The sequence below is a fragment of the Flavobacterium sp. AC267 genome, assembly GCF_979258715.1.
In genome coordinates this window covers 2,248,799-2,304,478 of the sequence record NZ_OZ409875.1, presented here as the reverse complement: position 1 = coordinate 2,304,478, position 55,680 = coordinate 2,248,799, and the positions used below count along the sequence as shown (strand labels likewise).

Below are 55,680 nucleotides of genomic sequence, written 5' to 3'. Positions count from 1 at the left end.
GATATACTTATGTATCCTATAATACGACAACAGGAAGTTATAATTCGTTAACAGGGCTTTGGACAGTTGGAAACATTCCTGTATCCGATTCTTATACTTTACAGATAACAGCGTTAGTTAATGCATCTGGGAATTACACCAATACTGCCGAAATTACAGCAAGCGACCAGCCTGATCCTGATTCGACTCCTAACAATGGAATTACAACAGAAGATGATTATGCCCAGGCAGACTGTCATCCCAACAGCTTTAACATCTGATTTATCATTAACTAAAACTGTAAATACTACTGCACCGCTTGTTGGTTCTCTGGTAACTTTTGAAGTTGTGGTAACCAACAATGGACCAAATGATAATACTGGTGTTCAGGTAACTGATTTACTTCCATCAGGATATATTTTTAGCAGTTTTACCCTTTCAGCTGGAACTTACAACTCTGCTACCGGGCTTTGGAATATAGGTAATTTAGTAAATGGAGAATCGGGAACACTGCAGATTACTGCGACTGTAAATAGTACGCGAGATTATATAAATAGAGCCGAAGTAAGCGCCGCAGCTCTTCCTGATCCAGATTCAACTCCAAATAATGGAATTACAGCTGAAGATGATTATGCCCAGGCAAGCAGTCATCCCAACAGCTTTAACATCTGATTTGTCATTAACTAAAACAGTAAACAATCCAACTCCATTGGCTGGTTCTCTAGTAACTTTTGAAGTTGTCGTAACCAACAATGGACCAAATGATAATACTGGCGTTCAGATAACCGATTTACTTCCATCAGGTTATACTTTTAGCAGTTTTACCCTTTCAACTGGAACTTACAATTCAACTAACGGACTTTGGAATATCGGTAATTTAGTAAATGGAAAATCGGAAACACTGCAGATTACTGCCACTGTAAATAGTACGGGAGATTATATAAATACAGCCGAGGTAAGCACAGCGACTCTGCCTGATCCGGATTCAACTCCAAATAACGCAGTAACAACAGAAGATGATTATGCCGAGGCGACCACAACACCAACCAATCAGGCATCAGATTTATCTGTAACTAAAACAGTAAGCGGCCGTAACGCCTTTAGTGGGTTCGCCAGTTACTTTTGAAGTTGTGGTGACAAATAATGGACCGCAGGATAATACAAACGTTCAGATTACGGATCTGCTTCCAAATGGATATACTTTTAACGCATTTACAGTTTCTACCGGAACTTATAATCCAGTAACGGGAATATGGAATGTCGGTAATTTAGTGAATGGGAAATCAGAAACGCTCGCAGATAATTGCACTTGTAAATCTTACCGGCAATTATTTAAATATCGCCGAGATTACCTCAGCTGGGCTTCCTGATCCGGATTCCACTCCAAATAACGCAGTAACGACAGAAGACGATTATGCGGCTGTTGTTACTTCTCCAATTAATCAGGTCGCTGATTTATCTTTGACCAAAACGGTAAATAATGCGGCTCCATTAATAGGTTCGCAAGTCACTTTTGAAGTTGTAATAACCAATAACGGTCCGCAAAATAGTTCTGGCGTTCAGGTAAGAGATTTACTTCCTACTGGATATACTTATAATAACTTCAGTTCTACAAAAGGAACTTATAATCCGATAACAGGAATATGGAATATTGGCTCTTTAGTAAATGGAGATTCTCAAACCCTGCAGGTAACAGCAGTTGTAAATGCTTCCGGCAATTATACTAATGCAAGCAGAGGTAATAATCAGTAGTCTTCCTGATCCAGATTCAACACCAAATAACGGAGTTATTACTGAAGATGATTATGCGCTTACCACTACTGCTCCAACTGCTCCTATGGCTGATTTATCTCTTACTAAAGCAATAGTCGGCGGTAATTTAAATCCAATATTTGGAGCAACAGTTACTTTCGAAATTACAGTAAAAAATGATGGCCCGCAGGTCGCAACTGGAGTACGTGTAATGGATCTGCTTCCAAGCGGATACGAATATATTGTTTACAGCTCAACGGCCGGCCAATATTTCAATACAACGGGAATGTGGAATATCGGAACCATTCAAAATGGAGATTCAGAATCTTTATTAATTGCTTTGCAAAAATAAACACTACAGGCAATTATAATAATATCGCTGAGGTGTATGCTTCAAACGAATTAGATCCTGACAGTACTCCCAACAACAATGCCAGCGGAGAAGATGACATCAATTCTGTACTTTTAGCACCTGTTCCGGCTGTTGCGGATCTTTCGATAGAGAAAAAAGTGCTGAATAATAATCTTACCCCAAATGCAGGATCGCAAATTTCATTTTCTATTACCGTAACTAATTCCGGCCCCAGCACAGCAACCGGAATAACTGTTAAGGATATTCTGCCGTCTGGATATGATTATGAATTCTATAATTCTACTTCAGGAGCATACGAGCGTACCACCGGACTTTGGAATGCGGGGGTTATTTTACCCGGAAACAGCCATACTTTATTGATAAATGCTTTTGTGAAAAATCCGACCGGACAGGCAGATGAGTACCTCAATACCGCAGAAATAATGACTTCAGACCAGTTTGATCCCGATAGTACTCCTGGTAACGGCATCACAACTGAGGATGATTACGACAGCATATCGGTAACGCCCGTAATTGTTACGGCCGATTTATCTATTAGTAAAACAGTCCTCTCGGGTAATGCCGTTCAGGATGTTGGCTCAACTGTTATTTTTACTGTTACCGTTACTAATTCCGGGCCCGGAGATGCAAGCGGTGTTGTTGTTAAAGATTTACTGCCGGCAGGATTTACTTATTTAACAAGCAGTCCAACAAGCTACTCTTTATAACTATATAACAGGAATTTGGAATACAGGAAATGTTGTTAATGGTACAACACAATCTTTGGATATTTACACCAGAGTAAATCCTCCTTCAGGAGTTACTGGCGAATACACCAACACAACCGAAATTACAGCCAGTAATCTTCCCGATCCTGATTCGACACCAAACAATGGTGTCACTACTGAAGATGATTATGATAGTCTTCTCATTAATGTTGCAGTTGCCGATTTAAGTTTAGAAAAAACAGCCAGCAATAAAAATGCGAATGTAAATGAAGTCATAACTTTTACCCTTCAGCTAAATAATGCAGGCCCAGCCGTCGCAAGTGGAGTTGCCGTTGAGGATATTATTCCGCTGGGATATCATTCGATTTCCAGCATTAATAATGGGGGAATATTTAGCGACAATACCATAAAATGGGTAGATCTAACGGTTCCTGTGGGCGGTATTACATTAAGTTATCAAGCAACTGTTTCAAGCCCGAATGGCCTGGACAGCTACGACTATCTTAACACCGCTCAGGTAACTGCAACCAATCATTTTGATCCTGACAGTAAGCCTGATAATGATAATGGAGACCAGAGTGAAGATGACGAAGATTCGGAATTCATCAACATCCCCTCAACCGATATTGCCATAAATAAAGAAGTCGATAAAACTGATGTTCCAATGAACAGCGAAGTCAATTTTACAATAACAGCTGAAAATCTCGGAAATCTAACCGCAACAAATGTGGAGATACGCGATATTCTTCCAAAAGGATATGCTCTGAACAGCTTCACTGTGACTTCTGGAACTTATAACAGTTCGACTGGAATCTGGGCTGTTCCGAGTGTATTGCCTAAAGGTTCACAAACATTGACTATCAATGCCAAAGTACTGGATGTGAATGATTATATCAATACTGCCCGTCTTGTAAAAATGGACCAATTAGACACCAATTCATCCAACAATGAAGACAGTGCCACAATTGCTCCAAGCTGTCTGAAAATTTACAACGAGTTTTCACCAAATGACGACGGACAGAACGATACTTTCTATATCGATTGTATTACGCAGTATCCGGATAATCAGTTAGAAATATTCAATCGCTGGGGCAATTTAGTTTATTTCAAAAAAGGGTATGATAATACATGGGATGGAAAGGCTGACGGATCTGCCAAAACACTTCCCGAAGGCACGTATTTCTATATCCTTGATTTAGGAGACGGTTCTCCAAAAACATCAGGATGGCTTTATTTAAAATAACAGAATAACCAAAATAATAATTGGCTATGATTCAAAATATAAAAAAGATTTTCACCGCAATTACCATGCTTTCTGTATACAGCGCTCTTGCACAGCAGGATCCGCAGTACACACAGTATATGTATAATACGCTGAGTGTTAACTCTGCGTATGCTGGCTCTTTGGGACATCTGGCCATAACAGGAATATATAGAACACAGTGGGTCGGGCTTGAAGGAGCTCCCAGTACGCAGTCCTTTACACTTGATACGCCCATCGGTAAAAATGTTGGTCTGGGCTTGTCTGTGGTAAGTGAAGAAATCGGCCCTTCTGAAGAGCAGTATATCGATGCTAATTTTTCTTATACCATTCAATCAGGCCAGACCCATAAATTGTCTTTTGGTATCAAAGGCGGAGGAAGAGTTATCAATATCGACTGGACAAAAGGCAGTTACAGAGATCCTGATGTTCAGTTTCGTGAAAACATTACCAATAAATTTCTTCCTGTCGTGGGAGCTGGTTTGTACTGGCATGGCGAAAGGGATTATATTGGTTTGGCCGTGCCTAATTTTATGACCAAGGAGCGGTACGATTATGATGATATTGCCGAAGATCTGATGAATGAACGCATACATGTCTATCTTATTGGAGGAATTGTTTTTGACCTCTCGGCTCATACAAAATTTAAACCCGCTGTTTTACTTAAATATGTTTCGGGTGCGCCTTTAATTGCAGATTTATCGGCCAATTTTATGTTCAATAACGCTGTCAGTCTAGGTGTTGCTTATCGTACATCGGATTCTGTAAGCGGGCTGGCCTCTATACAAATAACACCTCAGTTTAATGTGGGGTATTCTTATGATTATACCACAACAGAACTTCAAAACTATAATAGCAGACACACGAAATTATGCTCCGTTTTGAATTAGTATCACGCAAAAAAGGCCTAAAATCTCCAAGATTCTTTTAATACTATCGCTTATGAAAAGAAGAATTATAATACTTATACTGCTGGCGATGCAAATAGTTTATTCGCAGACTAAGAACAAAACCGCCGATGCCCTGTTTGATAAAATGTATTATATCGAGGTCGCCAAATCGTATGAATTGTCGGTAAAAAATGGAGATGCTTCTAAAGAGACACTGCGCCGCCTTGGAGATGCGCATTATTTTAATACACAGATGCAGAGAGCAAGTGAATGGTACAAAAAATTACTTGAAGAATATCCAGATGAAGTTTCGGCAGAATATTATTTTCGTTATGCACAATCCCTGCAGGGAATTCAGAATTATGAACTGGCAAAAAAATGGATGAAAAGCTTTTCAGAAAAACAAAAATCTACGGATTCAAGAGCTGAAAACTTCTCGCTTAAAACGGTAACTATTGAAGATATAAAAAAAATAAAACCACAATTTTTACTTGAAAATCTCGATATCAATTCAGCTTATTCAGATTTTGGACCAATGTTTTACAAAGGCGATTTAGTCTATTCTACAACAATTGATTCTTCTTATTTAAAAACAGCAAAATACGGATGGAACGATCAGCCGTACCTGAACATGCAACAGCGGAAAAATAAGTCCGGCACAAAGCAATGTTACTTTTAAAGAACGTTTTGGAAAAGAAATTACTACCCAGTATCATGAAGCCTGCGTTGCCTTTTCACCAGATGAAAACACCATTTATTTTACCCGAAATAATTATAACGGAAAACTTAAAAGAGACAGCAAAGGGGTTAATAATTTAAAGATTTATTCGGCAAAAGCTGTAGAAAATAATGGAACCGTTCGTTGGGAAAACATTCAGGAACTTCCTTTTAACAGTGACAATTATTCCGTTGGGCGACCTTCTGTGAGCGAAGACGGGAAAAAACTCTATTTTGTTTCAGACATGCCCGGGACAATTGGCTCAACCGATATTTTTGTTGTTGATATTCTAGGTGAAGATCAATATTCCAATCCGAAGAATTTAGGAGAAAAAATCAATACAAGCGGACGTGAAATGTTTCCGTATATAACCGATAAAGCTCTTTATTTTGCCTCTGACGGAATTTTGGGACTTGGCGGACTTGATGTTTTTGAAAGCAGATTAAATGACGGAATCTTTGATTCTCCAAATAACCTGGGCGCTCCTTTAAACAGCAGTATGGACGATTTTGGCTATATCGTAAATGAGCAGACCAATAAAGGCTTTGTCTGTTCCAACCGAAAAACGGGCAAAGGTGACGATGATATTTATTCTTTTGAGAGAATCTGTACACAATCTATTGAAGGTTATATTTTTGATGCCATTTCTAATGCTAAAATTCCCGGAGCTATTGTCGCGCTTAAGAGTAACAATCAGAAAATAGAAGAAACCGTTTCAAAAATGGATGGGAAATTTGAATTTACCGAAAATATTCTTTGTGGCACTCCTTACACTATAGAAGCTTCAAAAGAAAATTTTACTCCAAGTTCAAAAGCTATTAGTACGTCCGAAAATTCCGGAATATCCGAAGTTCCTATTGGGCTTGACCCGGCTCTTGTAGAGCGCAGAGATGGCATTTTAAAGATCAAAATCGGCATTATATTCTTTGATCTGGACAAGTCTGATATTCGTTACGATGCCGCAATTGAATTGAACAAAGTAGTCTTATTAATGACGCAGTATAGCGACGTGGTCATTAAAATCGAATCTCATACCGATTCCAGAGCCGATGACCAATACAATCTTGAACTCTCAGACCGAAGAGCCAAAGCAACCAGAGATTATATTATTTCGCAGGGAATCGCACCCGAGAGAATAGAAAGCGCCATTGGTTACGGAGAAACGCAGCTCGATTAACAATTGCTCCAACGGTATTCCCTGTACTGATGCTCAACATCAAATGAACAGACGCAGTGAATTTATCATTACAAAAATGTGATGGAGTGGATAACTTTTTTGTCGCAAAAATTTAAGGCAGTTTTTTAAAGATATTATACCTGTTAGAAGTTTTGTGGCAGAATCATGGCACATGTAATATTTCAAAATAGAAATCACATAAAATTGATGGATACCGAAGTTAGGTTCGAATCTGCAGCTTTCCGTCGATAAATTTTAATTATAAAATTCACTTTGAAAATATCCAAAAAAGGGCACTATTTACCATTTTTTATACTGCGTTAAGTCAGACTCTGTAAAGATGTCGTCAGGGATTCCCACCAGAGGATCCATCCAGTTGATCTTTTTCTCAGCCCACACTATCCATTGCCGGATCTTCTCATCCAGTGGATCGGCCTGTTTTTGAACCGCCTCTACATAGTTGCGCAGTCTGGTAACTTCATCAAACCGCTCAGCAGTCTCTAACAAAGCTTTGAAATCCTGCACTTCTTTTTGTTTTCTTTCGGCGTAACTCTTGCAATAGCTTCCTGCTTTTCACGTTCGATCTGGCGCGACCTGCTCTCTTCCTGCCACTTCTTTTCTTGCTCTGCCATCAGCTCCAGCTTTGCCAAAATCCTTGCCAGCAGTCCCTCTATTGGTGTACTTCCGTCACGCCATTCTTTCTGTTCGGAATACTTTCCCACCTGAAAAATAAAGATGCCTGTTGGCACGAGATCTGTGCCGTAACCGGACTTTGAAGGTACACGTTTGCCTGCTTCACGAAGATAGACCTCAATTTCAATACCATCCACCAGTGCCACCGTATAACCATACTGGTTCTTTCTGAATTCATGACCGCGGTACTCCAGCAATTTGATAAACCCATCCATAAAGCGCAGTGCTCGGGGCTTAAGCTCATCAGCCACATGCAATGAGATTCCTTGCATATCGGGCTCCCAGTATCTTTTGCTTTTATCGCGTTTGTCCCAGCTGTCTTTGGTAATCTCTATGAGCCTGTGAGGTTTTATGAGTCGCTCCCCGACGGTAAGGGGAGCCTTCGGGTCTTTTTCGATTTCTCTGGTACGGAGTACTATGGGCGAGGGCACTGGCGGGGGCACATTAGTTTCGTATTTCTTTTTAAGTATCTCTATCGATTCGGGTCCCTCATAAGACTCTGAAAGTTTAGCAACCCAACTATAACCATGTTTTAACTGTACCCAATAACTTGCATGTGGCAGTGGAACTTTAAGCGTCGCACAGGCCTGTCGAATACCATAACTAGAAAGACCATACAAATGGCTAATTTGTCCGAGGTTTTTTTTTCCAGACAAGATCGTATAATTCCGCCCGTGTAAAAGTGACTGTTTTCATGGTACTCCGCTTTAGAGATCTATAAACGTGACAACATTAATGGATAGTATAATATAAAAAGAAAAACTTATGACGCATCAGAACAAGTATTTATATGGATATTTTTTTCAATCCCTTTATATAAATTACCCTACTAAATTGAATTAAAAAGTTGCAATTTAAATTAACCCAAAAAAACTAAACTATTCCAAGTGTTCTTTTAAATAATATTATTTAGATCGCGACGGTCTAGTGATCACACTGTAATAATCAAATCGCTGTAATAATTTACACGAACTATCCTATTCGTTTTCAATATGCGTCTGCATAATGTAAAACTTCTTTTAAATTTTATAAATAGAAGTCAAATATTGCAACTATTTTAATTGACTTAAAATCATTTAATTAATTATTATTGCCAAACCATTTCATTGCCTTTATTCAAGTGAACTTATAACGTGTAGTTTTACTTACTCGTGCTTGTAAAGATTGTCGAAACAATGACCAATTGGTAGTACACAATTAATTTTCTTCAATAATACATAATAACTTTTATAAACCCAATAAAACAAAAATTATGGATCAGAAATTTAAAAATTGTATTGAGGCCTGTCTGGCTTGCGGTATAGCATGTAATAAATGCGCAACGGAATGTCTGAATGAAGACGATATAAAAATGCTTGCAAGATGCATACAGCTCGACAGGCAATGTTCGGTGATATGTTTTGCCGCGCAAACCTTATGAGTATTGGGGGCGAGCATGCCTCCCACTTATGTGCTGAATGCGCAGAAATATGCAGAGCCTGCGCCGAGGAATGTGAAAAACATGGCGCAATGGGCATGGATCACTGCAAGGAATGCGCGGAAGCCTGCCGTAAATGCGCGGAAGCTTGTGAGGCAATGGCAAGTTAATGCTATAAACTAATTAAACAAAAAACCGCACAGCAGTGCGGTTTTTGTTTATGAATACCAAGACTTACCTCAGCAAATATTTGTTCTGTTTATTGCAATTAGAATTTCATTTTCTGAATCCGTACTGCATTAAGTATAGCGAGCAAGGCAACGCCGACATCTGCAAAGACAGCCTCCCACATTGTGGCAAGTCCACCCGCTCCCAGAATAAGGACAATTGCCTTGACAGCAAATGCAAGTATGATATTCTGCCAGACAATTTTCCGGGTCTGTTTTCCTATATTGATAGCCATTGGGATTTTGCTTGGCCTGTCATCCTGAATGACCACGTCGGCAGTTTCAATTGTGGCATCGCTTCCCAAACCGCCCATTGCAATACCAACAGTACTTAAGGCTACAACAGGTGCGTCGTTTACACCATCACCGACAAAAGCAACTGACTCATTTTTGGCTTTAATTTCATTTACCTTATTTACTTTATCCTCAGGAAGCAAATCTCCGAAGGCATTTACTATGCCAAGCTTATCGGCCACAAATTGAACAACATTGGATTTATCCCCGCTTAGCATGGTGGTTTTAACACCCATTGCTTTTAGCCTGTCAACAGTCAGCTGCGCATCTTCTTTTATGGTATCAGCAATGGTTAGATAACCGGCAAACTTTTTATCGTAAGCTATGGCAATCAACGTATAGACAATAGAGTTCGGATCAATATCATATTGGATACCGAATTTATCCATCAGCTTAAAATTACCTACATGAAGTTCCTTTCCATTAATCTCAGCCCTTAATCCATGTCCTGAAATCTCTTCCACCTTCTCAAGTACTATCGAGGGATCAATTTCACCCACGTGATCATGGATGGCGGTTGCTACGGGATGCGTACTCTGGCCTTCGAGTGCATTGACCATTTTAAGGATTTCGTCTTTATTAAGCTGGTCGGAAATCACCACATCCTGAACTTTAAAGACACCTTCTGTCATGGTTCCAGTTTTGTCCATTACCACATTCTGGATATTGGCAATACTGTCCAGAAAATTACTTCCCTTGAATAATATTCCGTTTTTGCTTTCCGCTCCAATTCCGCCGAAGTAACCAAGGGGTATACTGATTACCAGCGCGCAAGGGCATGATATTACCAGAAAAACCAAAGCCCTGTAAAGCCAGTCGTTAAAATCATAATTTTCAACAAAAAAATAAGGCACAAAGCAAATACCAACGGCAAGGAAAACAACTATTGGGGTGTAGATTTTTGCGAACTTTCTAATAAAGAGTTCCGTTGGGGCTTTCTGCGTTGTGGCATTCTGCACCATTTCCAGTATTTTGGAAAGCTTGCTGTCATTATAGGCTGTAGTTACTTTTACCTGCGCGATGGTGTTTCCGTTGATCATCCCGGCAAGAACAGTTTCGCCCTTTACCTTGGTATCGGGTTTGCTTTCACCGGTAAGGGCGCCGGTATTAAAGGAAGCTGTATCGGACAGCAATTCCCCATCCAGCCCGAGTTTCTCGCCTGATTTGAGCTGTATTACAGCACCTATGACAACATCTGTCGCTTTTACTGTCTGTACAACGTTATCCTTTATGATATTTACTTCGTCGGGACGCTGGTCCAGCAGGCTTTTAATATTGGATTTCGCACGGCTGACAGCCAAAGTCTGAAATACCTCCCCAATGGTATAAAAAAGCATAACAGCCACACCTTCCGGATACTCGCCAATGGCAAAAGCCCCGATTGTGGCAATACACATCAGTAAAAATTCAGAAAAGACCTCTCCTTTGGTGATGCTTTCAAATGCCTCTTTCAAAACCGGAATTCCCACAGGAAGATAAGCCGCTATATACCATCCTAAACGGACATAGCTGGTAAACCAGTTTTGCGGTATATAATTATCAAACCCCATCCCGATAATGAGCAATATAAAGGAAATAATGGCCGGCAGGAACATTTTAAATGTACTTTGATCAGCATTATGGTCGTGGTCATGTCCATCATCATCAGCATGGATGTTCTTATCCACCAAAGAGCGACGATCCGTCGCTTTTATCTGTTTTTGCATTAATTTTTTCTTCCAATGTACAACAAAGCTGTTTGCCGTTTGCATCGTATTTGTGCTGATGTGCCATATTGCTATTTACTTCAAATTTTTAATTAGGGAATCTATATCTAATATTCATGTTCCCAACACCTTTTATAATTAAATAAAAGGTAAAATGCCCTTTTAATAATTATTTTGGCATTAGAGGGTATCTGATTAGCAAGTTTTAACTTCAAAACTTTAAATTAGTCTTAATTAAAGAAACTTACAATAAAAATAATGCAATTGTTCAATATTATAGTAAATTTGTAACGTGAAAATCTGGGTAACATTATTGTCGATCGTTGTACTGTTTCTTTCAACAGTACCTTGTTCTGCATTTTCCAAACATTCAGAATGTAATGTTGAGAAAAATTGCAAAAACGACTCGCATGATTGTGAGTGTAATGGAAAATGTTCTCCTTTTTATTCGTGCGGAACCTGTATTGGTTTTACAATTACACAAACTTCTGTAGTAATTTCAGAAAAAAAAGAATTTGCAACAAATGAAATGCTAAGACCTATCTTCTACGATAAGTTTGTTAATTCCTCTTTCACTTGTAAAATTTGGCGACCTTCCTAAAATATCTTAATATTTACAATAGTTATACCTTCATGATTTGAGAATCATGAATCTATTTATGTATTAATATTAAGAAATAATAAATGTTTAGACATATTATATTGATTGTGGCAATAGTAACTTTTGGCACAGCACAAGCACAAAACACAGTTAAATTCCTCCTTAAAAATACCGAAACAAATGAGACAATATCGGGAGTAACTGTCAGTATTGGGCAAACTAATCTATCATCTGTTTCAAACGCGGAAGGATTGGTTATTTTTGAAAATCTTCAGCAAGGAGTTTATAATGTTTCTTTTTCTATGGAAGGTTATAAATCACAAATTGTATCGGTTACAATACCCTTTAAAAGCGAACTCTTAGAAATTTCATTAGAGAGCGAGGCCGAAGAGATGGATGAAATTATAGTCACTTCAACCAGGGGTACACGAACTATAAGCAATATTCCAACCCGAGTTGAATTTATTGCCGGAGAGGAACTGGAGGAAAAAGCCAATATGAAACCAGGGGATATCAGAATGATGCTTAATGAAAGTACCGGTATACAAACCCAGCAAACCTCTGCAACTTCGGGAAATTCCTCTATCAGAATTCAGGGATTAGATGGAAGGTACACTCAAATATTAAAAGATGGTTTCCCTGTTTATTCCGGAGCTTCGAGTGGCCTTGGCTTACTTCAGACACCTCCACTGGACTTAAAGCAGGTCGAGATAATCAAAGGATCCGCCTCTACACTTTATGGAGGTGGCGCAATTGCAGGTTTGGTTAACCTAATTTCCAAAACACCGACCCAGGAAAGAGAACTTCGATTTTTATTAAATGGAACTTCTGCCCTTGGTTTGAATTTCAATGGGTTTTATTCACAGCGATTCAATAAAATTGGATTGACCGTTTTTGCCTCACATGATCGCAATGCTCCTTATGATCCTGCCGATATCCAGCTTACGGCTATTCCAAAGTTTGAGCGCTTTAATTTCAACCCGAAATTATTTCTTTATTTTAATGAAAAAACAAATCTTAATTTTGGCATAAATACCGTTTTCGAAAACCGTATTGGCGGAAACATAGATTACATAAAAGACCAGAGCAATTTCCCAGACAGTTATTTTGAAAAAAATAAAACACAGCGTATCAGCACCCAATTTACACTTACACATAAACTAAGTGAAAAGCAATCACTGACATTCAAAAATAGTTTTAATAATTTTAGCCGTGTCATCACGATTCCTGATTATACTTTTGATGGCCTTCAGAATAGTACTTTTTCAGAAATTACCTATTTGTTTAATGGCGAGAAGTCCCAGTGGGTCGCGGGAGCCAATTTATATACTGATAAATTTACAGAAAACAGTGCTACCGCTTTTCCCCTTAGAGATTATAGTCAGATAACACATGGGGCTTTTGTTCAAAATACTGTAAAAGCAAAAGAATGGCTGGACATTGAAACTGGTCTTAGAGGTGATTATGTTATTGATTACGGGTTTTCGCTTTTGCCTAGAATTTCTGCTTTATTTAAAATCACTCCTAAACTTACCTCAAGACTTGGCGGTGGATTGGGTTATAAGACACCAACTATATTTACCGAGGAAAGCGAGCGTATACAGTACCAAAATGTATTGCCTATCAACAGTGATTTTAACAAACTTGAAAAAAGCTATGGCGTTAATTTTGATATAAATTACAAAACCAATATTGCTGAAGATCTATCTTTATCAATCAATCAGTTATTCTTTTATACCAATGTAGATAATCCCTTGATCCTAACTTCGCTTCCTGACAATATTTTTCAGTTTGTAAATGTCAATGGTTACTTAGATACAAAGGGCACTGAAACAAATCTAAAATTAGGCTATAAAGATTTCAAGCTATTTCTGGGCTATACCTACACAGATGCATCAATAGACAATAATGGAATTAAATCTGAAAATCCTTTGACTGCCAAACATCGATTGAACAATGTTTTGATGTATGAAGTAGAAGATAAATGGAAAGCTGGTTTGGAGGCTTACTATTACAGTCCTCAAAAATTAAATGATGGGACAACTGGAAGAGAATACTGGATTTTTGGTTTTATGGTCGAAAAATTATGGGAGAATTTTTCTGTTTTTGCTAATTTTGAAAACTTTACCGACACCAGACAAACCAAATTTGGAAGTATTTATACTGGCCCAATTTCAAATCCTGTCTTTAAGGATATTTATGCCCCTCTTGATGGATTTGTAATTAATGCTGGTTTAAAAATTAAGCTATAGCGTTATGAAAAAAAGCACCTATAACATTAAAAAGATGGATTGCCCTAGTGAAGAGCAGACTTATCAGAATGAAGCTTAGCAGTATAAATCAAATAGAACGTCTGGATTTTGATATTCCAAACAGGAAATTAAGCATTTATCATTCAGATGACCCCAGCAGTATCACAAGGGCCATTGACAGTCTTAATTTCGACAGCACTTTATTGACCACTGAAAAAACATTGGATATTTTAAATCCAGAAGATGAGTCCGGGCAAAGAAAATTGTTATGGCAGGTTTTGATTATAAATCTCTCATTCTTTCTTATAGAAATTATCACCGGATTTATTTCCAATTCTATGGGATTAGTAGCCGATAGTCTGGATATGCTGGCTGACAGTATTGTATATGGTTTGGCACTAATAGCAGTTGGAAGCACCGTATCAAGGAAAGTAGGCGTTGCTCAGATAAGTGGATACTTCCAAATTGTCTTGGCGATTTTAGGTCTTATTGAGGTCATACGAAGATATCTACAGCAAGAAAATATCCCAAATTTCCAAACCATGATCGTAGTTTCCCTGTTTGCACTGTTGGGTAATTCACTTTGCCTTTATTTACTTCAAAAATCAAAAAGCAAGGAGGCCCATATGGAAGCAAGCATGATTTTTACTTCCAACGATGTTATCATTAATATTGGGGTAGTAATTGCCGGTATTTTGGTTCACTATACCAACTCCATGATACCTGACCTGTTAATTGGCATTTGTGTTTTTGCGATAGTTGGCAGAGGCGCTTTTAAAATATTAAAACTGAAATAATACTATTTGCCAGACGATATTAAGCGGTTTGCTCGCTTTTATGAATTTAAATAGTTCCGCCTGGCTCCTGCCACAAAAGTTCAATAAGCCTTTAAATATTGATATTTAAAGGCTTATCTATTTAATTATCTAAAAAAATAGTAAAAATATTTTAATTATAAATTTTATATCGTAATATTGCAATATAAATATAAAACAATGGGAGCTACAAAAACAGATCATTTTACAGACAATCAAAACCAGCTTGCGATTTTGGCTAAAGCATTAGGGCATCCTGCCCGAATTGCAATTATGGAATACCTGCTAAAAGTAGATACCTGTATCTGCGGAGATATAGTTAACGAACTACCTCTATCACAGCCCACGGTATCACAACACCTTAAGGAACTCAAAAATGCGGGCCTTATAAAAGGAAGCATTGAGGGTAACTCTATTTGCTACTGTATTAATGAGCCTGGACTGGAAAAAATAAAAGGATTTTTCGAACACATTAGTGCTCATTTAGAAAAAAAGAGAAACGAGTGTCGCTAAATTAAGTACTATGGAAATCAGAAAACTATTGGATACCGATTGGCCCCGCGTCCAATTAATCTACGAGAAAGGCATCAATACCGGCAATGCCACTTTTCAGACAAGCGCACCTTCATGGGAAGACTGGAACGCATCACATCTTACCACATGCAGGATTGTTGCCCAAAGTAATGACCAGATCATAGGCTGGGCGGCCCTTACACCTGTTTCCTCACGTTGCGTTTATGTGGGCGTAGCTGAAGTAAGCGTTTATGTTGATCCCCAGCATTCCGGCAAAGGAATTGGTATTGCGCTTTTGGAAGAGTTGGTTCATTTGAGCGAAGCTGAAGGTATATGGACACTTCAGGCCGGTATATTTCCGGAAAACATCGCCAGCCTGCGTATCCATGAAAAAGCCGGATTCAGGATTTTAGGTATTCGCGAGAAAATCGGGAAGCAAAATGGGCTATGGAGAGACACTGTCCTTCTGGAAAGAAGAAGTACACTGATCAAATAATAGTATTAGAAGTGCATCAAAAGAGATTAATTTAATCATAGTTATTTCTTTCAAATAAAATTATAAATTTTAAAAACATACATTATGAAACTTTCACAAATTAAAGAGGTACTAAAAACAGTAGAGGCTGTAAATTTTGAATTGCCAAACGGAAATTTTGTTCCGGAATATTTCCATGTAACAGAAGTGGGCCTGATCACTAAAAACTTCATCGACTGTGGCGGGACAGTAAGAAAAGAAACGGTTGTAAACTTTCAGCTTTGGGATGCCAATGATTATGAGCATAGGCTAAAACCACAAAAACTGGTTCATATCATTGAACTTTCAGAAAAAGTATTAGGGATTGAAGATTACGAAATTGAAGTGGAATATCAGGACACCACAATTGGTAAGTATGACCTTGATTTTAACGGCAAAAACTTTGTGCTGTTAAATAAGCAAACTGCCTGTCTGGCCCAGGACCAGTGCGGAATCCCATCCGATAAATCGAAAGTAAAATTATCTGAGCTAAGCGCTGATAGTACTAGTTCATGTGCTCCCGGTTCAGGCTGTTGCTAATCTGTAATTAACAATAAAGAATCTATTATAAATACCAGACAAAAACTATGTTATTTACTGAAATAAAAAATACCATCAGCGCATTTGATTTTAACCAGATTTCAGAAGAGCGCAAAACTATCCTGCGACCACTCGTGGATTATATCCAAAACAAAGTGGACAGCAAACTGCCGATTCGGCTTAACCTGATCTGTACACATAATTCCAGAAGAAGCCATTTGTCTCAGATTTGGGCGCAGACTGCTGCCGCGAATTTAAATGTACAGAATGTTTCCTGCTATTCGGGAGGAACAGAAGCTACTGCCCTTTTTCCAATGGTGGCCGAAACTTTAAAGCATTCCGGATTTAAAATTAAAACTATTTCGGAAGGTCAAAATCCGGTTTATTCCATAAAGTTTGCATCGAATGAACTACCGGTTATCGGCTTCTCTAAAACGTATGATGATGATTTCAATCCTGAAAGCGAATTTGTTGCGATCATGACCTGCTCACAAGCTGACGGCGGCTGTCCTTTTATAGCCGGCGCCGAAAAACGTGTGCCAATTACTTTTGAAGATCCAAAGGTTTCAGACGGCACACCCGCGCAAAAAGAAGTTTATCTGGAGCGAAGCCTTCAGATTGGAACTGAAATGTTTTATGTATTCTCTCAAATCAAACAATAAAGATGTCAGCAAATAACTGTGCGCCTGCCCAGGGGCGCAAACAATTAGGTTTCCTGGACAGGTTTTTAACCCTTTGGATTTTCCTGGCTATGGCACTAGGGGTTGCCATAGGATATTTCATTCCATCGAGCGGTAATTTTATCAACTCTTTTTCAAGCGGAACAACCAATATCCCTTTGGCAATTGGGCTGATTCTGATGATGTATCCGCCCCTGGCAAAAGTAAAATACGAACAGATGGGGCAGGTTTTTAGAAACACTAAAATTCTTGGCGCTTCGCTGTTTCTGAACTGGATTGTTGGCCCAATTTTAATGTTTTTACTGGCCCTGCTTTTTTTAAGCGGCTATCCCGAGTACATGATCGGTGTCATTCTGATTGGTTTGGCACGATGTATTGCCATGGTTGTGGTTTGGAATGACCTGGCAGATGGAAACAGGGAATATGCTTGCGGGCCTTATCGCCCTTAACAGCATTTTTCAGGTATTGCTTTACAGTGTATATGCCTATATTTTCATAACGGTACTTCCTCCCTACTTTGGTTATAACGGATTTGAAGTCAACATCAGTATTGGCCAGATCGCCGAGAGTGTAGGTATCTATTTGGGAATTCCTTTCGCTCTTGGAATCATCAGCCGTTATGCCCTTATTGCACTAAAAGGCTCAGAGTGGTTTGAAACTAAATATGTACCTTTTATTTCTCCCATTACACTTATATCACTGCTTTTTACCATCATCGTGATGTTCAGCCTTAAAGGCGAGCTGATTGTTCAGATTCCTATGGATGTTGTTCGTATCGCAGTTCCACTGGTCATATACTTTACTATCATGTTTCTGAGTAGCTTTTTTGTTGGAAAATATTTTGGCGCCGACTATTCAAAAGCAACAGCAATAGCTTTTACGGCCACAGGAAACAATTTCGAACTTGCAATTGCAGTGGCTATTGGTGTGTTTGGCATTAACAGCGGTCAGGCATTTGCCGGAGTTATTGGGCCACTAGTAGAAGTGCCGGCACTGATCGCCCTGGTTAATGTTGCGTTCTGGTTCAGAAAGAAGTATTATTCGAAATCAGTAACGGGCTTATAATTATTATAACTGTTTTTATATGAGAATTGCAATACTATCAGATATCCATGCCAATTTTCCGGCACTGGAACAAACCTTAAAAAGCATAGAAAAACAGAATATTGATGCCGTTTACTGTCTGGGAGACCTGGTTGGCTATAATATTTGCCCAAATGCCGTGATCAATGAAATCCGAAAAAGACATATTCCAACCCTGGCCGGAAACCATGATGTTAAAGCTGTCGATATACACCGTGATGGCTCCAGCGATGCAGAGAGTTATGCCTATCAAATTGTGGGAAAAGAGCAGATCAAATACCTTTCTGCTCTGCCTGCCCATATTAAACTGGAATTTCAGGCGGCTGAAAAACTCATCAGGATTTTAATGGTGCACGGGAGTCCCTATAGCAATACTGAATATTTGCTTGAGGATAAAAAAGAAGAAGATTTCACGGATGTTTTTCTTGATTGCAATGCGGATGTTATTATCTGCGGTCATTCCCATAAACCCTATCATCGGACTTTAGAAAACCCAAATAAAAAAGGCACTTATTTCCATGCTATAAATGCAGGCTCGGTAGGCAAGCCTAAAGACGGTAATCCCAAATGCCGCTATGCTGTGATAACCATCGACAACAGCAGTAATTTCTCAAAAAAAGATGGCCTGCAGGTAAAATTTATTCGGGTTGACTATGATATAGAAAAAACGGCACAAGCCATTGAGGATAGTCCACTGCCTAATGCTTACGCACTGATGCTTCGGAAAGCATATTAGGGCTTAACAAATTAAATACCCAATAAAAAATCAGTACTATTCTAATATTAAAACCTATTTATCTTAAAATCAGCCTCCCGAAATAGATCTGTAAAAGTATTTAACTCGAAAATCACAATCAAAACCTCTAATCTCAAAAAGCTGTAACAGTTAAAAAAACATTTTTTTTATTTAAGCATTTGCTTAAATAAGCAAATTAGCTACATTTGCACAATGGACAATAATTCTTGCATACGCCAACAGGCGGATATTAAACAGATAAACCGCTGTAAAGAAAGACTATCCGAGCTAAATAGCTCCTTTGATTATTTATCAAACGGACTCGAATTAGCCGGAAATAATATTAGATTTAGAATTCTATTTCTGCTATATGAGGAAAAACGGCTTTGTGTCTGTGATATCAGTGATGTTCTCACTATGAGTATATCAGCTGTATCCCAGCATTTAAGAAAATTAAAAGACAGGAAACTTATCGAAACCGAACGAGAAGCACAAACAATCTTTTATTCATTGACAAAGGAATATGAAAAAATGTTAAAACCCTTTTTTCTAATCCTTGATGAAAATAAAATTTTAGAAATTTTATGAAAATTGACAATAAATTAATTGGAGCGGGATTCATAAGTGCTATAGTCGCTTCACTGTGTTGTATTACACCAGTATTAGCTCTTATTGCCGGAACAAGTGGACTTGCTTCTACTTTTTCCTGGCTGGAACCATTCAGGCAATATTCCATTGGCTTGACAGTTTTAGTTCTTGCATACGCTTGGTATAAAAAGTTAAAGCCTAAAAACAAATTGAGTGTAATTGTGATACAGTAGAAAAACAAAAATTCATTCATTCAAAAATCTTTCTTGGAATTGCAACAGTACTTATAGCTGGTATGCTTACATTTCCCTATTATTCGTCCATTTTTTATCCAAAGACAGATAAAGAAATAATAGTAGCGGAAAATTCAAATATCCAAAAAGCTGAATTTACAATAAAAGGCATGACTTGTCCAAGTCATGCGAGGAACATGTCAATCACGAGGTAAATAAATTGAGAGGAATAATTGATTCAAAGGTCAGTTATGAAAATGGCAAAGCTACGGTAGAGTTTGACAATACCTTATCTAATATCAATGAAATTGAAAAAGCAATTAATACAACCGGATATACTGTAATCAATATAAAATAAAAATGAAAGTGATATTAGAATCAATAATAACTTGTCCAAAATGTGGCCATAAGAAAGAAGAAATAATGCCTACAGATTCTTGTCAATATTTTTATGAATGTGAAAGCTGTAAACAAGTTCTCAAACCAAAAGAAGGCGACTGCTGTGTATACTGCGGCTATGGAAGCATTGCCTGTCCTCCTATTCAGCAGGATAAAAAATGCTCGCTAATGATTATATAAAATAAACGAATTTAAAAAAAGTAATACTATTTGGTTTTGTGGTTAAAATCATGCCACATAAAATTTGGAATGGATACCTTTTTGCAACAAAAATAAGCCGGCCATTTTTTTTAATTTTGATTGCACTGTAAAAATTCAAAAATCTTGGACTTGATATCTTTTTTGCCACAGAAAGCTAAGGCGAATTTTGTTTAAAAGGGTAGAAAAAAGTTAGAAAAAATCATATTAAATTACAAACTGTCTGACGGCAGAATAATATCTCTAACTTTTCACAAGATGAAAAATGCCAGAAAAAAATACAGCATAGAGTTTAAAATCTGGGCTATCAAGACCAGCATGGAGTATAAAAGCATACGGCTTGCAGCTGATAAGCTACAGATCAATAAAAACAGCCTGCAAGCATTGGAAAAATCTCTTCAGGGACGGAAGACTCAGCCTGCAGAAAGCAACGGGTTGGGATTCAGACAAAAAGGAAATAGCAGGACTTCGGAAGGAAATCAAAAACATCAGACTGGAACGTGATATTTTAAAAGAAGGCGCCGGACATCTGCACCAGCCAAGAAAGGCAATGTATAGGTTCATCATGGAAAATACTGGAAGATTTCCCATTGTGAAAATATGCAGAATATTCCAGATTGATCCCAGTTGTTATTACAAATGGCTGAAAGGACTTTCTACAAGCAGATCAGAACGCAGAATTTTTATTGCGTCAGAGATTTCAAGAATTTACCACTGGAGCCAAGGCAGATATGGAAGCCCGAGAATATCCAAAGAATTGGTCGCACTAGGTATTACAGTATGCCCTTCTCTGGTCAGAAAGATAATGGCCGAGCAAAGAACTCCGCTGGATTACAAAATTAAAATTTAAAAGGACCACTCTCTCCTCCTCCAAATATCCTGCGGCATGGAAAATTTATTAAATCAGGATTTTAAGGCGACCCGCCAGAACCAAGTATGGGTCTCGGACATTACCTATATCAGGACAGCAGAAGGCTGGGCATATCTAACCACAGTTATAGACTTATTTGACCGAAAAGTTATAGGATGGTCGTTAAGCAAAACCCTGAAATCTATGGACACCAGCGTCGTCGCATTTAGAAAAGCCTTACTAAACCGTCCTTTGCTTCCCTACCAGAAATTAATATTTCATTCTGACAGGGGAATCCAGTATGCCTGTAAAAATTTCACCTATTTATTATCAAAAAACAAACAGATCCTTCAAAGCATGAGCCGGAAGGGCAACTGCTACGATAATGCAGTTGCGGAGAGTTTTTTCAAAACACTTAAAACAGAATTGGTATGCCGCTATAAATACAAAAACAGAAAACAAGCCGGAAAATCAATTCATGACTATATTGAAAATTTCTATAATACCGTGCGAAGACATTCTGCTCTTGGAAATCTAACTATGGAAGAATTCCAAAATAAACACCTAATTTCTTAAAAGCAAATCCACAAGCCTTGATTTTTATTTTACTAATTATACTTGCAAAAATTAAATTAGTAGTATTGTGTTATGGAAAATGGATTTATTAAAACTAGTAAGTTACCTTCTATTAAGTTCTATTTAAAATATTGTTGATTATTTCAACTCTTTTAATGCATCTTCAAGTTTATATTTTTCCCGAACATAGTCTTCCTCTAATGAGTCAATTGTATGCTCGCAGAGATGGATCATACTGTTTAATATCAGCCGCAAACCGTTTTGTGAATTTTACTTTTTTCTTCAACAAATCCAATTGCCGCTGGGCATCGTCAACACAAGTTGTAAGGTTCTCGCGCTCATCCTGAGGGTGAGATTCTACTTGTTCTCTCTGCTGATCAATAATGAGTTGTGCCGATTTAATTATACTGTCTGATTCTTTGTTCAATGCAAACCACTTTCTAAGAAGATTATCATTAATACCAGAGACGTCATCTAAATCGGTCTCCAAACCATTTTCATCTGTACTTGTCCAATCCTTTTGCTGGCGAGCAATACAGCATTATAGCAATAACAGCCAGTATGTAAAACTTTGTTTTCATATAATTTCTTATTTAATTTCTCTTGTGATTATTTTCAATTATAAAACAGTTTTATTTTTACTGTTTTTTCTGGTTTTCAATTTGTTGTCTTTACTGTTCGCTAATTTAATAGTAGTAGCAATGGGAAAATTTTCTGGGAAAATACCTATTGTTTCTTTAATTGCTTCACGAGTTTTTAATCCAACCGCAAAATGAATACTATTAGCCTCAACAATATCATTAACTTTATCATTATTGAGCTTCTCTGTAGTTTGGGTAACGCGAAATAAATTAGCCGCTAATTCAGTATTGTCCATACGATCCAGAATATTTTCATCAGAATCAAGTCCTCTAATTTCCCGGATTGCTTTTACATCCAGACCTCCATAGAGTCCTCTATATCCATGGTTTTGAAAAATGCATAATCTGCAGGCTTTACAATACCTGCTTTTCTGGCGACTCCGGCTAATTGAAGATTTTTTTTGGCCAGTTCTTTACGAAGAAAATATCTTCTTTCTTTTACTATTCTAAAATTATTACTTTTCTGTCGCTGACTTAATTCCTGCAGGCGGGCTTGTATAGCAAAATACGCTTGCCCAAGCGCCACCGGTTTTAAAGCTGGGTCTGCGTTTTGAATTATAAGATAACAGCCATACCGCGATAATTTGACATCTCCTCCATTTCTTTTTAAATCATTCCCAACTGATCTTATGGCACTAAAATCTTTAAAATGTAATCCTGTCTCCTGACCTGTATTAATGCAGGAAGCCTTTGCCTTATCGAGCACTTCAATAAATGAACTATACTTAGAATACCCTAGCAATTTTGCAAGATCCTTGGCACTCCAGTATTCATATCCAGTCTTATCTATTTTTCTAAGTTTCTCAAATATAGATATGCTTTTGCGTTGTGATTTAGTTGTTTCCATTTTGCTTTTTATTTAAAATCTGAGATTATTTTCTAAGCTTATCTTAAAATAAAATTATCCTCAATTACATGGTTGTTATAATCGAATACAGCAAATATCATCTATTAATCTCAGTAGTAAAATGATCTGTATCATCTTATAAGAAAGATTAAAATATAAAAAGATGATCGTAATCATTTTCAATTTTTAGGTATCAAACTACCTTTAAAAACAAATTTAAAAGCCATAAAAATGAGAGATTTAAAAGAAATGAAAATGGAAAAATATATTTTAAAGTTTTGTGATATTGGTATTGGAGATATTAGTAACGTTGGAGGGAAAAATGCTTCTCTGGGAGAAATGTACAATAATCTTAGTCCACATGGTATTAGAGTTCCCAATGGTTTTGCCATAACAACAATTGCCTACAAAGATTTTATAGAATATAATCATTTAAGTTTTACACTAAATGAGCTGATGTTCCTCCTAGACAAGAATGACTTTACTAATCTAACTGAAATTGGCTCAAAAGCAAGAAAGCTGTTACTTGATGCAAAGTTCCCCCTGGATCTTCAAACCGAAATTTCAGATGCATACTCCCTATTATGTGAAGACAGTGATATGGCGGTTGCCGTTAGAAGCAGTGCTACGGCAGAAGATCTAGCCAATGCAAGTTTTGCGGGACAACACGATTCATTTCTAAATATTAAAGGTACAATGCCGCTGATTTATGCCGTAAAATGCTGTTTTGCATCACTTTATACAGACAGAGCCATTAAATACAGACTCGATAAAGGATTTGATCATGACAAAGTATTTCTTTCTGTAGGTATTCAGCAAATGGTTCGCTCCGATTTAGCTTGTTCCGGGATCGGATTTACACTGGAACCAGAGTCAGGATTTCGAGATGTGATTCATATTGCCGGTACCTGGGGTTTAGGCGAAACAATCGTGCAAGGTATCGTTACTCCAGACGAGTTTCTTGTGTTTAAAAGATCCATTAAAAACAATAAAAAAGCTATTTTACAGAAAAAATCTTGGAGCAAAAAATAAGATGCTCATTTATAATGATAATCCTTCGGGTACTAATTCGACGGTTCTAAAAATTACGCCCCGAAAATGGTGCGATAAATTTGTTCTTGACGATTCTGAAATTGAAAAACTTGCAAGATGGGCCCTCATTATAGAAGAACATTATAATAAACCCATGGATTTTGAATGGGCGAAGGATGGCTTAAATGGCGAACTTCATATTATTCAGGCCAGACCAGAAACGGTACATTCCCTCGTAAAACCTATATCAATAACTACTTACAAACTGGAGAAAAAAGGAATTGCACTATCGCAGGGCGAAGCTGTAGGAAACCACATAATTTCAGGTACTGCGAGAATTTTATTATCGCCAAAAGAGGCTTCAAAATTGCAAAGCGGAGAAATTCTTGTGACTAATTTTACAAGCCCTGATTGGGATCCCATTCTTAAAAAAGTGGCAGGAATCATTACCAATAAAGGAGGAAGAACAAGTCACGCCTCTATAGTCGCCAGAGAAATGGGAACCCCCGCCATTGTAGGAACCGGTAATTCAACAGACATTATCAAAGACGGAGATCTTATTACCCTGAGCTGTGCAGAAGGAAAAACAGGCTATGTTTATAAAGGTAAATTGAAATACCTGCAGACGACCTCTCCACTAAACAAAATACAGCTTCCTGAAAAACCAAAAGTACAGCTTATCGTTTCTGAACCCGAGAAAGCATTTGAATTATCATTTTACCCAAATGATGGCGTGGGATTGCTACGACTTGAGTTTATAATAACCCACGATGTGAAGATACATCCCATGGCGCTGATCCATCCGGAAAAAGTACTTGATCCTGATCAAAGTTCAGCTATAACAAAACTCACACAAAACTATAGTAATAAGCCTAATTACCTCATCGAAAAACTCTCACAGGGTGTCGCAACAATAGCTGCAGACTTTTTATCCCAAAGAAGTCATTGTAAGAATGAGTGATTTTAAAAGCAATGAATACTCTCAACTTCTTGGAGGTTCTTTTTTTGAGCCTAAAGAAGAAAACCCAATGCTTGGATTCCGCGGTGCTTCTCGTTATTACCATGAAAAATACCGCGAAGGATTCAGACTTGAATGTGAGGCTATGAAAATGGTGCGCGACGAAATGGGACTTACCAATGTAAAGCTAATGATCCCTTTTTGCCGAACACCCGAAGAAGGGAAAAAAGTGTTATCTATCATGGCAGAATATGGTTTAAAACAACACGATAATGATCTGGAAATATATGTAATGGCAGAAATTCCCTCCAACATATTACTGGCTAAAGAATTTGTCGCAATTTTTGATGGTTTTTCTATCGGTTCCAATGATCTTACACAACTCACATTGGGCATCGACAGAGATTCTGAATTAATTGCGGATCTTTTTGATGAACAGAATGCGACTTCCAGACAACTTATTCTTCAAATTATAACTGCGACCAATAAAATGGATAAGAAAATTGGCCTTTGCGGACAGGCGCCAAGTGATTCGGCAGAATTTACAAAATTTTTAGTTACAGCAGGAATCAACAGTATCTCTTTTAATGCCGATGCTTTGATAAATGGCATTAAAAATATCAATACATCCTTAGCCCAAATAAGGCTAAAAAGAAATATTTCTGTGCACTAAAAAGAACTTCTGAAGTTATAAATTTAAAATGGAATTATTAGATAAAAATAAAAACACAAAACATTGATTATCAAAAACATTTAACGAAATTTGTTTAAAACAAATCGATTGCAAAATGAGAAACCAGGCACTTTTAAATGCAATTATAGAAAATGCAATCGATGGAATTATTACAATCAACGAAAAGGGAATTGTTGAATCTATCAATCCTTCTGCGTGCCGGCTTTTTTGTATAATCCTGAGGAAGTTATCGGCAAAAACATTTCTATGCTGATGCCTTCTCCAGATAGAGAAAAACACGATTCTTATATAGAAAACTATAAATCTTCAGGGATTCCACATATCATTGGACATGACAGGGATGTTCTTGGAAGAAAAAAAGACGGCAACATATTTCCTTTTAGACTTGGAGTAAGTGAAGTTAAATTTGAGGGTGACCGAATTTTTGCAGGTTTCATTCATGATATGAGCCACCAAAAAGAAGCAGAAAATCGTTTAATGCAATACACACAGCATTTAGAAGAACTTGTAAAAGACCGTACACAAACTTTAAATGAAACAATTGAAGCCTTAACCGTCACACAAGAAGAAGTAAGCAACACCCTGGAAAAAGAGAAGGAACTCAACAAAATTAAAAGCAGGCTCTTATCTATGGCATCTCACGAATTCAGGACACCGTTGAGCACCATTCAGCTCTCTACTGCCTTAATTCAACGATATGTGGAAGATTTAAACAACCCAAAAATTGAAACACATATACACAAAATAAAAAGTGCCATTGCAAACCTTACCGCAATTCTGAATGATTTTCTGCTTCTTGAAAAGGCTGAATCGAATAAAATTACACTGCAGATATCCAGTTTTAATCTGCAGGATTTTATTAAAGAGGTTATAGGAGAACTGAAGCTTCTCACAAAAAAGAAACAAAAGATAATATGTGTATCAAATACCGAAGTTGCTTTTGTAAAACTGGACAAAAACCTACTTAAAAATTGTATTATTAACCTCGTATCCAATGCTATAAAATACTCTGGAGAAGAAACCGAAATCGAACTATGGACTGCTATAACTGACAATGCCATAACCATCAACGTAAAAGATAACGGGATTGGTATACCTGAGGAAGATCACAAACATTTGTTTGAAGCTTTTTTCAGAGCCCATAATACAGGAAATATTCCCGGGACCGGTCTGGGACTCCATATTGTTTCACGTTATGTATCATTGATGAAGGGTACTATTTCATTTAAAAGCGCCGTTGATAAAGGAACCTTATTTACTATTGAACTCCCACGTTATGACTAAAATACTTATTATTGAAGATAATGACAATATCAGAGAAAATGTTGTTGAAATACTTGAACTTTCAGGATACGAGGTTTTTGCCGAGGCTAATGGAAAAAAAGGAGTTGAAACAGCGCTTAAAATAGTACCTGATCTTGTATTATGTGATATTATGATGCCTGAACTTGACGGATATGGTGTATTGCATATTCTTCATAAACATTCTGAAACACAGGCAACCCCTGTTATATTTTTAACTGCCAAAGCAGAAAGGGTTGATATTCGAAAAGGCATGGAATTGGGAGTTGATGATTACCTTACAAAGCCATTTGATGATATCGAATTATTAAGGGCAATAGAAGCCAGATTGAAAAAAAGAGCTACAGCAGCTTTTTTATGGACAGAGTGCCGAAAACCTAAATGCAGTTATTTCTAAAGAAGACGGGCTCGTAAAACTAAAAGAAATCATGCTTGATCGCAGTACCCGCCAATATAAAAAAAATCAATATATACATTACGAAGGTGATCATGTATCAGGTATCTATTATATCATAAGCGGAAAAGTGAAAACCGTAAAATTTACTCAGGAAGGACGTGAACTTATTACGGGTGTTTATAAAGAAAATGATTATCTGGATATCAGCATACTGTTTTCAAATGATACTTATAATGATGCCACTATTGCACTGGAAGATACGTTTTTGAGCTTCCTGCCAACAGAACAGCTTGATAAACTTCTTTTTTTATATCCGGATGTGGGAGCCAAATTCATTAAAATTCTCGCAAATGATATGAGAGAAAAGGAAGAACGATTGTCGCAGATTGCCTATATGTCAGTACGAAAAAGAATTGCACAAGGCATTGTACATTTACTTCTGCAAGCATAGTGCTGATGGCGACAGTATTAAATTCTCCAGAGATGATCTCGCGGCTTTTTCAGGAACTTCTCCTGAAACTGTAAGTCGCACTTTAAGTGATTTTAAGGAAGAAGGTTTGATTGAAAAAACAGCCAGTACCATACATGTACTTAACTTAGAAAAACTCAGTAAAATAAAAAACTAATGCTTCAATGTGATGAGTATCAATTTTCCACATGATTTTCGTCATCTTATCTACCGATAATCTGCTATAATTTTGATTAACAATTTTAATGAAATGTTTAATCTAAATTTTAGAACATCATGACAACACTAGTGCCAACCAAGAAAAACGTTTCTTTACCAAACGTTTTCGATGATTTTTTTAATGATGGTTTTCTTGACATGCCTTCATTTTTTGCTTTTACAAATCAAAAGGGAGCTTTTATGCCCAATGTTAATGTCATTGAAAATACCGATAATTTTGAAATAGAACTCGTCGCTCCCGGACTTCAAAATAAGGATTTCAAAGCAGAGGTTAAAAATGGAGTCTTAACTATCAGTGCAGAAAAAGAAGAAGAAACCAAAGAAGAAGATAAAAATTTTAGAAAAAGAGAGTTTTCCTATAGCTCATTCAGCCGTTCTTTTGCTTTACCAGATAATGTAGCGACCGATAAAATTGATGCTAATTATAAAAATGGAATTTTAAAACTGACACTACCAAAAAAGAACAGTAGTCCTACGACTCCTGCAAAACAAATTAAAATTGGATAAACCTAAAAGTAAGATGTGCTAATAAAATATATTTTTCAGGCACATCTTATTTCCTTTCTGATTAAATAATCTCAACCTGTTGAAATAATTCAATAACATGAAAGTAATTAAGCACTCAGGTCATGTCGTCCCTTTCGACATAGAAAAATTAAAACTTTCTCTTCAAAAATCCGGAGCTCATCCTGGTCTTATCAAAGAATCTCTTCTACAAATACAAAATCAAATGTATGAAGGCATAACAACCAAGGAAATATACAAGCTGGCATTTGCGATCTTAAAAAAAGCGTCAAACGCACATGTCGCGCGATATAACCTGCGGTATGCATTACAAATGCTTGGTCCGGCAGGTTTTTTCTTTGAAAAATTCATATCCAGACTTTATCGTTGCTGAAGGCTACAAAACAAGAACAAATCTAACCCTGCAGGGAAAATGTGTATCGCATGAAGTAGATGTAGCTTTGAAAAAAGAGAACAGGGTCTGGATGGTGGAATGCAAGTTTCACAGCGACAGAGAAGGCACTTCAGATGTAAAAGTTCCCATGTATATTCTTTCCCGATTTAATGACCTCAAATTGAAACAGCATACTATTTTTAGCGGAAGCGAAAACATCGATTCCTGTATAATAGTCACTAACAATCGATTTACAAAAGATGCTGAAAATTTTGCCATCTGCAGTGGAATAACTCTTTTGAGCTGGGATTATCCTAAAAATGACGGTATCAAAAATAAAATAGATAAAGGGGGGCTCTACCCTATTACCTGTCTCACAACACTCACAATGGTTGAAAAAGAAAAATTGCTTATTCTGGATCAATTACTTGTAAAAGATCTTATTAATGATTCAAAAAGCCTACATAAAATAGGAATTAGTGAAAACAGGATTCGAAATGTATTAAAAGAAGCTTCACAAATTTGTAAACTTATTTAAAATGAAAATAAAATTTATTGGAGGTGCCGGAACTGTAACTGGTTCAAAAACACTCATAGAAAGTAATGGTATTAGAATATTGATTGATTGTGGGCTTTTTCAGGGACTTAAAGCCCTTAGACAACTTAACTGGGATCCCTTACCGGTTTTGCCTTCTACAATAGATTATGTACTTCTCACTCATGGTCATCTGGATCATTGCGGCTGGCTACCAAGACTCGTTGCACAGGGATTCACAGGTAAAATATACTGTACTTCTCCAACTAAGGATGTGGCAAAACTTGTTCTTTTAGACAGTGCTAAAATTCAGGAAGAAGAAGCTAATAAAGCCAACAAAGAACATTATTCCAAACATGAAAAAGCAGAACCGCTCTATACTTTACAAGAGGCTGAAGCTGTTCTTCCATTTTTTAAAATTATACAGCCTAATATATCAACGGTTATAGCCAATAATATTGCGGCCGTTTTTACTGGTGCAGGACATATTATTGGTGCCTGCAGTATTACACTTACTCTTGAAAATAAAACTTTGGTTTTCTCGGGTGATATAGGACGTGATGATGATGTCCTCATGTTTGCGCCCACAAAACCTATACTTGGAGATTATCTTTTTTTAGAAAGTACATATGGTAACCGCATTCATCCTAATCTGGATGCTAAAAAAGAGCTTGAATACTATATCAATACTACTATCGAACAAAAAGGAACTGTTATTATTCCTGGATTTGCCGTTGAAAGAGCACAGTCAATAATGTATTTGATATGGGAGCTTAAAACTGAAGGCAGAATTCCAAATGTACCTTATATTCTGGATACCCCGATGGGTGCTAGTGTTTTGGATATTTTTTTACAGAATATGCAATGGCATAAAATCTCAGCCAGTGACTGTCATGAAATGTGCAAAATGTTTCGCATAGTTTCTGAGTTTGAGCAAACCCTAAATATTATTGAAGATCCTCAGCCTAAGGTAATCATTGCTGCAAGCGGAATGGTAACCGGAGGACGCGTATTATCTTATTTTGAGCATTATATAGGCCTTGAAAAAACTACCGTGATAATTGTAGGATATCAGGCAGAAGGAACTCGTGGAAGAAGACTTCTTGAAGGAACCGATGAAATTAAAATATACGGAAACTACTATAATGTAGAGGCTAAAATAGTCCAGATAGAAGGACTCTCTGCCCATGGAGATCAGCAAGATCTTGTAAATTGGCTTTCAGACCTTAAAAATGTTCCCAAATGTATTTACTTAGTACATGGAGAAAATCTTCCGGCAGATGAACTCCGAATAAAAATTCAGGATCGATATGGTTTTAAATGCAGTGTTCCGCTTATAGGAAGTGAAATAGAAATTTAGATGTTTTTTTTCTTTTGAAATATTTTACTATTTCAAACCATAATACAGATACTGAACCTGTCAAAACACATAAAATGAGCTGAAAAATTGCAGGCATTTCAAAATTAAATAAAGAACGCAAAAAGGGTACTGTAAAAAGTAATATAACTAAAAGTATTGTAATACCTATTAAAAGAGACACCATAAAATTTTTATACTGCAGTGTTACCCATAATGAATAATAAAAAGATCGATTTACCAATGTGAGCACAACATTAGCCGTAATCAAAGTCAAAAAAACCATACTTCTTGTTCTGTCTTCATTCCATTGATTATAAACTGACCATTGGTATATGCTTAGTACTCCAATAGTAATAAAAATCCCTTGTAAAACACTTGTTATCAATTCTTTTGTCTCAAAAAAGTAGAAGTTAATGCTCTTGGTCCTCTCTGCATGGTATCTGCTTCAGCAGGTTCATTCTCATATAGTATCGAACAGGTTGGCCCCATAATAAGTTCGAGCAGGATTACATGCGGCGGACTGAATATATTCGGATAAATCCATCCTAAAACAAGTGGAATAAAAACAATCAGAATTATGGGGATATGTATTGATATAATATATTGAATTGCCTTTTTTAGATTTGTATAAATTCTCCTTCCCATTGCTATGGCATCTACCATTTTAGAAAGATCATCCTCTACCAAAATTAATGAGGCAGCATCTTTTGCTATAGCTGTCCCTTTTTTTCCCATGGCAATACCTATGTGAGTCGCTTTAAGGGAAGGTCCGTCATTAACGCCGTCTCCTGTCATGGCTACAATTTGTCCATTTGCTTTGAGAGCGTTGACAATCCTTAGTTTAGCTTCGGGGAACATTCGACTAAACAAATTGATATCCATTACTTTATTTTGTAATTCTGAATCACTTAACTTCATCAGTTCATCTCCTGTAATGGATTTGTCAAATCCCCTAAAACCGATCTGCTGAGCAATCGCGTTTGTTGTGCGGTCATTATCTCCGGTAATAATTTTTACGCCTATTCCGGCTTTGTAAAAAGACTTCAATACCTGCGAAATATTATCTTTAGGAGGATCATAAAAAGCGACCAAACCTTTAAATACAAACGGAATTTCCTGTTGAATTTCTGGAAAATTATTTCCTTCCAAAATACCATTGGCAACACCAAGAACCCTATATCCTTTACCGGTTAGTTGATCCATAGCCAATAATACAATTTCTCTTTCTTTAGTTGTAAGATGGCAAACTTCAAAAATAGCTTCAGGTGCTCCTTTTGCGGCGATAATACGATTTTCTGCCTCATCTTCAAAAACATGTGTCATCATTGGCGGTTTACCTGATAACGGATATTCATGAATCATTTTAAAATTGACCGTCAAATCGTTAGCTGTAAATTTTTTATAAATATTATGAAGGGCGATTTCCATCGGATCAAAAGGTATCGGCTCACTGGCCCACATAGCTGTTGTTATAAGTTCCTCGGTTTCTTTTAATTCTCTAAAAGTATCAATGTTGGTTTCCAATCCAGATGGCAGATAAAGACTTGCCAATTCCATTCTATTCTGAGTTATGGTTCCCGTTTTATCTGTACAGATAATGGTTGCACTGCCCAGGGTTTCAACCGTTTTCATTTGTTTGACTACAATGCCCATTTTCATTAGCCGGCGCGCTCCTAGTGCCATAAATGTTGTAAAAGCAACAGGAATTTCTTCTGGTAATATACTCATTGCCAAAGTAAGCGCTACCAAAAGGCTCCCCAAAACATTACCCATTCTTGAATAATTGATAGCCCAGACTAAAATAAAAACTATAACTCCGGCAAAAACCATTTTTTTTATAAAATTCCCGATCTGAATCTCTAATGGTGTCTTTTCTTCGGCAATAGCTTCGAGACTACTTCCTATTTTACCCAGCCTTGTTTGATTGCCTATTTCTGTTACTTTAATTATAGCCAGTCCGCTCACAATATTAGTTCCCGAAAACATTTTATTATCTTCCTTTTCTTTATCTTTAAAAACGGTCATTGATTCACCAGTAAGTATCGATTCATTTACAGAAAAATCATTTGAACGCATGATTACGCCATCAGCGGGAACCAATCCTCCTTCTTCAACTATTACCAGATCGGCTACAACAATATCTTGTGTTTTAATATTCTCTTGCTCGCCATTACGAATAACTTTGCATAAAGGCTCTGTAAATTCCTGTAATTTTGCCAATGCATTCTGACTTCTCTTTTCCTGGTAAAGTGATATTGCCGCAATTAATAAAATTGAAAATGCAAGGAATATTGCATCACTATATTGTTTATTGATAAAGTAAATCGCTGATGCAACAAGTAATAAAAGAATCATTGGTTCTGCAAAAATGCTTTTTAAAAAAGCTAAAAACCTGTTCTCTTTTTTATAATTATAGGTATTGATTCCAAATTTTGCTCTAAAACCTGCTACCTGCTCAACACTTAGTCCCTGTAATTCTTGTTCATTTGTATTCATAGGTCATATAGCTAAATTAGATTACAACATAATATTTAAAAGTACAAAATAAGCGTTTCGTTTAACGGTTGCTTCATTTAAAGTATTGAAATAGAACAATTACAATTATGCAACAATAACTGATGGAAATATATGTAGTCGTACTTTTAAAGCTTTTATAACCAAAGAATGTTCCTTGCAGAGTGTAAAAATTTTGAGCGTTTTATTGATCTTACTACTTTTCTCAATAATTACAATCGGTTTGAGTACAATATCGGTTATCTCTGAAAATTCATCTGATAGTAGTATAGTTGCACGGGCTGTACTTTTAAAACTTTTAAATTTTATTCCTTTATGTTTGGCTATACTAAAAAATGCTGTCATATAAGAACTTTCTACGGCGGCGAGAAATAAATGTTCTGCTGACCATGCATCGTCGTTTAGATTTTTTAAACACGAATAAGACGACACCTCTATATCATCGTTAAAAATAACGGTACTTACCCTTGCATTTTGATTCGCGTTACATTTCAAATCTACCTGATATTCCGCTGAAGTCTCCATATAATGATTTTTTGAAATATAGAAAGCAGTTCTCCACTGCTTCAAATCAATTTAACTGCTCATAACACTAAACTAAATTAGTGAGTTGCCTAATAAAAACAAATGATATCAAACATATCGTTTTAGGTGTTAAAAATTCAAACTGCAGATAAAAGTGCTAAAAATCATTATTAGAAATGATTCAGATCATTTTTACTCTTTGTGTTTTAATGCAATTTTACAAAGCTATTTTACAGCAATTTTTAGATACCTGATAGTGAACCAGCTTCTAATGATTTATAAAACTGAACCTAATCTTAACAACTAAAAAATAGTGAGCCATGGAAAATCAACAATTATTTGTAGCGAATTATAAAACACTGCGAGCAGGCTGAAGATGCAGTCAAAAAACTAAAAAAAAGTGGTTATGAAATTACAAAACTTTCAATAATTGGTAAAGACTGTTATACTGAACAAAATGTTCTTGGATACTTTAACATTTACGACAAAATGGAAAAATGGAGCACTACCGGATTATTTGCTATAGGACTATGCGGACTATTATTTGGATTTCTTTTTATTTTCAACTTCACCGCGAGTCTTCCCTACTTTAGAATACCAATAATATATGCTTGTGCGGCTATACTTCTAGGAGCTACGCTGCCACTTATTGGTATGGGATTTTCAAAAGAGAAAAACATAAAATATAAAACCGAAGTAAAAGCCCTAAAATATGTGCTATTTGCTCAGGAAACAAATGCCAATATTGAAATGATACGAAACATACTAGAAATTCATGTTCCTAAAGAAAATTCAATAGCAGAGAAAGAAAGTCGAATGCTTTTAGAAAGTCAAAGTTTCGAATTATAATAGAAATTTTAAAATTAATCCCTTTACTAACTATCAAAATGAGATGAAAATGAAAACAAATGAAGAATTACAAAGAGATGTTCAGAATGCTATCAAGTGGGAACCACAGTCGCATCTGCAGAAATTGGTGTAACTGCCAAAGACGGTATAGTAACACTTATGGGGACAGTAGATGCGTACTATAAAAAAATTGAAGCCGAAAATGCTTGCCAAAAATGTTGATGGCGTAAAAGCTGTTGTCGAGGAAATTGAGATCCGATATTCGAACGATAGTTCCGATGAAGATATAGCAAATAGTGCATTAAAAGCTTTAATTTATAACTTGGCCGTTCCTCATGAAAGTATTCAGATGAAAGTTGAAAAAGGGTGGATCACTCTTGAAGGACAAGTTACCTGGAACTACCAGAAAGAAGTCGCTGAGAAGTCTATAAGACATATAAAAGATATTAAAGGTGTTACAAATCATATCAGGATTAAAGCTGAAATACAAAACGAAATTGAGAAAAAAAAATATTAAAAGAGCCTTAGCACGCAACTGGACACTGCATTCTGAAAACATATTTGTCAGGGTCGAAGGGCAAAAGGTGATATTAACCGGAGCTGTTTCTTCTCTTTATCAAAAAGATCTGGCTGAAAAAATAGTCTGGAAAACCCCTGGAATCTGGTCAGTAGATAATCAGCTTATTGTCGAGTATAAATATGCCATATCAGAATAACTAAAAGGGAGATGCTTTTCTCCCTTTTATTCAGGATTTCAGAAAGCATAAAAAAATTCACTTTTACAGTATAACAAAAAAAAAATAATCTTAAAATAAAAGTCATGAAAACAATAATAACCTTAATGGCAATTACAGCAATTACAGCCGTAATCCTGATCAATAATATAAAAAAATCCAAAAAAAGTTAATTCTAAAATATAAATATCATGGAACCAAGCTGGATCATATTAACATTTATGAGTATCGTCATTTTAATTGTGATGATTTACATCTTTATACAAAATAATAAAGATCGCAAACAATATGAAAAAGATTTAAACACACCTTCAAATCTCTATGACAATGAATCTGAAGTAAATGACTTAGATAAATTTTAGTATCATTTTAATTTCTATCATAAATAACATAAATATGAAAACTACAATACTTTATGTACTGTTTGCTATTACAATGACGCTGACACTAGTGAATCGCTATACTGCTTTTTATATCAATAATTCAATACTTCATTTTGTTATCTTTTTTATTGCAATTATAACTTTTGTATTTATCATTGGTCATTTAACTGGAAAATTAAAAAGTATAAAATCACAGTTCCTGACATTCATTATCGTTGGGGTTTTATGTTTTTTACAATCCTTTCTCAACTGGGGCGGCGACTGGAAAACACAAAACATTTTATACAGGAACTTAACCAACAATAATAAAACGATAGAATTTCAAATGCGTGGTGACCGTTTTTCATTAGGATATAAAAAACGGGTAATAAACAGATTCAAATTATTTCCAGGATTTGACTGGACTACTGATATTGACACTATAACAATGAATCACAGGCAATGGGAAAAAAATGAATCTCTATGTAAATGAAATGAAGTTATCTTCAAAATAGCTCTAAACTGGCTTTCTTATCAATTTAAAAAATAGCCATCGCCTTTTGCCTATTATACAAAACTAGAAAACATGAAAAAAATACTTGTTACCACCGACTTATCTTACCGTTCCAAACCAGCCGTACGTTTTGCGATACAGCTTGCCTCGCAGACTGGGGATGAACTTACGTTTTTATATGTAAATACATCTATTATTATTGATCCCTGGTCAGCTGTTACTTTTGCCGGTCTTCCTGAGCCTGATACTAAAAAACAGGAACAAGTCCTTACCAAATTTATACATACACTATACAGACAAACCAAAATACAACCGGGTAAAATAAATTATAGAGTTGAAAATAAACTAGATGTAAATGAAGCCATTTTGGACTGTGTAAAAACAGTCAAAGCCGATTACATTTGTATGAGTACAAGAGGCGGCGGTCTTGTAAATAAACTGTTAGGCAGTCATACTACCAGAATGTTACATGATTCACCCGTTCCGATACTGGTTGTTCCCAGACATTACAGAATAAAAAAAATAACTAACGTTTTATATCCATCTGATTTAGAAAATATTCAAAATGAGTTGCCTTTGATTAAAAAATTCACTGCTTCATTTGATGCTTCAATCGCAGTATACCATTATGATTATTTTAAAGAGGAAGAAGAAATCAATAAAAAATTTAATAAAATAGAGCATAAATTCAAATCCGAGAAAGTATCCTTTTATTTCAAAAAATTAAATCCGGAAGTATCTTTACTACGTCACCTGCAAATTGACATTATAAAAACCAAACCTTCGATTATAACGATGTTTGCTAAAGAAAACCGAAGCTGGTTTGAGCAACTTTTTGAGCCCCTTAAAACTTCTGAAAAGGGTTTTAATACAAGAACACCAATGCTTGTTTTTAGAAAATAATTAATTTCAACTAATTCGGATAAAGCGGCTTCCGTGTTTTCCGTACCACTTTGTAATCCCTCTATCTTACTGCTTGATTATATTTAACCGGGTTTGAACCCTAATTATATTCCATTAAAAAAGAATAATTCAAAAATCATCACAATGAAAAAAATTAAATGGATTACTATACTGTCTTGCATTTTATTGGCGCAATGTTCAAGTTCAAACATGGTCAGTTCCTGGAGGACCTCAGCCCCGGCTAATCTTGAAACTGGCCGAATTGTGGTAGTTGGAATAATAAAAGAAGAGGACAAATCACTTCATAAACAAATGGAAAATCATCTTGCTGATGATCTTTGCAATCTTGGTTATGATGCCATATCTTCTATTGAACTTTATGGGGTTAAAACACTTGAAGGACTTGATGAACAACAGGTTCTTTCGAAATTAAAACAAAATGACATAGTTCGCAGTTTTAACAATTGTATTACTTAGTAAACAAAAAGAAAAATACCATGTACCAAAAAGCATGTTTGACTTAGAAGACAGATATAATACTAGTAATTTTTCGATTTACTATACCGCTATTTATGGCAAGATATACGAAGAAGGATATTATGTTAACGATACGAATTATTTTTGGGAAAGTAATCTTTTTAGCATTTCAGACCAGAAGTTAATATATTCAGTAGAAACACAATCCTTTAATCCTTTCAATAAGGCAAGTATGGCACATGAGTATGGAAAATTAATTATATATGATATGCTCGAAAATAATATAATTAAGGATATTCATAAAAGAAGAGAATGAGAAAACATGGCTTTTATAACGGATACAAAAACTTAAATTAAGAGATCTAAATTCAAATCCAATTAATTGGTTTTGGTTGAAATTTTGGTTTTAATCCATAATGTTTAATACTATGTTCAATGATAAAAAGCTTTGCTTCTTCAATATCATCTGTTATCATAAATAATTTAGAATCAGCATCATTTATAGTTCCCCGCTGTTTCATAAGATTAATATGTTCAATGAGTGCTTTATGATATTGTGTGTTAAAAATTATAATAGGAAAGTTTTTAATCTTGCCAGTCTGGATAAGTGTCAGGGCTTCAAAATATTCATCTAACGTTCCAAAACCACCGGGCATGACCACAAAGGCAAAAGAATATTTTACTAAAAGTATTTTACGGATAAAAAAATGTTTTGTTTCTACCCATTTATCAAGATAGGAATTAGGCATTTGATCAACAGGAAGTTTAATATTACATGCAACGGATTTTCCTCCAACTTCTTTTGCTCCGCGGTTTGCCGCTTCCATAAGACCCGGTGCCGCCTGTCATTATCGTAAAACCAAGCTTGGCGTATTCACCTGCGGCTTTTCTGGTAAAATCATAATAAGAATGATCTTCGTTAAAACGTGCCGATCCAAAAAAAGTAATACAAGGGCCAATATTATAGAGTTTCCTAAAGCATCTTATGAGCTCCCATAAAGTAGCCAATATGAATTTCAGCTCGGTAAACCTGGATTGCGGGCCTTCTAAAAACTGAATTTCAGAGATATCGCTTTGAGTTTTCTGATGTTTCATGATTTATATTATTTAATAGTTAACATAAGTAAGGCTGTTCGAGATTCACTTTTAAATGATTTACTACTTTTATGACGCCGGGGGTTTTATAAGCAATTCTTTCAGCTTCTTCTTTTTGAAAAAGTGAACCAACTGTTCCGGATAACTGAACCGTTGCACCCGCAACCTGAATGTTAATTTCATCCATATCAAACGCCCAATGTCTTTGTAATGCCTTTTCGAGCAATTCTTTTTCGACCTGATCAAAAAGTTCTCTTTTGAGTTTAATGTTATTGATTACCCCTCTTATTCCTACTTGGTTTTCTACCAATTCCTGTGCAATATCTCTCTGGTAATTCCAAGGTAAGATGCCCTCAAGTGTAACCCAGCCTTTTTCTACGGTTATAGTTATGGAATCTTTTGGAACAATATGATTCTCTTTAAAATTACTGACAAGCTGTTCTGCAATAAGCTGATCAGAAACTGCAGATGATTTTTCAATTATTACCTGGATTTCATCTACAATTGTCGCTACTCCTTTAATTTTTTTGCGGCATGCAGGGCTTCGTTTTTTTTTACGAGTGAATCCACATTTCCCGTAAGGATAACTATTGCATCTTTTACAATCACGCCAATTTCTGCCGCATGCAACAAAGGCTCAAATTTAATTGCTTCCTGCACCTCTCTTTGCAAAATTTCATTACTTTTCATCTCTTTTTAATCTTAATTATTAATTAAATTCTACCACCAGTTCATTATCTACGTACCATACTCCCGGCGTATTCCATGCAATTCTTTCTGCTTCATCTTTCTGAAAAAGAGAGTCAACTATACCACTGAGGTATATTGTTTTACCATCAACTCTGACTTTTATATTGTCTACATCAAGAATCCAGTCATGCGGCGAAGGGCTTTTTCAACAATTTCTTTTCCCAGTTCATTTTTTATCTCGGCTTCTATCTTTATCTTATCAATAACTCCTCGTACTCCGGGCAGGTAACGAATAGCATTATCTGCCGCTTTCCTTTGAAAATTCCAATGAAGAATTCCTTTAAGAGTTACCCAGCCATTCTCTACGGTAACTCTGATTCTATGATCAGGAACCGCCCAGTTTCCATGCAGTGCTTTTATGACAGCACTGGCAATGTCAGTATCGCTTTTAATGTCCGAAAAATATAAATCAACTTTTACATCATCTACAACTGCCTTTACTCCGGCAACACTTTTTACAGCATGCTCGGCCTCTTTTTTTTGAGTGTAATTATCCACCGTTCCTCCAAGAGTAACGATACCATCTTTGACATTAACATCAATTTCATTAGAGCTTAAAAGAGGTTCCCATTTGATGGCATCGATTACTTCTTTGCGCAAAACATCATTACTTTTTTTCATGGTAAAAATTTTTAAAATTCTACTTAGACTAATATGCTTTAAGCTTTTTAGTCATTGATTTTTAGCAAAATTCGAATAATGAAAGCGAAATAAAAATGATTCTTATCAATCTTAAAAATGATCTACAGCATATTATTATAAAATCATATCCTATAGTTTTGTCAAAGAAAATTGTCTGTGAATTCCGCTGATAAAATATACTAAAACATATTGATTCATAATTGATTACATTATTACGACAGCCGTTAAAACCGAATATTTTTTTGATTTTTAAACAATTAAAAAAATAGAGTTTATCTAATTAAAAAATTAATCAAATCTTAAGCATACAAAAAAAATAAGATACCAGACAATTCGTTATTTCGTATATATCTAAAAACATACTCCAGAATGAAGTTAATTACATTATTCCTTTTATTAATAGTGCTTCCTATAAATTGGGAACCTGACTTTAATAACGCCAAAAAAATGGCAAAGGAAAAACACGAATTAATCCTGCTGAACTTCTCCGGTTCAGACTGGTGTGGCCCTTGCATCGTCTTGCGCAGAGACTATCTTGAAAGTCAGGTTTTCACAGATATGGCCAATGAAAATCTGGTACTCGTTAATGCTGATTTTCCAAGAAAAAAGAAAAATATAGGCACTGCTGAACAGGTTAAACGAAATGAAGATCTAGCAGAAATTTACAATAAAGAAGGAAGTTTCCCCTAACCCTGCTTTTGGATGCGGATGGAAAAGTTCTTAAAACCTGGCACGGAAAACCTGAAACTACTCCTGAGCAGTGGACAGCCGAAATAAAAGCAATCTGTGATAGCAAAAAGTAACATACTGAAAAAACAGAAGTATTCCGAGTCCCTAAAACTCATGGGAAACAACTTTACTATAACTGTTGTGGCCGAAAATGAGAAAACAGGAAAGGAGAATATTAACCTTGCTATTGAAGAAATCAGACGCATCGAAAGACTTTTGACTACGTATAAAGACGACAGTCAAACCAATCTGATTAATGAAAATGCAGGAATTAAACCTGTAAAAGTAGATCCTGAAGTTTTTAATCTTATCGAAAGATGTATTGGAATTTCAAGAATTACACAAGGTGCATTTGATATTTCTTACGGAAGTATCGATAAAAGTCTTTGGAATTTTGACAAAACAATGACCAGTCTTCCTAATGCTGAAACGGCACTCAAAATGGTACATCTTATCAATTACAGAAATATTATTCTGGACAAGGAAAACACAACCGTCTTTTTAAAAGAAAAAGGAATGCGGATTGGTTTTGGAGGTATTGGAAAAGGATATCGCCGAAATGGCAAAACAAGTACTGCTTAAAAATAATGTACAAAGCGGTATTATTAATGCAAGCGGCGATCTTTCTGCCTGGGGATTACAGCCTAATGGCAAAAAATGGACCATTGGCGTAGCAGATCCTGATTCGCCAAATGCGGCATTCTCTTATATGGTAATCTCCAATAAAGCAGTCGCAACATCAGGTAATTATGAAAAGTTCGTAACCATTAACGGCAAAAAATATTCGCATACCATTGACCCAAAAACAGAGTCGCCAATAACCGGAATAAAAAGCGTTACCATCATTGCTTCAAATGCAGAATTTGCAGATGCAATGGCCACTCCAATAGCGGTAATGGGCATTAAAGCCGGCTTGTTTTTAATAGATCAGATACCGGAGTTATATTGTATTATCATCGACGACAACAATAAAATTTACACATCAAAAAACATTAACCTGAAATGAAAAAGCCAAAGCAAAAAAATCTCGTGCTCCTATGCAGTATTGCTTTTATCGGCATACTGTCCACTTCCTGCACTTCGGTAAAGGAATACCAGAAAGGAAAAATCAACGATTCTGAAATGGTCCTTTCTAATAGAAAAATCGAAAAAACAGAACTCAGTTTTCAATCCTACCGTGAAGGAGCTTCCGGAGCAAATTCAGGAAAAAGCGGCGGTGGTCGCGGTTGCAACTAATTTTCATACTACCAAAAAATGAAAAGAATATTCATTACAGGATTTGCTTTACTGGCATTATTTCAAACAAGAGCGCAAAATGTCCCTACTGATTCTACCAGCTATAAAAGCAAAAAATTAAAATTGGAAGAAGTAAATCTTGTTTCCAGTTATTATAAACAAGACGGAAATAATTCGGCCGTTACAGGAGGGATTGGTTCTGAACACCTTACCGATATTGCTAATACCATAGATGTTAAACTGGTAAAGTACGGCGAAACCGGAATCAAACACACTTTTGATATCGAAGCAGGTATTGACCATTATACCTCAGCATCATCAGATATGATTGATTTGAGTGCCAATTCATCAGCATCCTCTGCAGATAATCGCTTCTACCCTTCTCTAACTTATCTGAGAGAAAACGAAGAGAAAGGAAGAACATTGGGTATTGGCGTTTCATCATCAACCGAATTTGATTATCAGTCTTTTGGAGGTAATATAAGTTTCTCACAAAAAACAAAAGACAGAAACGGAGAATTTACCGCTAAATTCCAAACCTTTATCGATCAGCTAAAACTGATTGAACCTGTTGAGCTTCGCACTTCGGGAGGCGAAGGTTATGGCGGCGCGAACCGAAATACTTTTGCAGGGACTTTGAGTTATTCTCAGGTGGTAAACAAAAACCTTCAGGTAATGCTTGTGGGTGATGTGATCAGTCAAAACGGATATTTAAGCCTTCCTTTTCACAGGGTTTATTTTACTGACGGTACTGTTCATCAGGAAAAAATGCCCGATACAAGGTTAAAAATACCGCTGGGAATCAGAGCAAGTTATTTCTTAGGTGACAATGTAATTATCAGGGCTTATTACAGGTATTATAGTGACGATTGGAGCTTAAAAGCACATACCGCTGATCTTGAAATTCCGGTAAAATTAACACAGGCATTTTCACTTAGTCCGTTTTACCGATATTACACACAGACAGGAACGAAATATTTTAAACCATACGGAGAACATACTGCCGCTGATGAATACTACACCAGCAACTATGATTTGTCTAAGTTTGACAGCAGTTTCTTTGGAATGGGAATGAAATTTACTCCACTTAATGGAATTTTTGGTCTTAAACATTGGAATACTCTGGAGATACGTTACGGCCATTATACCAGAACTACCAATATGACTTCGGATATTATAAGTATCAATATTAAATACAAATAAAAAACAATCAATACAACTAGAGTATTAAAATATCTGGACTTACTCTCTTATGAAGTTGCCTTCTAACTTGCCACAAAAATTTAATTTGCATTTTTCTTAATTCTTTCAATTCAATTTAAAGATGTAATTTTTTTTCTATTATTCCACATAAAATTGTATTTTTGCCTTTCAAAATAATTGAGAATTATACATTCATTTTAAACAAGTTAAGAGCTAAAAATCGGCCATTTAAAATTTGTGGCATATTCGTGGCGCAGTACATTTTGAACCCAGTTACAAATATTAAAAATGCAGTATATATGGGAGGCCTTGGATTTATAGTTCGAATCCCTCTTTTCTCCGCTGAAACTTCAAACCCCTAACATTTGTTAGGGGTTTTTGTTTTTATTATACTAAAACAAACTATCTTGTTCTGCATTGAAAATTTTTAACGATACTGGTGAATTGATATATGAAAAATCATTTCAAACAAGTGAATTAATATTGGCTACGATCTGGAAGATATTAAAAGCGATGAAGAGCTTGAAAAATATATTTTAGATAAAGCGAGAGATGTGCTTGCCCATAATTCATTTGTGGATATAACCGATTAGAAAAAATAACAAAACAAGATAGCATTTTAAATCAACCAGAAGATAGTTTTGAAAACTACAAAGTATTTAAAGAATATCAAAATGGTAAAAGGCCTTTATTTTGTATTTCTCTTGCGGTAGAAGTTATCACATTTATTGGGTATTCAAAACGCCTTCGAAAAGTGGCTGATATCATTTATTGTTGTTAAACTTATGAATTCAAGTATTTTCATAAAATTAAAAACCAAAAAAAATATTTTGACTATTTCATTAATAAAAAAAAAACAAATTAATTTATTAGTTATTATATTGGTTTGTTTATTGATAAATAACCACTAAAGACAATTCCCTCAAAACTTTCACCTTCTTTATCATAATATCTGATATTCACCAAACTACCTCTTTTACCATTTATATATATATAACCAGAAGAATCTGATATCAATTCAATTCTCCCTCGCCTAGGAATTACGGTAATTAAAAAATCTTTCTTCCCAAAATATTCTCCACCATCTAAATTACTGTACAATTCTAATCCTTTTGGAGCTGTAACAAATCTCTCTCCTTCTTCACGAGGATCAGAAACTTGTATGCTTTCAATTTCTTTGAGATTTATATATTTTTCACCCTCAATCAGCGAAATTTTTGCAAAATATTTTAAAACACTACCAACTTTAACAACTTTTATATCTCTTAAATATTTAAAAGGAATACTGGATGAAATTGTCTTATAATTATTTGTATTTGTCACTTCATAAACTTTTAAGGAATCTTGACCTGCATAAACCTCATCATTAACAATTTTAGTATCATATAATGACTTAGGTATTTTTTCAATAGGAAAATCAACTTTGCTTAGTAAAATATCCATTGATAAAAGATCATAAATATATCCGTTTGATGGATTTTCAGTTCTTTTAAAGTAATTACTTATTTTTTTACCATCAAAAGACATATAGCTAAACTTATAATTCTTTCTATAAAACTCAAAACGTTCTTCATATTTAATGGGATAATCAGAAATAGTATGAACTGCTAAAGTATCAGTAATATAAGCATTAGCATCCATTAAATTTTCTTTGTTAATATGATAACCAATTCTTTCATAGCTTGAAGTCCCGTCTCCATCATAGCTTTCACTAAAAAAACTTTTTCTACCCTTTTTAACTGATTTCCATCGTAAAACAAATTCAGAGTATCTGTTTTATATTTTAATACAAAGCTTTCTTTTTTTGTGTAAGGCTCAAAATATTCTCCCTTTTCTAATTCTTTATTGTTATTTTTTTCTATTACTTTAGACTCTTTTTTTTGACAGGAGAAAAAAAGAATTGTTATTAATAAAATTAATTTTTTCATTGATTGTATATGACTATCCTCATTTTTTTAGTTAAAGTATCCAAATTAGCGATTTGATTACAAGAGTTTTTCTTTCACAAACATTATGCTATTTTATAGAACAGTTTTACTCATCACTCATTTCTGGCAGACATTCTATCTTTTCTTTATTTAAATCAATTTCAATAATTTTTTCATTTACCAAATCGAATTTTACAGCTTTTTAAATTTTTATCATATTTTCCAACTGAATTTTCTTTATCAAAAACAACTGCAAAACATGAATTTCCTTCGTTTGTATTGCATGCGTAGCTGAAAATTTTTCCTTCTCCTAAAATATAATTATAGTCACCTAATTCAGAATATTTTTCAAGTCTTTTCAAATCTTTACATTTCCATTTATCTTTTTCAACTCTCCTAAAAAGAGCAATACATAAGTAACCACTGTTTTTTTGAAGTGAAAAAACATAATTAGATAAACGAATAATGTCCTTATCATCTTCATATTGATCTGGCAAATAATCTTTCAATCTTTGATATGCTATATCTCCATCTAAAGTTGAATCAATAATAAATTCATTATGATTTTTATTGAAAATAAATTTCCCAATATTGTAATTGACTTGTACATCAGAAAAATCATAATCCTTTTCACCATATACATTATTGATTACAAACTTTTTAGATTCATTTTTATGAATCCTTTTTTGATTTGAAGATCTAATTTTGCTAACCTTTGGTTGTTTCTGATTACACGAGACTAATACAAAAGCAAGTATTAACACTAAATTTCTCATTTATATTTTATACGAAAATACATTATTAAATCAAATTTTTTACTTATTTAAAAGATTAAAACAATTAAAATAATTTCACTTACTAATACAAATTTGAATTTTAATCTTCCACAAAATCAAATATACTTTCATTAATTGCTGGATCACCAACAATAATAAATTTTGAATCTATTATTTCGTTATTTTTGTTCATTATGAATATCACCGCAAATTGTTCTGTCTCGCTCAAACAAAGTAGAAGTAACTTATCTTTATTTGAAACTTTTCCTAAAACATTAAAACCTTTTTCCTCTTTAATATAGTGATCCACTGATTCATAAAAAAAATTATATACTTCTTCAGAATGACTTTTGGAAAACAAAATATTCTTTATTTCTTTCACATCAAAAAAGGTAGTATTTGAAGGAGTAAATTCATCCGATTCTAAATATGATTTAAGATTAACATTACCACTAATTGGAGCTGTTTTCTTTATAGTATAGTCCAATCTTTCAGTAGGAGACATTAGTTCTTCATTGGGTGGAATAAATTGATCAACAATTTCAAATTTTCCTTTATCATTAACTTTGTAATCAACATAAGGATAAAAAGGTCTGCCAGATTCAATTTGACAATGAATTATGCCATTTATCTCAATATAAACACTTGATGTACATTGACAAATTTGTTGATTGTATTTTGATAAATCCAGAAAATCAATTAATTCATCTTTTGAATTGTAATTTAATAATATGTAAGCTGACTCCAGATTTGAGATTATTACTGTATTAAAATTTGATCTCAATTTTATTCTGTTTTTTATTCTTATCCATCCAAATTCCTTTTTATCAATATAGCCAAGTTTTTTTAGTTTTGCTACAGCTCCACTATCTAAAACTATCTTATTGAATAATAATGATTTATATTGAAAATCATTATTACCATCAATTCCGTCTCCTAAATCATCTCCATTAAAATCAAGCCTTAATGTATCTTGTGGCTCTGTCAGCCCTATATCAGTGATTCTTAAAAGATCATTCTTAGGTTGTTTATTTACTGATTCTTTTTTTGCAACTAAAAACAATGAGTACTAAACAAATAACTGTTATTTTATAAATAATACCATTCATAATAATTAAATATAATTTTATCATCTTATCCTATTCTATTGTTCTTAAGTTTTAATTCAAGGTTTTTGCTTTTTTTGTACGAAAATACACTTTTAAAATTTACAAAATCACTCATCCTAAAATATAAAAAGCGCAAAAACAAAATTTTTGCGCTTCTTATATTTATTTGTCACCTTGTCTTTTATAAATTCTAAAAATTAAATTTACTCATCACTCATTTCTGGCAGACATTCTATCTTTTCCTTATTTAAATCAATTTCAATAATTTTTTCATTTACCAAATCGAATTTTACAGCTTTTAAAATTTTATCATATTTTCCAACTGAATTTAGTTTATCTAGAACTACTGAATAGCATGAATGCCCAATATTTGTTTCACATTGATAGCTAAAGACCTTATTATCTCCTAAATCAAAATAAGACTCTTGTTTTTTATATTTTTCGAGTTCGAGGACTGCGATACATTTATATTTATTGATATCTATTATTTTAAAAAGGCCAATGTAAAACCTTCCTTCATATTTTAAAGTTGCAAACGTAAAATCATCAATTAGTATTACCTCGTTTGGATGGTCTTTGGGATTTCGCAAAACTTCAAACAATTCAAGATTTTTTGTTTTAAGTAATAAAGTATCTACTAAACATTTTTCAAATTCTTCATTATATACATATTTGCCTATATTATAATCAACAATTAATTGTATAAAATTAAAACTATTGTTTTCATAAATTTGATTAATATTAAATAGTTGTGGATTAAATTCATCTTTACTATTTAGTACATTACTAATATCTTTAATTTTCTTATATTTTTTTACATCATCTTTTTTTAAATTACAAGAAAAGATTATTATCACAAATATTAGAAAGCTTACTTTTTTCATATTACTTTATTTTTGAGGCTAAAATATTAGAAACATATTTTAATTAGAACTAAAAATAAAAATTGCAAAGAGTCATAAAAACCTTTGCGTTTTTTATTAATTAATTAATAAATAAGTTGTTTTACGGAAGTTTAATTTGTTCTGGATTATCCTTTTTTATTGAAAACTTAATTTTTTCAACCCAATCAGTATCTGTGACATTTAAAGTCACTCTAAAAAATAATATCTCATTCTTTTCATACATAAATTCTGTATACTTAATAATTGAATATTTATTAAATTCTCTGTTTTAATCTTAAGATCACTTTTTTTTATTTTTTTTAATAAGAACATTTTATTCTCACTATTTAGAAAAATCTCCGATATTCTATTATGATAAACGTCAAAATTAATATGATATGAATCACTACCAACATTTTTTACGATAGAGCTATCATTAAGGCTGTAATTGAGTATTTTTAAGTTAAGGCTTTCTTCATTAATTTTGATATTTTCTGAACTTTTTATAGTATCAAGATCGATTGCCCAAAAGTTTTTGATTGTATCTTTCCCTTGTTTTTCTTCTAACCTATCATATTTATCTGATTCTTCTGCATGAGATATTTATCGTTTCTCATTTCTCGTGTTTGATTCTGATTTTTTTTACAACTTACTATAACTGAAATGATCAATATTATTAATATTTTTTTCATAGTCACTTTATTGCAATTCTAAAAACATATCTGCATTCTCTTTTTAAATAAAGAAATGATAATTAGTCTGCTGACACAGTATCCGCTTCAATATCTTTTAAGTTAATATAGTATTCAACACCAGTCTCTGTCTCTAGAATTTTTGCAAGTACTAATTTTTCATTTTCGTTTTTCACCACTTTAATATCTCTCAAATACTTAAATGTCCATTTTTCATAAAACTGATTTTTAATTTTTATTAAACTTTTAACATCATATAAAGCAATTTTTTTATCCTGATAAATGACTAAACCTAACATGTCTTCAATATGAATATTAATTACTGATTTGGGATAATTGTAATTATTACTTTTTGTTAAAGCTATATCAAGATTTAGAAGCTCACTATCATAAAAATAATTCTCAATCTTCCCCTTTTCTTCCAAACATTATTAATTAACCGATATTCAGAATTTTGTTTAAAATCACCGACTGTCTTAATACTGTTCAATTCTGTAATTACAGCATTAAATTCATAATTTTCATCAATACAGTAAATCGTTTTAAAATAAAAGGGATCATCATCCACTATATCATATTTTGGTGTTACAAAATCATTAATAGTAACTGATCTTAATTTATCTTTTAAGTAATAAAACTTTAAAGTATCATTATTAATAACCAATGTATTTAAGCTGTCTGTTCTAATTATATATTCATTATGATCTATTTTATAATCTTCTGTTTTCTTTCTAAAACAAGACACTAAAATAATAAGTAAGGCAAATAGCAGTATTTTCTTCATAATATTTTTTTCTAATCAAATATATAAGTTTTACTTAGTTATTTCAATATGAATATGATTATAATGATCTATTGGTCTATTATATGGATCTAAAATTTTTGTAGCTCCATTATCTTGAGCAATTTTACGTATTTTTTCGTGAAACTCTAAAGAAAATGCTGGTTTGCCTTTCTTACCCATATGAACCCCATCTATTTTATTAATATCAAATGCTACTCCTTTATAATGATAACTATTAATACTATGTGAAGCTCCAGTAATTTCTGAAATATTTAATTTATAATTTTTACTCAATTCATATAAAACATATAGCATTTCTGATAAAATTGAAATTTCACCACCTGGTGCGTTCTCATAATTACTTCTTTTAGAATTTTTACCTAGACTCGTATCAGTAATGTTATCAACTGCCATAGCACTATCCTTTATGCCAGATTCGTGAGAATTTGCAAAATTACCCTGCAACTCTTTAATATTTTATCGGCTAAAACCTGATTAAGTTTTCTAGTTTCATTAATATCTATTGCATATCGTAATCCCTTTGCCTTCATTTCACGATATCTGGCTAACAACTCGCCAGATTGTATTATTTCATCATTATTACCTTTATTAAATCCATCGTTTTTAGTATCCATTGCAGAATTTTCTTTATACTTTGGATTTACTTTTTCATTATCCCTATCTTCTTTTGTTAAATATTTTTTATAAATATCTACATTATCGCCCTGGCCTGTAGCCCTCGGCGCAAATATTATCATATAAACATCTTCCGGTCTTTTAACTTTTTTATGATTATTAAAAAGCATAAAGTATTTTTTAACGTAATCTAATTGATCTTCTGGTGATAATAACGCTAATTTTTGCTTGTAATCATTGATATCTTTTTGAGTTACAGCACCAGCTGTTGTAGGATTTTCTGAAATCCCTTTTTCCTTTAAAATAAGAGATATAACCGCATCTTTTGTAAATTGGGCTAAACCAATAGCTTTACCTTTTACTAAATCTGGATTATTCTTATGTTCTTCTTTTGAAACACCTACATATCCATTTTTAGTTAATTGTATTAACGAACTACTAAATGTTTCTGCAGTTTCAACAGACATGGCAATCATTAAAGCATTTGCCATATTATATTTTTGTTCTTCTCCCCACAATTCTTCACAAATTGAAACAACTTTTTTTCTAAACACCACACTTACTTTTCCTCCCCAAATCACTTGGAGATCATTTTCATCTATTTTTCTATTAATATTCCCCTCACCCACAACCATCGTCAACAATTTATCCGTCAAATGTTTTGTAGAATAACCTTCAACACCTGCGTAATACTTTATTTGCGATCCGTTTTTGAGTTTTTTATCAAGGTTCATTAAAGTGAAACTAGTCATTGCAACTCCTTGCGAACTAACTTTTGCTTTGTTACTAAAAGATGGCTTCTCGCCTACTTTATGAGCCGTCAGCATAATTTCCTCTCCTACCATATTTTGGGTTTTTGCTACGATGGTAATAATTGCACCCTTTTTGCCAAATGGAACCTCATCCTCTGCTTTTACCCTTGTACCGCCATAAGTAAAGTAAACATCAAGTATTTTTTTATCTGTTGTCACAGACAATGTAGTATCAGATTCATAATTAGCTGGTGACTGAAATGGATACGGCTTACTGTTCTGAATTCCTAATAGTTTAAATCCGATTTTTGCATTTGTATTTTTTTGAAATCCAATGAGTTTCTGGAAATCAGCATCAAATTTCACTTCTTCAAAAATTTCACCTTTTGAATTCGTTTTTACATCAATATAGTGATTGGTTTTTGTGTTATTTAAATAAAAATATACTCTCACTATTTGATTTTCATAGTATGGTATAGAAGCGTTTATGTAATTGCTTTCTCCTGAAAAACCAGAAGTTGTTTTTTTACTTCCGTCGCTCCATGCCCAGTAAGCCTCTGCAATTTTTGGTTCTTGGACTTCCATTTTAAAAACACATTCTGACTTTACTCCTTTCTGGCGATCGCTGAACGCTTCTACTGTATAATGCCCTGCCTTTTGCGGAAGAGGCATTATAAAAGTATTCCATATGTGAATATATGCTTTTTTAGGATCTTTTTTATCTGTAAGCAGTATAGTTCCTGGAGCTATATAAGGCTTGTTATTAGAATCATAAATCATCCATTTTACATCTTCTTTTTCTTCATCTGTAGGAGGATTTATTTTGAAATTTTTGGCTTCTAAAGTTATAGTACTATTTGCATTCCCTGATAAAAACACATTTTCATTTGATCCATTTTCAAGACCAATACTTGTAACTTCATTTTTAATTACAGAGGTTTTAAATTCCTTAACCAATGCATATTGATCTTTACTTGCAACTTTAATTTTATAAGTCCCTAAATCAGGCATAGCTAGTTTGATTATACCAGTTGACTCTAATTCTTTTTCTTCTGATATTAGAGTTGTTTTACCAATGATCGACGTTTCGATCTGATAATATAATTTTAAAGGATTTAATGTTTTTACTGTATTATTTTTTAGAAATATCTTAAAGGTTTTTTCTTCAGTAAAAGGTCTTATAAATTCAGTTTTAGCATCTACCGGCGGAGTAATTACAATGTCTTGTGCAACTATTTTTAGTTCTACAAAAGTAGCTTTAGTCGCATTTTTTTTCTGTTTTATAGTATGATCTTTTCCGTAGGCATCTATTCTATATGTTCCAGCTGTATCAAAATTGTAACTAAACGATGTGCCCTCATTTTTAAAAATAATTTCCTTCTTGGTATTGGTATTATAAACTACCCAATTAATATTCTCTTTTTTATTTACCTTCTGATTTATAAAAGCTTCATCTACAAAAAAGTCCAGACTCTCACCAACAATAAATGAAGTAATATTACTATCCTTAATTTTTACTGCCCCCTTGTTTACTCCGCTTCCATCAAGATAAGTTGTACTAACTTCTTTAAGGAATACATAAACCTCTTCTTTTCCAATAGAAGCATATAATTTATCTGCACTCAGGTTAGGATAAATTTTTGTTTTAGTAGTTATGGTAATAGTACCAGGCAAGGTATCGAGTCCCTCGACTTCTTTCAGCAATAAAAACAGTTCATCATATTGTTCAAAAAGATTTGCAATGTTAGTTTTATCATTAGCTAACTGTTTTTTGATTGTTTCCCAACGGTCTTTATTTGTTTTAGAAATAAATCCTTTAAGGATATTTCCATCAATTGCTTCGATCATTTTTTTGCGAATGCTTTCCCAATTAAAATTTTGAATTTCAACGGGTGATGAACCTGACTGTTTTAAAGCAGTATACATTTCTGTAAATAATGTTTCATCTGGTTTTCCGTTAAAATCTATTGCTGTGTATCCCTCATCAAAAGCTTTACTAATACGGGTCCAATATCGAATCGTTTCAATATCATTTTCTTTAACAGCCAGTTCTAATTTCTTTTTAATTTCGGCTTTAATAATCTCTACTGAAGGTTCGTTACTATTCAACTGCATTATTTGTGGTACTGCCAGCATTTGTTTTGTATCTATACTTTCATAAATCTGACTAATAGAATTCTCCAAAACAGTATTTTCTGCTTCTGAAATCGGAAGAGTATTGCCAGATGATGCAAAAGAACTTATGCTAGTTCTTTCACTAGTATCAAAGGCGCCTCCTCCGATCGAAGCATTAAAAATTGGTGTGGTTAAAGAATGAGCCTCTGAAGCCGAAGAAGTAGTGTTAAACGATGAATCTGTTTTAATTGCGAGCACTAGTATCGAAAACGCCTTCTCCAGCCGAGTCTACAGTATCATTTAAGACAGTATTTAAAGCATTTTGCTCCTGCCACATTTCTATGATATCTTTTTGCTGACTGATTTCTTTTGAGACCTGAGCCAGTTCCTTTATAATAGTTTTGGTTAAATCTTCTGGGCTTTGTGTCTGAGCACTATTTTTTATTAATAGATTGAAATTGTGAATTGTATTTTTATTCATAATGAGACTGTTTTTCTGGGTGCAAAAATAGGCTCCTGTTTTATGATTTTAAAATTTCAAAGCGTTTGTATTCAGTAGTTTCAGCTAGTTTTCATTCTACTGAAACTACTGAAATCGCATGACTCTTTTTAGTGTTAAAAATAATACTATTCCTACTTTTGTTTCTCCGAAAAAATGAATTTAAAACACACTGTTGTTTATAAAATCATATCCTTTATTCCCCACCTTCACAAATACCACATACGACTTTTATTATTAATCAATTAAAATAGCCGTTATGGATTTTTTACTATTAAGGGGCATTAAAAAAGTGCCCAAAATTCCCGACAAGAGTAGATCCTGTTTTTTCCGATCCAAAAAAGTTTCTATTAGAGATTTTATCATAAATCCTAGTGATTTCGGAAAACCATTTTCTTTTACCACTTTTTCGATATCTAGCTAGATTCGAGTTCAAAACCTATAATATATAATTAAAAAATATGGCAATTCAGACATTAAATACGATAAAAAACTGGTTTAAAACCGGCTTAAAACCTTCTCAAAAAGAGTTTTGGGATACATGGGATTCTTTTCGACATAAATTTGAAAAAGTGCCAATAACAGATATTGACGAACTGGAATCTACACTTAATTCAAAAGTCAACAAAACACAATTAACTGAACACGAGAATAATCAAAATGCGCATGCAAATTTATTTGTCGCCAAGGAAGATAAATCACAAAAAGGTGCTCGCTAGCGGATATGTTCCGTTAGATGAATTTTCAAAAATTGCTCATAATTATCTTAATATAGTTAATAATCTAACATCAGAGGATTCAACATCTCTATTAGCGACCGAGCAAGGAGTTGTTTTACAAAAACAAATAGACAATTTAAATGGCTTATTAAAATCGGATAATATAAATTTAAATACAGTCCAAAAAATTACAGACGCAATAGAAGAAATTCAACTTTCTATAAGTTCTATTTTAATAAATGATCTTACTACAGGAGGAATTACAAAAGCTTTAACTGCTGAGATGGGTAAAAAGTTAAACGAAACAAAATTATCTGCTGGAATTGCTACAGATGCAGAAACACAAATAAACGCATCATTTGAAGAAGATAATAAAGTAATTAGTAGATCAAAATTATTTAATTGGTTTGATTGGATTAAAAAGCAATCTCAATCAATTTCAGGACCATGGTCTTTCACTGATACTATTACATTAGCGACTGGTACTGATACAAAATCACCTTTACTAATACCTAATGGTACATTAACGACAGAACTGCAAAACGGCTCTATTGAGCGTGATGAAAATGGGCAACTATGGGAAACACATAATAATATTAGAAGTAAATTAGGAGGAACATCTGAAATTGAATTAAAAGGAGTATTTGGAAGTAATAGTGAAGCTTTAGCAGGAAATTTAAAACCAGGTGATTATTATAGTACTCCTTTTGATCATCCAAATGGTCTCGGATTTATTGTTGTTGTTAAAGAAATGCCTGCAGTAATGAAGTTGCGCTTTTCAAATATTAATTCTGATGCTTCAGACTTAAATATTAATGATATAAATAATATCAATGATTGGAATAATTATTTTACTTCTAAAGGTTCTGCAAATTTTTCTAGTATTTTAATTGATGGTAATGAAGCAAAATTTACAGCAGATGATCCGTCTTTAATTAAAATCATAAAATTAGACGATTCAAAAATATCATATATAGACTTTATTATGTTAAATGAAATAACTGACATTGATTTATCTAACAATCAATTGACCAGATTCGACATAACCACTGTATCAGCAAAATTAATTAATTTGATATTGTCTAATAATAAAATTAATGATTTTCATATTATGTTGCCTGAAACCACA

General features: G+C 34.4%; 72 protein-coding genes and 5 pseudogenes (2 of these 77 only partly in view). 52 read left to right on the top strand and 25 right to left on the bottom strand.

Annotated elements, in window-relative coordinates:
• From ACZZ95_RS11940 to ACZZ95_RS11890, 11 genes are all read left to right on the top strand, one after another.
• A protein-coding gene (locus tag ACZZ95_RS11940) for a DUF11 domain-containing protein (protein WP_463471664.1) crosses the window boundary here: on the top strand, positions 1–260 show its 3' portion. Its footprint begins 115 nt before the window's first position; only the last 260 of its 375 coding nucleotides appear in the window; the start codon falls outside the window, past its left edge; it ends in the stop codon at positions 258–260.
• A complete protein-coding gene (locus ACZZ95_RS11935) occupies positions 196–651 on the top strand; it encodes a DUF11 domain-containing protein (protein ID WP_463471663.1) in 456 nt (151 codons plus the stop codon). Before ACZZ95_RS11940 ends, ACZZ95_RS11935 begins: the two co-directional genes overlap by 65 nt.
• Positions 611–1,105: a DUF11 domain-containing protein gene (locus tag ACZZ95_RS11930; protein WP_463469192.1), complete on the top strand. Its 495-nt coding sequence runs from the start codon at positions 611–613 to the stop codon at positions 1,103–1,105. The genes ACZZ95_RS11935 and ACZZ95_RS11930 overlap by 41 nt, the downstream gene beginning before the upstream one ends.
• On the top strand, positions 1,083–1,349 hold the full coding sequence (locus tag ACZZ95_RS11925) for a DUF11 domain-containing protein (protein ID WP_463469191.1): 267 nt from the start codon (positions 1,083–1,085) through the stop codon (positions 1,347–1,349). Before ACZZ95_RS11930 ends, ACZZ95_RS11925 begins: the two co-directional genes overlap by 23 nt.
• Positions 1,255–1,731, top strand: a complete 477-nt coding sequence (locus ACZZ95_RS11920; RefSeq protein ID WP_463469190.1) for a DUF11 domain-containing protein — start codon at positions 1,255–1,257, stop codon at positions 1,729–1,731. Before ACZZ95_RS11925 ends, ACZZ95_RS11920 begins: the two co-directional genes overlap by 95 nt.
• Positions 1,706–2,083, top strand: coding sequence for a DUF11 domain-containing protein (locus ACZZ95_RS11915; RefSeq protein WP_463469189.1), 378 nt, complete (start codon positions 1,706–1,708; stop codon positions 2,081–2,083). Before ACZZ95_RS11920 ends, ACZZ95_RS11915 begins: the two co-directional genes overlap by 26 nt.
• A 32-nt stretch (positions 2,084–2,115) precedes the next feature.
• Positions 2,116–2,811 (top strand): DUF11 domain-containing protein, encoded by a 696-nt coding sequence (locus tag ACZZ95_RS11910; protein WP_463469188.1) that lies wholly within the window; start codon positions 2,116–2,118, stop codon positions 2,809–2,811.
• Between the two features lie 4 nt (positions 2,812–2,815).
• Complete coding sequence (locus ACZZ95_RS11905; protein WP_463471662.1) at positions 2,816–4,054, top strand: T9SS type B sorting domain-containing protein; 1,239 nt, start codon at positions 2,816–2,818, stop codon at positions 4,052–4,054.
• Positions 4,055–4,080: 26 nt separating this feature from the next.
• Positions 4,081–4,962, top strand: coding sequence for a PorP/SprF family type IX secretion system membrane protein (locus ACZZ95_RS11900; protein WP_463469187.1), 882 nt, complete (start codon positions 4,081–4,083; stop codon positions 4,960–4,962).
• 52 nt (positions 4,963–5,014) lie between these two features.
• Positions 5,015–5,641: a tetratricopeptide repeat protein gene (locus ACZZ95_RS11895; protein ID WP_463469186.1), complete on the top strand. Its 627-nt coding sequence runs from the start codon at positions 5,015–5,017 to the stop codon at positions 5,639–5,641.
• Positions 5,642–5,924: 283 nt separating this feature from the next.
• The gene (locus tag ACZZ95_RS11890; protein ID WP_463469185.1) at positions 5,925–6,857 is read left to right on the top strand and encodes an OmpA family protein; all 933 of its coding nucleotides are present in this window, start codon (positions 5,925–5,927) and stop codon (positions 6,855–6,857) included.
• Positions 6,858–7,157: 300 nt separating this feature from the next.
• Here ACZZ95_RS11890 and ACZZ95_RS11885 read toward each other — a convergent pair whose 3' ends face one another.
• Together ACZZ95_RS11885 and ACZZ95_RS11880 are read right to left on the bottom strand one after the other, a co-directional pair.
• Complete coding sequence (locus tag ACZZ95_RS11885) at positions 7,158–7,382, bottom strand: hypothetical protein (RefSeq protein WP_463469184.1); 225 nt, start codon at positions 7,380–7,382, stop codon at positions 7,158–7,160.
• Positions 7,358–8,206 (bottom strand): hypothetical protein, encoded by an 849-nt coding sequence (locus ACZZ95_RS11880; protein WP_463469183.1) that lies wholly within the window; start codon positions 8,204–8,206, stop codon positions 7,358–7,360. The genes ACZZ95_RS11885 and ACZZ95_RS11880 overlap by 25 nt, the downstream gene beginning before the upstream one ends.
• 706 nt (positions 8,207–8,912) lie before the next feature.
• Between ACZZ95_RS11880 and ACZZ95_RS11875 the strand changes: the two genes are divergently transcribed.
• Entirely contained in the window at positions 8,913–9,137 is a 225-nt protein-coding gene (locus ACZZ95_RS11875) for a four-helix bundle copper-binding protein (RefSeq protein WP_463469182.1), read from the top strand.
• 98 nt (positions 9,138–9,235) lie between these two features.
• Here the strand turns inward: ACZZ95_RS11875 and ACZZ95_RS11870 are convergent, their stop codons facing one another.
• Positions 9,236–11,194 carry a heavy metal translocating P-type ATPase gene (locus ACZZ95_RS11870; protein ID WP_463471661.1) on the bottom strand — a complete coding sequence of 653 codons (1,959 nt, stop codon included), beginning with the start codon at positions 11,192–11,194 and terminating at the stop codon, positions 9,236–9,238.
• A 684-nt stretch (positions 11,195–11,878) separates the two neighbouring features.
• Here ACZZ95_RS11870 and ACZZ95_RS11865 point away from each other — a divergent pair.
• The 13 genes and pseudogenes from ACZZ95_RS11865 to ACZZ95_RS11805 all read left to right on the top strand — a co-directional run bounded on the left by ACZZ95_RS11865 (position 11,879) and on the right by ACZZ95_RS11805 (position 21,772).
• On the top strand, positions 11,879–14,047 hold the full coding sequence (locus ACZZ95_RS11865; protein WP_463469181.1) for a TonB-dependent receptor: 2,169 nt from the start codon (positions 11,879–11,881) through the stop codon (positions 14,045–14,047).
• Between the two features lie 4 nt (positions 14,048–14,051).
• Positions 14,052–14,844: pseudogene (locus ACZZ95_RS11860) on the top strand (cation efflux transmembrane domain-containing protein).
• 198 nt (positions 14,845–15,042) lie between these two features.
• The gene (locus tag ACZZ95_RS11855) at positions 15,043–15,375 is read left to right on the top strand and encodes an ArsR/SmtB family transcription factor (protein ID WP_463469180.1); all 333 of its coding nucleotides are present in this window, start codon (positions 15,043–15,045) and stop codon (positions 15,373–15,375) included.
• Between the two features lie 10 nt (positions 15,376–15,385).
• Positions 15,386–15,871, top strand: coding sequence for a GNAT family N-acetyltransferase (locus tag ACZZ95_RS11850; protein ID WP_463469179.1), 486 nt, complete (start codon positions 15,386–15,388; stop codon positions 15,869–15,871).
• An 84-nt stretch (positions 15,872–15,955) separates the two neighbouring features.
• A complete protein-coding gene (locus ACZZ95_RS11845; RefSeq protein WP_463469178.1) occupies positions 15,956–16,429 on the top strand; it encodes a DUF6428 family protein in 474 nt (157 codons plus the stop codon).
• A gap of 47 nt (positions 16,430–16,476) precedes the next feature.
• Positions 16,477–17,091 (top strand): arsenate-mycothiol transferase ArsC, encoded by a 615-nt coding sequence (locus ACZZ95_RS11840; RefSeq protein ID WP_463469177.1) that lies wholly within the window; start codon positions 16,477–16,479, stop codon positions 17,089–17,091.
• A 2-nt stretch (positions 17,092–17,093) separates the two neighbouring features.
• Positions 17,094–18,174: pseudogene (gene arsB, locus ACZZ95_RS11835) on the top strand (ACR3 family arsenite efflux transporter).
• 19 nt (positions 18,175–18,193) lie between these two features.
• Positions 18,194–18,928, top strand: coding sequence for a metallophosphoesterase family protein (locus ACZZ95_RS11830; protein ID WP_463469176.1), 735 nt, complete (start codon positions 18,194–18,196; stop codon positions 18,926–18,928).
• A gap of 213 nt (positions 18,929–19,141) precedes the next feature.
• Complete coding sequence (locus tag ACZZ95_RS11825) at positions 19,142–19,516, top strand: ArsR/SmtB family transcription factor (protein WP_463469175.1); 375 nt, start codon at positions 19,142–19,144, stop codon at positions 19,514–19,516.
• Positions 19,513–20,107: pseudogene (gene merTP, locus ACZZ95_RS11820) on the top strand (mercuric transport protein MerTP). Before ACZZ95_RS11825 ends, merTP begins: the two are co-directional and overlap by 4 nt.
• A 2-nt stretch (positions 20,108–20,109) precedes the next feature.
• The gene (locus ACZZ95_RS11815) at positions 20,110–20,328 is read left to right on the top strand and encodes a GDCCVxC domain-containing (seleno)protein (protein ID WP_463469174.1); all 219 of its coding nucleotides are present in this window, start codon (positions 20,110–20,112) and stop codon (positions 20,326–20,328) included.
• Between the two features lie 358 nt (positions 20,329–20,686).
• A complete protein-coding gene (locus ACZZ95_RS11810; RefSeq protein ID WP_463469173.1) occupies positions 20,687–21,196 on the top strand; it encodes an IS3 family transposase in 510 nt (169 codons plus the stop codon).
• Between the two features lie 36 nt (positions 21,197–21,232).
• Positions 21,233–21,772 (top strand): IS3 family transposase, encoded by a 540-nt coding sequence (locus tag ACZZ95_RS11805; protein ID WP_463469172.1) that lies wholly within the window; start codon positions 21,233–21,235, stop codon positions 21,770–21,772.
• Between the two features lie 205 nt (positions 21,773–21,977).
• On the opposite strand, the gene ACZZ95_RS11800 is transcribed toward ACZZ95_RS11805, so the two are convergent.
• From ACZZ95_RS11800 to ACZZ95_RS11790, 3 genes are all read right to left on the bottom strand, one after another.
• Positions 21,978–22,262 carry a hypothetical protein gene (locus tag ACZZ95_RS11800; protein WP_463469171.1) on the bottom strand — a complete coding sequence of 95 codons (285 nt, stop codon included), beginning with the start codon at positions 22,260–22,262 and terminating at the stop codon, positions 21,978–21,980.
• A gap of 129 nt (positions 22,263–22,391) precedes the next feature.
• Positions 22,392–22,649, bottom strand: a complete 258-nt coding sequence (locus ACZZ95_RS11795; protein ID WP_463469170.1) for a hypothetical protein — start codon at positions 22,647–22,649, stop codon at positions 22,392–22,394.
• A gap of 53 nt (positions 22,650–22,702) precedes the next feature.
• Complete coding sequence (locus ACZZ95_RS11790) at positions 22,703–23,260, bottom strand: BRO family protein (protein ID WP_463469169.1); 558 nt, start codon at positions 23,258–23,260, stop codon at positions 22,703–22,705.
• A 231-nt stretch (positions 23,261–23,491) separates the two neighbouring features.
• Here ACZZ95_RS11790 and ACZZ95_RS11785 point away from each other — a divergent pair, with 231 nt between their 5' ends.
• From ACZZ95_RS11785 to ACZZ95_RS11730, 12 genes are all read left to right on the top strand, one after another.
• Positions 23,492–24,292, top strand: a complete 801-nt coding sequence (locus tag ACZZ95_RS11785) for a PEP/pyruvate-binding domain-containing protein (protein ID WP_463469168.1) — start codon at positions 23,492–23,494, stop codon at positions 24,290–24,292.
• Entirely contained in the window at positions 24,222–25,253 is a 1,032-nt protein-coding gene (locus ACZZ95_RS11780; RefSeq protein ID WP_463469167.1) for a PEP-utilizing enzyme, read from the top strand. The genes ACZZ95_RS11785 and ACZZ95_RS11780 overlap by 71 nt, the downstream gene beginning before the upstream one ends.
• Positions 25,246–25,923: a putative PEP-binding protein gene (locus ACZZ95_RS11775; protein WP_463469166.1), complete on the top strand. Its 678-nt coding sequence runs from the start codon at positions 25,246–25,248 to the stop codon at positions 25,921–25,923. The genes ACZZ95_RS11780 and ACZZ95_RS11775 overlap by 8 nt, the downstream gene beginning before the upstream one ends.
• Before the next feature lie 115 nt (positions 25,924–26,038).
• A complete protein-coding gene (locus tag ACZZ95_RS11770; protein WP_463469165.1) occupies positions 26,039–26,197 on the top strand; it encodes a PAS domain S-box protein in 159 nt (52 codons plus the stop codon).
• Entirely contained in the window at positions 26,140–27,228 is a 1,089-nt protein-coding gene (locus ACZZ95_RS11765) for a PAS domain-containing sensor histidine kinase (RefSeq protein ID WP_463469164.1), read from the top strand. Before ACZZ95_RS11770 ends, ACZZ95_RS11765 begins: the two co-directional genes overlap by 58 nt.
• Positions 27,221–27,643 (top strand): response regulator transcription factor, encoded by a 423-nt coding sequence (locus ACZZ95_RS11760; RefSeq protein ID WP_463469163.1) that lies wholly within the window; start codon positions 27,221–27,223, stop codon positions 27,641–27,643. Before ACZZ95_RS11765 ends, ACZZ95_RS11760 begins: the two co-directional genes overlap by 8 nt.
• Positions 27,644–27,674: 31 nt before the next feature.
• Positions 27,675–28,094: a Crp/Fnr family transcriptional regulator gene (locus ACZZ95_RS11755; protein ID WP_463469162.1), complete on the top strand. Its 420-nt coding sequence runs from the start codon at positions 27,675–27,677 to the stop codon at positions 28,092–28,094.
• On the top strand, positions 28,069–28,269 hold the full coding sequence (locus tag ACZZ95_RS11750; protein WP_463469161.1) for a helix-turn-helix domain-containing protein: 201 nt from the start codon (positions 28,069–28,071) through the stop codon (positions 28,267–28,269). The genes ACZZ95_RS11755 and ACZZ95_RS11750 overlap by 26 nt, the downstream gene beginning before the upstream one ends.
• A 119-nt stretch (positions 28,270–28,388) precedes the next feature.
• Positions 28,389–28,838, top strand: a complete 450-nt coding sequence (locus tag ACZZ95_RS11745) for an Hsp20/alpha crystallin family protein (protein WP_463469160.1) — start codon at positions 28,389–28,391, stop codon at positions 28,836–28,838.
• A gap of 97 nt (positions 28,839–28,935) precedes the next feature.
• Positions 28,936–29,229: an ATP cone domain-containing protein gene (locus ACZZ95_RS11740; protein ID WP_463469159.1), complete on the top strand. Its 294-nt coding sequence runs from the start codon at positions 28,936–28,938 to the stop codon at positions 29,227–29,229.
• A complete protein-coding gene (locus ACZZ95_RS11735) occupies positions 29,195–29,767 on the top strand; it encodes a restriction endonuclease (protein ID WP_463469158.1) in 573 nt (190 codons plus the stop codon). Before ACZZ95_RS11740 ends, ACZZ95_RS11735 begins: the two co-directional genes overlap by 35 nt.
• A gap of 1 nt (position 29,768) precedes the next feature.
• Positions 29,769–31,124: an MBL fold metallo-hydrolase gene (locus ACZZ95_RS11730; protein WP_463469157.1), complete on the top strand. Its 1,356-nt coding sequence runs from the start codon at positions 29,769–29,771 to the stop codon at positions 31,122–31,124.
• Here ACZZ95_RS11730 and ACZZ95_RS11725 read toward each other — a convergent pair.
• The 3 genes from ACZZ95_RS11725 to ACZZ95_RS11715 all read right to left on the bottom strand — a co-directional run bounded on the left by ACZZ95_RS11725 (position 31,099) and on the right by ACZZ95_RS11715 (position 34,163).
• Positions 31,099–31,509, bottom strand: a complete 411-nt coding sequence (locus ACZZ95_RS11725; RefSeq protein ID WP_463469156.1) for a cation transporting ATPase C-terminal domain-containing protein — start codon at positions 31,507–31,509, stop codon at positions 31,099–31,101. The genes ACZZ95_RS11730 and ACZZ95_RS11725 overlap by 26 nt on opposite strands.
• Complete coding sequence (locus ACZZ95_RS11720; protein ID WP_463469155.1) at positions 31,506–33,620, bottom strand: cation-translocating P-type ATPase; 2,115 nt, start codon at positions 33,618–33,620, stop codon at positions 31,506–31,508. The genes ACZZ95_RS11725 and ACZZ95_RS11720 overlap by 4 nt, the downstream gene beginning before the upstream one ends.
• A 105-nt stretch (positions 33,621–33,725) precedes the next feature.
• Positions 33,726–34,163 (bottom strand): OsmC family protein, encoded by a 438-nt coding sequence (locus ACZZ95_RS11715; RefSeq protein WP_463469154.1) that lies wholly within the window; start codon positions 34,161–34,163, stop codon positions 33,726–33,728.
• Between the two features lie 489 nt (positions 34,164–34,652).
• Between ACZZ95_RS11715 and ACZZ95_RS11710 the strand changes: the two genes are divergently transcribed.
• The 9 genes from ACZZ95_RS11710 to ACZZ95_RS11670 all read left to right on the top strand — a co-directional run bounded on the left by ACZZ95_RS11710 (position 34,653) and on the right by ACZZ95_RS11670 (position 38,318).
• On the top strand, positions 34,653–35,012 hold the full coding sequence (locus ACZZ95_RS11710) for a hypothetical protein (protein ID WP_463469153.1): 360 nt from the start codon (positions 34,653–34,655) through the stop codon (positions 35,010–35,012).
• Positions 35,013–35,108: 96 nt separating this feature from the next.
• On the top strand, positions 35,109–35,234 hold the full coding sequence (locus ACZZ95_RS11705) for a hypothetical protein (protein ID WP_463469152.1): 126 nt from the start codon (positions 35,109–35,111) through the stop codon (positions 35,232–35,234).
• The gene (locus ACZZ95_RS11700) at positions 35,215–35,529 is read left to right on the top strand and encodes a BON domain-containing protein (RefSeq protein ID WP_463469151.1); all 315 of its coding nucleotides are present in this window, start codon (positions 35,215–35,217) and stop codon (positions 35,527–35,529) included. The genes ACZZ95_RS11705 and ACZZ95_RS11700 overlap by 20 nt, the downstream gene beginning before the upstream one ends.
• Positions 35,510–35,728 carry a BON domain-containing protein gene (locus ACZZ95_RS11695; RefSeq protein WP_463469150.1) on the top strand — a complete coding sequence of 73 codons (219 nt, stop codon included), beginning with the start codon at positions 35,510–35,512 and terminating at the stop codon, positions 35,726–35,728. Before ACZZ95_RS11700 ends, ACZZ95_RS11695 begins: the two co-directional genes overlap by 20 nt.
• A 209-nt stretch (positions 35,729–35,937) precedes the next feature.
• A complete protein-coding gene (locus ACZZ95_RS11690) occupies positions 35,938–36,108 on the top strand; it encodes a hypothetical protein (RefSeq protein WP_463469149.1) in 171 nt (56 codons plus the stop codon).
• A gap of 34 nt (positions 36,109–36,142) precedes the next feature.
• Positions 36,143–36,601: a hypothetical protein gene (locus ACZZ95_RS11685; RefSeq protein WP_463469148.1), complete on the top strand. Its 459-nt coding sequence runs from the start codon at positions 36,143–36,145 to the stop codon at positions 36,599–36,601.
• A gap of 93 nt (positions 36,602–36,694) precedes the next feature.
• Positions 36,695–37,525 carry a universal stress protein gene (locus tag ACZZ95_RS11680; protein WP_463469147.1) on the top strand — a complete coding sequence of 277 codons (831 nt, stop codon included), beginning with the start codon at positions 36,695–36,697 and terminating at the stop codon, positions 37,523–37,525.
• Positions 37,526–37,669: 144 nt separating this feature from the next.
• A complete protein-coding gene (locus ACZZ95_RS11675; RefSeq protein ID WP_463469146.1) occupies positions 37,670–38,002 on the top strand; it encodes a hypothetical protein in 333 nt (110 codons plus the stop codon).
• A gap of 34 nt (positions 38,003–38,036) precedes the next feature.
• Positions 38,037–38,318 carry a hypothetical protein gene (locus tag ACZZ95_RS11670; RefSeq protein ID WP_463469145.1) on the top strand — a complete coding sequence of 94 codons (282 nt, stop codon included), beginning with the start codon at positions 38,037–38,039 and terminating at the stop codon, positions 38,316–38,318.
• Positions 38,319–38,370: 52 nt separating this feature from the next.
• On the opposite strand, the gene ACZZ95_RS11665 is transcribed toward ACZZ95_RS11670, so the two are convergent.
• The 6 genes and pseudogenes from ACZZ95_RS11665 to ACZZ95_RS11640 all read right to left on the bottom strand — a co-directional run bounded on the left by ACZZ95_RS11665 (position 38,371) and on the right by ACZZ95_RS11640 (position 40,468).
• Entirely contained in the window at positions 38,371–38,829 is a 459-nt protein-coding gene (locus ACZZ95_RS11665) for an LOG family protein (RefSeq protein WP_463469144.1), read from the bottom strand.
• Positions 38,830–39,116: 287 nt separating this feature from the next.
• Positions 39,117–39,407, bottom strand: a complete 291-nt coding sequence (locus ACZZ95_RS11660; RefSeq protein ID WP_463469143.1) for a BON domain-containing protein — start codon at positions 39,405–39,407, stop codon at positions 39,117–39,119.
• Positions 39,408–39,413: 6 nt separating this feature from the next.
• Positions 39,414–39,506 (bottom strand): annotated as a pseudogene (locus ACZZ95_RS11655) (BON domain-containing protein); the annotation flags it as partial.
• Positions 39,507–39,607: 101 nt separating this feature from the next.
• Positions 39,608–39,787: a BON domain-containing protein gene (locus ACZZ95_RS11650; RefSeq protein WP_463469142.1), complete on the bottom strand. Its 180-nt coding sequence runs from the start codon at positions 39,785–39,787 to the stop codon at positions 39,608–39,610.
• A 19-nt stretch (positions 39,788–39,806) separates the two neighbouring features.
• Entirely contained in the window at positions 39,807–39,908 is a 102-nt protein-coding gene (locus ACZZ95_RS11645) for a BON domain-containing protein (protein WP_463471660.1), read from the bottom strand.
• Positions 39,909–39,955: 47 nt separating this feature from the next.
• Positions 39,956–40,468 (bottom strand): BON domain-containing protein, encoded by a 513-nt coding sequence (locus ACZZ95_RS11640; protein WP_463469141.1) that lies wholly within the window; start codon positions 40,466–40,468, stop codon positions 39,956–39,958.
• Between the two features lie 390 nt (positions 40,469–40,858).
• Between ACZZ95_RS11640 and ACZZ95_RS11635 the strand changes: the two genes are divergently transcribed.
• From ACZZ95_RS11635 to ACZZ95_RS11620, 4 genes and pseudogenes are all read left to right on the top strand, one after another.
• Positions 40,859–41,179, top strand: coding sequence for a thioredoxin family protein (locus tag ACZZ95_RS11635; protein ID WP_463469140.1), 321 nt, complete (start codon positions 40,859–40,861; stop codon positions 41,177–41,179).
• 153 nt (positions 41,180–41,332) lie between these two features.
• Positions 41,333–42,224, top strand: a pseudogene (locus ACZZ95_RS11630) (FAD:protein FMN transferase).
• Positions 42,221–42,454 (top strand): DUF4266 domain-containing protein, encoded by a 234-nt coding sequence (locus ACZZ95_RS11625; RefSeq protein ID WP_463469139.1) that lies wholly within the window; start codon positions 42,221–42,223, stop codon positions 42,452–42,454. Before ACZZ95_RS11630 ends, ACZZ95_RS11625 begins: the two are co-directional and overlap by 4 nt.
• Before the next feature lie 18 nt (positions 42,455–42,472).
• Positions 42,473–43,657 (top strand): DUF3570 domain-containing protein, encoded by a 1,185-nt coding sequence (locus ACZZ95_RS11620; protein WP_463469138.1) that lies wholly within the window; start codon positions 42,473–42,475, stop codon positions 43,655–43,657.
• Between the two features lie 876 nt (positions 43,658–44,533).
• Here the strand turns inward: ACZZ95_RS11620 and ACZZ95_RS11615 are convergent.
• The 10 genes from ACZZ95_RS11615 to ACZZ95_RS11570 form a co-directional block, all read right to left on the bottom strand.
• Positions 44,534–45,298, bottom strand: coding sequence for a hypothetical protein (locus ACZZ95_RS11615; protein WP_463469137.1), 765 nt, complete (start codon positions 45,296–45,298; stop codon positions 44,534–44,536).
• Positions 45,298–45,585: a hypothetical protein gene (locus tag ACZZ95_RS11610; RefSeq protein WP_463469136.1), complete on the bottom strand. Its 288-nt coding sequence runs from the start codon at positions 45,583–45,585 to the stop codon at positions 45,298–45,300. The genes ACZZ95_RS11615 and ACZZ95_RS11610 overlap by 1 nt, the downstream gene beginning before the upstream one ends.
• Before the next feature lie 173 nt (positions 45,586–45,758).
• Positions 45,759–46,361, bottom strand: coding sequence for a hypothetical protein (locus ACZZ95_RS11605; RefSeq protein WP_463469135.1), 603 nt, complete (start codon positions 46,359–46,361; stop codon positions 45,759–45,761).
• Between the two features lie 100 nt (positions 46,362–46,461).
• Complete coding sequence (locus ACZZ95_RS11600; RefSeq protein WP_463469134.1) at positions 46,462–47,424, bottom strand: hypothetical protein; 963 nt, start codon at positions 47,422–47,424, stop codon at positions 46,462–46,464.
• A 249-nt stretch (positions 47,425–47,673) separates the two neighbouring features.
• Entirely contained in the window at positions 47,674–48,354 is a 681-nt protein-coding gene (locus ACZZ95_RS11595) for a hypothetical protein (protein WP_463469133.1), read from the bottom strand.
• A 754-nt stretch (positions 48,355–49,108) separates the two neighbouring features.
• Positions 49,109–49,471, bottom strand: a complete 363-nt coding sequence (locus tag ACZZ95_RS11590) for a hypothetical protein (RefSeq protein WP_463469132.1) — start codon at positions 49,469–49,471, stop codon at positions 49,109–49,111.
• Positions 49,420–49,830, bottom strand: coding sequence for a hypothetical protein (locus ACZZ95_RS11585; RefSeq protein ID WP_463469131.1), 411 nt, complete (start codon positions 49,828–49,830; stop codon positions 49,420–49,422). The genes ACZZ95_RS11590 and ACZZ95_RS11585 overlap by 52 nt, the downstream gene beginning before the upstream one ends.
• 30 nt (positions 49,831–49,860) lie before the next feature.
• Complete coding sequence (locus ACZZ95_RS11580) at positions 49,861–50,244, bottom strand: hypothetical protein (RefSeq protein ID WP_463469130.1); 384 nt, start codon at positions 50,242–50,244, stop codon at positions 49,861–49,863.
• Between the two features lie 11 nt (positions 50,245–50,255).
• Positions 50,256–53,591 (bottom strand): hypothetical protein, encoded by a 3,336-nt coding sequence (locus ACZZ95_RS11575; RefSeq protein WP_463469129.1) that lies wholly within the window; start codon positions 53,589–53,591, stop codon positions 50,256–50,258.
• Positions 53,578–53,814, bottom strand: a complete 237-nt coding sequence (locus ACZZ95_RS11570) for a hypothetical protein (protein WP_463469128.1) — start codon at positions 53,812–53,814, stop codon at positions 53,578–53,580. Before ACZZ95_RS11570 ends, ACZZ95_RS11575 begins: the two co-directional genes overlap by 14 nt.
• A 479-nt stretch (positions 53,815–54,293) precedes the next feature.
• Here ACZZ95_RS11570 and ACZZ95_RS11565 point away from each other — a divergent pair, with 479 nt between their 5' ends.
• Together ACZZ95_RS11565 and ACZZ95_RS11560 are read left to right on the top strand one after the other, a co-directional pair.
• Positions 54,294–54,551, top strand: coding sequence for a hypothetical protein (locus tag ACZZ95_RS11565; protein WP_463469127.1), 258 nt, complete (start codon positions 54,294–54,296; stop codon positions 54,549–54,551).
• Positions 54,541–55,680, top strand: the 5' portion of a protein-coding gene (locus ACZZ95_RS11560) for a hypothetical protein (RefSeq protein ID WP_463469126.1). 801 nt of this gene lie beyond the right edge of the window; 1,140 of the gene's 1,941 nt are visible here — the first part of the coding sequence; it begins with the start codon at positions 54,541–54,543; its stop codon lies off the right edge, out of view. The genes ACZZ95_RS11565 and ACZZ95_RS11560 overlap by 11 nt, the downstream gene beginning before the upstream one ends.

Excerpts from the sequence above, each read along its gene's own strand:
- ACZZ95_RS11935 (WP_463471663.1), top strand. The coding sequence starts at position 196 with ATGGAATTACAACAGAAGATGATTATGCCCAGGCAGACTGTCATCCCA.
- ACZZ95_RS11930 (WP_463469192.1), top strand. The coding sequence starts at position 611 with ATGCCCAGGCAAGCAGTCATCCCAACAGCTTTAACATCTGATTTGTCA.
- ACZZ95_RS11920 (WP_463469190.1), top strand. The coding sequence starts at position 1,255 with ATGGGAAATCAGAAACGCTCGCAGATAATTGCACTTGTAAATCTTACC.
- ACZZ95_RS11915 (WP_463469189.1), top strand. The coding sequence starts at position 1,706 with ATGCAAGCAGAGGTAATAATCAGTAGTCTTCCTGATCCAGATTCAACA.
- ACZZ95_RS11900 (WP_463469187.1), top strand. The coding sequence starts at position 4,081 with ATGATTCAAAATATAAAAAAGATTTTCACCGCAATTACCATGCTTTCT.
- ACZZ95_RS11895 (WP_463469186.1), top strand. The coding sequence starts at position 5,015 with ATGAAAAGAAGAATTATAATACTTATACTGCTGGCGATGCAAATAGTT.
- ACZZ95_RS11890 (WP_463469185.1), top strand. The coding sequence starts at position 5,925 with ATGCCCGGGACAATTGGCTCAACCGATATTTTTGTTGTTGATATTCTA.
- ACZZ95_RS11875 (WP_463469182.1), top strand. The coding sequence starts at position 8,913 with ATGCATACAGCTCGACAGGCAATGTTCGGTGATATGTTTTGCCGCGCA.
- ACZZ95_RS11870 (WP_463471661.1), bottom strand. The coding sequence starts at position 11,194 with ATGCAAAAACAGATAAAAGCGACGGATCGTCGCTCTTTGGTGGATAAG.
- ACZZ95_RS11865 (WP_463469181.1), top strand. The coding sequence starts at position 11,879 with ATGTTTAGACATATTATATTGATTGTGGCAATAGTAACTTTTGGCACA.
- ACZZ95_RS11855 (WP_463469180.1), top strand. The coding sequence starts at position 15,043 with ATGGGAGCTACAAAAACAGATCATTTTACAGACAATCAAAACCAGCTT.
- ACZZ95_RS11850 (WP_463469179.1), top strand. The coding sequence starts at position 15,386 with ATGGAAATCAGAAAACTATTGGATACCGATTGGCCCCGCGTCCAATTA.
- ACZZ95_RS11845 (WP_463469178.1), top strand. The coding sequence starts at position 15,956 with ATGAAACTTTCACAAATTAAAGAGGTACTAAAAACAGTAGAGGCTGTA.
- ACZZ95_RS11840 (WP_463469177.1), top strand. The coding sequence starts at position 16,477 with ATGTTATTTACTGAAATAAAAAATACCATCAGCGCATTTGATTTTAAC.
- ACZZ95_RS11830 (WP_463469176.1), top strand. The coding sequence starts at position 18,194 with ATGAGAATTGCAATACTATCAGATATCCATGCCAATTTTCCGGCACTG.
- ACZZ95_RS11825 (WP_463469175.1), top strand. The coding sequence starts at position 19,142 with ATGGACAATAATTCTTGCATACGCCAACAGGCGGATATTAAACAGATA.
- ACZZ95_RS11815 (WP_463469174.1), top strand. The coding sequence starts at position 20,110 with ATGAAAGTGATATTAGAATCAATAATAACTTGTCCAAAATGTGGCCAT.
- ACZZ95_RS11805 (WP_463469172.1), top strand. The coding sequence starts at position 21,233 with ATGGAAAATTTATTAAATCAGGATTTTAAGGCGACCCGCCAGAACCAA.
- ACZZ95_RS11795 (WP_463469170.1), bottom strand. The coding sequence starts at position 22,649 with ATGGACAATACTGAATTAGCGGCTAATTTATTTCGCGTTACCCAAACT.
- ACZZ95_RS11790 (WP_463469169.1), bottom strand. The coding sequence starts at position 23,260 with ATGGAAACAACTAAATCACAACGCAAAAGCATATCTATATTTGAGAAA.
- ACZZ95_RS11785 (WP_463469168.1), top strand. The coding sequence starts at position 23,492 with ATGAGAGATTTAAAAGAAATGAAAATGGAAAAATATATTTTAAAGTTT.
- ACZZ95_RS11775 (WP_463469166.1), top strand. The coding sequence starts at position 25,246 with ATGAGTGATTTTAAAAGCAATGAATACTCTCAACTTCTTGGAGGTTCT.
- ACZZ95_RS11770 (WP_463469165.1), top strand. The coding sequence starts at position 26,039 with ATGAGAAACCAGGCACTTTTAAATGCAATTATAGAAAATGCAATCGAT.
- ACZZ95_RS11760 (WP_463469163.1), top strand. The coding sequence starts at position 27,221 with ATGACTAAAATACTTATTATTGAAGATAATGACAATATCAGAGAAAAT.
- ACZZ95_RS11755 (WP_463469162.1), top strand. The coding sequence starts at position 27,675 with ATGCTTGATCGCAGTACCCGCCAATATAAAAAAAATCAATATATACAT.
- ACZZ95_RS11745 (WP_463469160.1), top strand. The coding sequence starts at position 28,389 with ATGACAACACTAGTGCCAACCAAGAAAAACGTTTCTTTACCAAACGTT.
- ACZZ95_RS11740 (WP_463469159.1), top strand. The coding sequence starts at position 28,936 with ATGAAAGTAATTAAGCACTCAGGTCATGTCGTCCCTTTCGACATAGAA.
- ACZZ95_RS11730 (WP_463469157.1), top strand. The coding sequence starts at position 29,769 with ATGAAAATAAAATTTATTGGAGGTGCCGGAACTGTAACTGGTTCAAAA.
- ACZZ95_RS11720 (WP_463469155.1), bottom strand. The coding sequence starts at position 33,620 with ATGAATACAAATGAACAAGAATTACAGGGACTAAGTGTTGAGCAGGTA.
- ACZZ95_RS11715 (WP_463469154.1), bottom strand. The coding sequence starts at position 34,163 with ATGGAGACTTCAGCGGAATATCAGGTAGATTTGAAATGTAACGCGAAT.
- ACZZ95_RS11710 (WP_463469153.1), top strand. The coding sequence starts at position 34,653 with ATGGAAAAATGGAGCACTACCGGATTATTTGCTATAGGACTATGCGGA.
- ACZZ95_RS11700 (WP_463469151.1), top strand. The coding sequence starts at position 35,215 with ATGCTTGCCAAAAATGTTGATGGCGTAAAAGCTGTTGTCGAGGAAATT.
- ACZZ95_RS11690 (WP_463469149.1), top strand. The coding sequence starts at position 35,938 with ATGGAACCAAGCTGGATCATATTAACATTTATGAGTATCGTCATTTTA.
- ACZZ95_RS11685 (WP_463469148.1), top strand. The coding sequence starts at position 36,143 with ATGAAAACTACAATACTTTATGTACTGTTTGCTATTACAATGACGCTG.
- ACZZ95_RS11680 (WP_463469147.1), top strand. The coding sequence starts at position 36,695 with ATGAAAAAAATACTTGTTACCACCGACTTATCTTACCGTTCCAAACCA.
- ACZZ95_RS11675 (WP_463469146.1), top strand. The coding sequence starts at position 37,670 with ATGAAAAAAATTAAATGGATTACTATACTGTCTTGCATTTTATTGGCG.
- ACZZ95_RS11670 (WP_463469145.1), top strand. The coding sequence starts at position 38,037 with ATGTTTGACTTAGAAGACAGATATAATACTAGTAATTTTTCGATTTAC.
- ACZZ95_RS11665 (WP_463469144.1), bottom strand. The coding sequence starts at position 38,829 with ATGGAAGCGGCAAACCGCGGAGCAAAAGAAGTTGGAGGAAAATCCGTT.
- ACZZ95_RS11650 (WP_463469142.1), bottom strand. The coding sequence starts at position 39,787 with ATGAAAAGTAATGAAATTTTGCAAAGAGAGGTGCAGGAAGCAATTAAA.
- ACZZ95_RS11640 (WP_463469141.1), bottom strand. The coding sequence starts at position 40,468 with ATGAAAAAAAGTAATGATGTTTTGCGCAAAGAAGTAATCGATGCCATC.
- ACZZ95_RS11635 (WP_463469140.1), top strand. The coding sequence starts at position 40,859 with ATGAAGTTAATTACATTATTCCTTTTATTAATAGTGCTTCCTATAAAT.
- ACZZ95_RS11625 (WP_463469139.1), top strand. The coding sequence starts at position 42,221 with ATGAAAAAGCCAAAGCAAAAAAATCTCGTGCTCCTATGCAGTATTGCT.
- ACZZ95_RS11620 (WP_463469138.1), top strand. The coding sequence starts at position 42,473 with ATGAAAAGAATATTCATTACAGGATTTGCTTTACTGGCATTATTTCAA.
- ACZZ95_RS11615 (WP_463469137.1), bottom strand. The coding sequence starts at position 45,298 with ATGGATGCTAATGCTTATATTACTGATACTTTAGCAGTTCATACTATT.
- ACZZ95_RS11610 (WP_463469136.1), bottom strand. The coding sequence starts at position 45,585 with ATGAAAAAATTAATTTTATTAATAACAATTCTTTTTTTCTCCTGTCAA.
- ACZZ95_RS11605 (WP_463469135.1), bottom strand. The coding sequence starts at position 46,361 with ATGAGAAATTTAGTGTTAATACTTGCTTTTGTATTAGTCTCGTGTAAT.
- ACZZ95_RS11595 (WP_463469133.1), bottom strand. The coding sequence starts at position 48,354 with ATGAAAAAAGTAAGCTTTCTAATATTTGTGATAATAATCTTTTCTTGT.
- ACZZ95_RS11585 (WP_463469131.1), bottom strand. The coding sequence starts at position 49,830 with ATGAAGAAAATACTGCTATTTGCCTTACTTATTATTTTAGTGTCTTGT.
- ACZZ95_RS11580 (WP_463469130.1), bottom strand. The coding sequence starts at position 50,244 with ATGGCAGTTGATAACATTACTGATACGAGTCTAGGTAAAAATTCTAAA.
- ACZZ95_RS11570 (WP_463469128.1), bottom strand. The coding sequence starts at position 53,814 with ATGAATAAAAATACAATTCACAATTTCAATCTATTAATAAAAAATAGT.
- ACZZ95_RS11565 (WP_463469127.1), top strand. The coding sequence starts at position 54,294 with ATGGCAATTCAGACATTAAATACGATAAAAAACTGGTTTAAAACCGGC.